General features: G+C 36.7%; 59 protein-coding genes and 1 tRNA gene (1 of these 60 cut by a window edge). 31 read left to right on the top strand and 29 right to left on the bottom strand.

Annotated elements, in window-relative coordinates:
• The 4 genes from accB to pdxA all read right to left on the bottom strand — a co-directional run.
• Nucleotides 1-39 carry the 5' end (the start) of an acetyl-CoA carboxylase biotin carboxyl carrier protein gene (accB, locus tag HHL23_RS01125; protein ID WP_169232995.1) on the bottom strand. 441 nt of this gene lie to the left of the window's left edge, so 39 of the gene's 480 nt are visible here — the first part of the coding sequence; it begins with the start codon at nt 37-39; its stop codon lies off the left edge, out of view.
• A 126-nt stretch (nt 40-165) separates the two neighbouring features.
• On the bottom strand, nt 166-369 hold the full coding sequence (gene rpmF, locus HHL23_RS01120) for a 50S ribosomal protein L32 (RefSeq protein WP_007843326.1): 204 nt from the start codon (nt 367-369) through the stop codon (nt 166-168).
• A 66-nt stretch (nt 370-435) separates the two neighbouring features.
• Complete coding sequence (locus HHL23_RS01115) at nt 436-972, bottom strand: YceD family protein (protein WP_169232994.1); 537 nt, start codon at nt 970-972, stop codon at nt 436-438.
• 84 nt (nt 973-1,056) lie between these two features.
• Nucleotides 1,057-2,148 (bottom strand): 4-hydroxythreonine-4-phosphate dehydrogenase PdxA, encoded by a 1,092-nt coding sequence (gene pdxA / locus HHL23_RS01110; RefSeq protein ID WP_169232993.1) that lies wholly within the window; start codon nt 2,146-2,148, stop codon nt 1,057-1,059.
• 48 nt (nt 2,149-2,196) lie between these two features.
• Between pdxA and HHL23_RS01105 the strand changes: the two genes are divergently transcribed.
• Genes HHL23_RS01105 through HHL23_RS01095 form a run of 3 tightly spaced genes read left to right on the top strand, consistent with a single transcriptional unit; the run spans nt 2,197 to nt 4,932 of the window.
• The gene (locus HHL23_RS01105; protein ID WP_169232992.1) at nt 2,197-2,781 is read left to right on the top strand and encodes a riboflavin synthase; all 585 of its coding nucleotides are present in this window, start codon (nt 2,197-2,199) and stop codon (nt 2,779-2,781) included.
• A gap of 1 nt (nt 2,782) precedes the next feature.
• Nucleotides 2,783-4,237 carry a sensor histidine kinase gene (locus HHL23_RS01100; protein WP_169232991.1) on the top strand — a complete coding sequence of 485 codons (1,455 nt, stop codon included), beginning with the start codon at nt 2,783-2,785 and terminating at the stop codon, nt 4,235-4,237.
• A complete protein-coding gene (locus HHL23_RS01095; protein WP_169232990.1) occupies nt 4,237-4,932 on the top strand; it encodes a tRNA1(Val) (adenine(37)-N6)-methyltransferase in 696 nt (231 codons plus the stop codon). The genes HHL23_RS01100 and HHL23_RS01095 overlap by 1 nt, the downstream gene beginning before the upstream one ends.
• A gap of 81 nt (nt 4,933-5,013) precedes the next feature.
• Here the strand turns inward: HHL23_RS01095 and HHL23_RS01090 are convergent, their stop codons facing one another.
• Together HHL23_RS01090 and rpmH are read right to left on the bottom strand one after the other, a co-directional pair.
• Nucleotides 5,014-5,724 (bottom strand): cell division ATP-binding protein FtsE, encoded by a 711-nt coding sequence (locus HHL23_RS01090; RefSeq protein WP_034746623.1) that lies wholly within the window; start codon nt 5,722-5,724, stop codon nt 5,014-5,016.
• 155 nt (nt 5,725-5,879) lie between these two features.
• Nucleotides 5,880-6,038, bottom strand: a complete 159-nt coding sequence (gene rpmH / locus HHL23_RS01085) for a 50S ribosomal protein L34 (RefSeq protein ID WP_034701860.1) — start codon at nt 6,036-6,038, stop codon at nt 5,880-5,882.
• Between the two features lie 234 nt (nt 6,039-6,272).
• Here rpmH and HHL23_RS01080 point away from each other — a divergent pair, with 234 nt between their 5' ends.
• Nucleotides 6,273-7,277, top strand: coding sequence for a DHH family phosphoesterase (locus HHL23_RS01080; RefSeq protein ID WP_169232989.1), 1,005 nt, complete (start codon nt 6,273-6,275; stop codon nt 7,275-7,277).
• An 84-nt stretch (nt 7,278-7,361) separates the two neighbouring features.
• Here the strand turns inward: HHL23_RS01080 and HHL23_RS01075 are convergent, their stop codons facing one another.
• From HHL23_RS01075 to tilS, 5 genes are all read right to left on the bottom strand, one after another.
• Nucleotides 7,362-8,171 (bottom strand): patatin-like phospholipase family protein, encoded by an 810-nt coding sequence (locus HHL23_RS01075; protein ID WP_169232988.1) that lies wholly within the window; start codon nt 8,169-8,171, stop codon nt 7,362-7,364.
• 70 nt (nt 8,172-8,241) lie between these two features.
• Nucleotides 8,242-9,024 carry an alpha/beta fold hydrolase gene (locus HHL23_RS01070; protein WP_169232987.1) on the bottom strand — a complete coding sequence of 261 codons (783 nt, stop codon included), beginning with the start codon at nt 9,022-9,024 and terminating at the stop codon, nt 8,242-8,244.
• 113 nt (nt 9,025-9,137) lie between these two features.
• On the bottom strand, nt 9,138-9,662 hold the full coding sequence (locus tag HHL23_RS01065) for a biopolymer transporter ExbD (protein WP_169232986.1): 525 nt from the start codon (nt 9,660-9,662) through the stop codon (nt 9,138-9,140).
• 300 nt (nt 9,663-9,962) lie between these two features.
• Complete coding sequence (locus HHL23_RS01060; RefSeq protein WP_169232985.1) at nt 9,963-12,029, bottom strand: protein-disulfide reductase DsbD family protein; 2,067 nt, start codon at nt 12,027-12,029, stop codon at nt 9,963-9,965.
• A complete protein-coding gene (gene tilS / locus HHL23_RS01055; RefSeq protein ID WP_169233063.1) occupies nt 12,026-13,348 on the bottom strand; it encodes a tRNA lysidine(34) synthetase TilS in 1,323 nt (440 codons plus the stop codon). The genes HHL23_RS01060 and tilS overlap by 4 nt, the downstream gene beginning before the upstream one ends.
• Before the next feature lie 87 nt (nt 13,349-13,435).
• Between tilS and HHL23_RS01050 the strand changes: the two genes are divergently transcribed.
• From HHL23_RS01050 to HHL23_RS01025, 6 genes are all read left to right on the top strand, one after another.
• Nucleotides 13,436-14,269 carry an OmpA family protein gene (locus tag HHL23_RS01050; RefSeq protein WP_169232984.1) on the top strand — a complete coding sequence of 278 codons (834 nt, stop codon included), beginning with the start codon at nt 13,436-13,438 and terminating at the stop codon, nt 14,267-14,269.
• A gap of 399 nt (nt 14,270-14,668) precedes the next feature.
• The gene (locus HHL23_RS01045) at nt 14,669-15,316 is read left to right on the top strand and encodes an O-methyltransferase (RefSeq protein WP_169232983.1); all 648 of its coding nucleotides are present in this window, start codon (nt 14,669-14,671) and stop codon (nt 15,314-15,316) included.
• 79 nt (nt 15,317-15,395) lie between these two features.
• Nucleotides 15,396-16,112: a C40 family peptidase gene (locus HHL23_RS01040; protein WP_169232982.1), complete on the top strand. Its 717-nt coding sequence runs from the start codon at nt 15,396-15,398 to the stop codon at nt 16,110-16,112.
• Nucleotides 16,113-16,129: 17 nt separating this feature from the next.
• Nucleotides 16,130-16,597 carry a DUF1648 domain-containing protein gene (locus HHL23_RS01035; protein ID WP_169232981.1) on the top strand — a complete coding sequence of 156 codons (468 nt, stop codon included), beginning with the start codon at nt 16,130-16,132 and terminating at the stop codon, nt 16,595-16,597.
• Entirely contained in the window at nt 16,594-16,938 is a 345-nt protein-coding gene (locus HHL23_RS01030) for a cupin domain-containing protein (RefSeq protein ID WP_169232980.1), read from the top strand. Before HHL23_RS01035 ends, HHL23_RS01030 begins: the two co-directional genes overlap by 4 nt.
• 5 nt (nt 16,939-16,943) lie before the next feature.
• Nucleotides 16,944-18,176: a 3-deoxy-D-manno-octulosonic acid transferase gene (locus tag HHL23_RS01025; protein WP_169232979.1), complete on the top strand. Its 1,233-nt coding sequence runs from the start codon at nt 16,944-16,946 to the stop codon at nt 18,174-18,176.
• On the opposite strand, the gene HHL23_RS01020 is transcribed toward HHL23_RS01025, so the two are convergent.
• Genes HHL23_RS01020 through HHL23_RS01010 form a run of 3 tightly spaced genes read right to left on the bottom strand, consistent with a single transcriptional unit; the run spans nt 18,168 to nt 20,549 of the window.
• Nucleotides 18,168-18,794 carry a deoxyuridine 5'-triphosphate nucleotidohydrolase gene (locus tag HHL23_RS01020; protein ID WP_169232978.1) on the bottom strand — a complete coding sequence of 209 codons (627 nt, stop codon included), beginning with the start codon at nt 18,792-18,794 and terminating at the stop codon, nt 18,168-18,170. The genes HHL23_RS01025 and HHL23_RS01020 overlap by 9 nt on opposite strands.
• Complete coding sequence (locus HHL23_RS01015; protein WP_169232977.1) at nt 18,794-19,549, bottom strand: glycosyltransferase family 2 protein; 756 nt, start codon at nt 19,547-19,549, stop codon at nt 18,794-18,796. Before HHL23_RS01015 ends, HHL23_RS01020 begins: the two co-directional genes overlap by 1 nt.
• 22 nt (nt 19,550-19,571) lie before the next feature.
• Complete coding sequence (locus HHL23_RS01010) at nt 19,572-20,549, bottom strand: acyltransferase family protein (RefSeq protein WP_169232976.1); 978 nt, start codon at nt 20,547-20,549, stop codon at nt 19,572-19,574.
• Between the two features lie 198 nt (nt 20,550-20,747).
• Here HHL23_RS01010 and HHL23_RS01005 point away from each other — a divergent pair, with 198 nt between their 5' ends.
• From HHL23_RS01005 to HHL23_RS00955, 11 genes are all read left to right on the top strand, one after another.
• Complete coding sequence (locus HHL23_RS01005) at nt 20,748-21,221, top strand: lipocalin-like domain-containing protein (RefSeq protein WP_169232975.1); 474 nt, start codon at nt 20,748-20,750, stop codon at nt 21,219-21,221.
• Between the two features lie 193 nt (nt 21,222-21,414).
• Nucleotides 21,415-24,228, top strand: coding sequence for a leucine--tRNA ligase (gene leuS / locus HHL23_RS01000; protein ID WP_169232974.1), 2,814 nt, complete (start codon nt 21,415-21,417; stop codon nt 24,226-24,228).
• Nucleotides 24,229-24,469: 241 nt separating this feature from the next.
• Nucleotides 24,470-25,333, top strand: coding sequence for a MotA/TolQ/ExbB proton channel family protein (locus HHL23_RS00995; RefSeq protein WP_169232973.1), 864 nt, complete (start codon nt 24,470-24,472; stop codon nt 25,331-25,333).
• 68 nt (nt 25,334-25,401) lie between these two features.
• Nucleotides 25,402-26,004 (top strand): ExbD/TolR family protein, encoded by a 603-nt coding sequence (locus tag HHL23_RS00990; protein WP_034701908.1) that lies wholly within the window; start codon nt 25,402-25,404, stop codon nt 26,002-26,004.
• Between the two features lie 15 nt (nt 26,005-26,019).
• Nucleotides 26,020-26,592 (top strand): ExbD/TolR family protein, encoded by a 573-nt coding sequence (locus HHL23_RS00985; protein WP_169232972.1) that lies wholly within the window; start codon nt 26,020-26,022, stop codon nt 26,590-26,592.
• Nucleotides 26,593-26,615: 23 nt separating this feature from the next.
• A complete protein-coding gene (locus HHL23_RS00980) occupies nt 26,616-27,455 on the top strand; it encodes an energy transducer TonB (RefSeq protein WP_169232971.1) in 840 nt (279 codons plus the stop codon).
• Nucleotides 27,456-27,531: 76 nt separating this feature from the next.
• A complete protein-coding gene (locus HHL23_RS00975) occupies nt 27,532-27,729 on the top strand; it encodes a DUF308 domain-containing protein (protein ID WP_185194842.1) in 198 nt (65 codons plus the stop codon).
• Nucleotides 27,719-28,591: a PstS family phosphate ABC transporter substrate-binding protein gene (locus tag HHL23_RS00970; RefSeq protein ID WP_169232970.1), complete on the top strand. Its 873-nt coding sequence runs from the start codon at nt 27,719-27,721 to the stop codon at nt 28,589-28,591. Before HHL23_RS00975 ends, HHL23_RS00970 begins: the two co-directional genes overlap by 11 nt.
• 91 nt (nt 28,592-28,682) lie before the next feature.
• A complete protein-coding gene (locus HHL23_RS00965) occupies nt 28,683-30,332 on the top strand; it encodes a tetratricopeptide repeat protein (RefSeq protein WP_169232969.1) in 1,650 nt (549 codons plus the stop codon).
• Nucleotides 30,333-30,500: 168 nt separating this feature from the next.
• The gene (gene bshB1 / locus HHL23_RS00960) at nt 30,501-31,220 is read left to right on the top strand and encodes a bacillithiol biosynthesis deacetylase BshB1 (protein ID WP_169232968.1); all 720 of its coding nucleotides are present in this window, start codon (nt 30,501-30,503) and stop codon (nt 31,218-31,220) included.
• Nucleotides 31,221-31,255: 35 nt separating this feature from the next.
• Nucleotides 31,256-31,331 (top strand) — tRNA-His (locus HHL23_RS00955).
• 206 nt (nt 31,332-31,537) lie between these two features.
• Here the strand turns inward: HHL23_RS00955 and HHL23_RS00950 are convergent.
• Complete coding sequence (locus HHL23_RS00950) at nt 31,538-31,873, bottom strand: DUF3276 family protein (RefSeq protein ID WP_034701927.1); 336 nt, start codon at nt 31,871-31,873, stop codon at nt 31,538-31,540.
• A gap of 99 nt (nt 31,874-31,972) precedes the next feature.
• Nucleotides 31,973-33,634, bottom strand: coding sequence for an ABC transporter ATP-binding protein (locus HHL23_RS00945; protein ID WP_169232967.1), 1,662 nt, complete (start codon nt 33,632-33,634; stop codon nt 31,973-31,975).
• A 90-nt stretch (nt 33,635-33,724) separates the two neighbouring features.
• Here HHL23_RS00945 and HHL23_RS00940 point away from each other — a divergent pair, with 90 nt between their 5' ends.
• The 4 genes from HHL23_RS00940 to HHL23_RS00925 all read left to right on the top strand — a co-directional run bounded on the left by HHL23_RS00940 (nt 33,725) and on the right by HHL23_RS00925 (nt 36,582).
• Entirely contained in the window at nt 33,725-34,630 is a 906-nt protein-coding gene (locus tag HHL23_RS00940; protein ID WP_169232966.1) for a transcription antitermination protein NusB, read from the top strand.
• A gap of 1 nt (nt 34,631) precedes the next feature.
• Complete coding sequence (locus tag HHL23_RS00935) at nt 34,632-35,141, top strand: DUF1573 domain-containing protein (RefSeq protein ID WP_169232965.1); 510 nt, start codon at nt 34,632-34,634, stop codon at nt 35,139-35,141.
• An 8-nt stretch (nt 35,142-35,149) separates the two neighbouring features.
• The gene (yajC, locus tag HHL23_RS00930; RefSeq protein ID WP_169232964.1) at nt 35,150-35,512 is read left to right on the top strand and encodes a preprotein translocase subunit YajC; all 363 of its coding nucleotides are present in this window, start codon (nt 35,150-35,152) and stop codon (nt 35,510-35,512) included.
• Nucleotides 35,513-35,847: 335 nt separating this feature from the next.
• Nucleotides 35,848-36,582, top strand: a complete 735-nt coding sequence (locus HHL23_RS00925) for an SDR family NAD(P)-dependent oxidoreductase (protein WP_169232963.1) — start codon at nt 35,848-35,850, stop codon at nt 36,580-36,582.
• Between the two features lie 574 nt (nt 36,583-37,156).
• Here the strand turns inward: HHL23_RS00925 and ligD are convergent.
• The 3 genes from ligD to ku all read right to left on the bottom strand — a co-directional run bounded on the left by ligD (nt 37,157) and on the right by ku (nt 40,493).
• Complete coding sequence (gene ligD / locus HHL23_RS00920) at nt 37,157-39,028, bottom strand: DNA ligase D (RefSeq protein ID WP_169232962.1); 1,872 nt, start codon at nt 39,026-39,028, stop codon at nt 37,157-37,159.
• 77 nt (nt 39,029-39,105) lie between these two features.
• On the bottom strand, nt 39,106-39,708 hold the full coding sequence (locus HHL23_RS00915) for a DNA polymerase ligase N-terminal domain-containing protein (RefSeq protein WP_169232961.1): 603 nt from the start codon (nt 39,706-39,708) through the stop codon (nt 39,106-39,108).
• Nucleotides 39,708-40,493 (bottom strand): non-homologous end joining protein Ku, encoded by a 786-nt coding sequence (gene ku / locus HHL23_RS00910; RefSeq protein ID WP_169232960.1) that lies wholly within the window; start codon nt 40,491-40,493, stop codon nt 39,708-39,710. The genes HHL23_RS00915 and ku overlap by 1 nt, the downstream gene beginning before the upstream one ends.
• 146 nt (nt 40,494-40,639) lie before the next feature.
• On the opposite strand from ku, the gene HHL23_RS00905 reads away from it, so the two are divergent.
• The gene (locus HHL23_RS00905) at nt 40,640-41,209 is read left to right on the top strand and encodes a Crp/Fnr family transcriptional regulator (RefSeq protein ID WP_169232959.1); all 570 of its coding nucleotides are present in this window, start codon (nt 40,640-40,642) and stop codon (nt 41,207-41,209) included.
• Nucleotides 41,210-41,278: 69 nt separating this feature from the next.
• Nucleotides 41,279-42,559 (top strand): adenylosuccinate synthase, encoded by a 1,281-nt coding sequence (locus HHL23_RS00900; RefSeq protein WP_169232958.1) that lies wholly within the window; start codon nt 41,279-41,281, stop codon nt 42,557-42,559.
• A gap of 90 nt (nt 42,560-42,649) precedes the next feature.
• On the opposite strand, the gene HHL23_RS00895 is transcribed toward HHL23_RS00900, so the two are convergent.
• From HHL23_RS00895 to HHL23_RS00870, 6 genes are all read right to left on the bottom strand, one after another.
• The gene (locus HHL23_RS00895; RefSeq protein ID WP_169232957.1) at nt 42,650-43,981 is read right to left on the bottom strand and encodes a M12 family metallopeptidase; all 1,332 of its coding nucleotides are present in this window, start codon (nt 43,979-43,981) and stop codon (nt 42,650-42,652) included.
• A 386-nt stretch (nt 43,982-44,367) separates the two neighbouring features.
• Nucleotides 44,368-45,099: a carbon-nitrogen hydrolase family protein gene (locus tag HHL23_RS00890; RefSeq protein ID WP_169232956.1), complete on the bottom strand. Its 732-nt coding sequence runs from the start codon at nt 45,097-45,099 to the stop codon at nt 44,368-44,370.
• A 44-nt stretch (nt 45,100-45,143) separates the two neighbouring features.
• Entirely contained in the window at nt 45,144-46,898 is a 1,755-nt protein-coding gene (gene aspS, locus HHL23_RS00885; protein WP_169232955.1) for an aspartate--tRNA ligase, read from the bottom strand.
• Between the two features lie 158 nt (nt 46,899-47,056).
• Complete coding sequence (locus HHL23_RS00880; protein WP_169232954.1) at nt 47,057-47,416, bottom strand: ankyrin repeat domain-containing protein; 360 nt, start codon at nt 47,414-47,416, stop codon at nt 47,057-47,059.
• 184 nt (nt 47,417-47,600) lie between these two features.
• Complete coding sequence (locus HHL23_RS00875) at nt 47,601-47,807, bottom strand: helix-turn-helix domain-containing protein (protein WP_169232953.1); 207 nt, start codon at nt 47,805-47,807, stop codon at nt 47,601-47,603.
• A gap of 3 nt (nt 47,808-47,810) precedes the next feature.
• Nucleotides 47,811-48,440 (bottom strand): DUF2975 domain-containing protein, encoded by a 630-nt coding sequence (locus tag HHL23_RS00870; protein WP_169232952.1) that lies wholly within the window; start codon nt 48,438-48,440, stop codon nt 47,811-47,813.
• A gap of 157 nt (nt 48,441-48,597) precedes the next feature.
• Here HHL23_RS00870 and HHL23_RS00865 point away from each other — a divergent pair, with 157 nt between their 5' ends.
• Together HHL23_RS00865 and HHL23_RS00860 are read left to right on the top strand one after the other, a co-directional pair.
• A complete protein-coding gene (locus tag HHL23_RS00865) occupies nt 48,598-49,992 on the top strand; it encodes an MATE family efflux transporter (RefSeq protein WP_169233061.1) in 1,395 nt (464 codons plus the stop codon).
• 85 nt (nt 49,993-50,077) lie between these two features.
• Nucleotides 50,078-50,197 (top strand): 30S ribosomal protein THX, encoded by a 120-nt coding sequence (locus tag HHL23_RS00860; protein WP_169232951.1) that lies wholly within the window; start codon nt 50,078-50,080, stop codon nt 50,195-50,197.
• A 54-nt stretch (nt 50,198-50,251) separates the two neighbouring features.
• Here the strand turns inward: HHL23_RS00860 and HHL23_RS00855 are convergent, their stop codons facing one another.
• From HHL23_RS00855 to HHL23_RS00840, 4 genes are all read right to left on the bottom strand, one after another.
• Nucleotides 50,252-50,911, bottom strand: coding sequence for a DUF937 domain-containing protein (locus HHL23_RS00855; RefSeq protein WP_169232950.1), 660 nt, complete (start codon nt 50,909-50,911; stop codon nt 50,252-50,254).
• A gap of 83 nt (nt 50,912-50,994) precedes the next feature.
• Nucleotides 50,995-52,254 (bottom strand): protein O-mannosyl-transferase family, encoded by a 1,260-nt coding sequence (locus HHL23_RS00850; RefSeq protein ID WP_169232949.1) that lies wholly within the window; start codon nt 52,252-52,254, stop codon nt 50,995-50,997.
• Nucleotides 52,255-52,294: 40 nt separating this feature from the next.
• Entirely contained in the window at nt 52,295-53,554 is a 1,260-nt protein-coding gene (locus HHL23_RS00845; protein WP_169232948.1) for a protein O-mannosyl-transferase family, read from the bottom strand.
• Between the two features lies 1 nt (nt 53,555).
• A complete protein-coding gene (locus tag HHL23_RS00840) occupies nt 53,556-54,065 on the bottom strand; it encodes a DUF2480 family protein (protein WP_169232947.1) in 510 nt (169 codons plus the stop codon).
• A gap of 163 nt (nt 54,066-54,228) precedes the next feature.
• On the opposite strand from HHL23_RS00840, the gene lpxB reads away from it, so the two are divergent.
• Nucleotides 54,229-55,332, top strand: coding sequence for a lipid-A-disaccharide synthase (lpxB, locus tag HHL23_RS00835; protein WP_169232946.1), 1,104 nt, complete (start codon nt 54,229-54,231; stop codon nt 55,330-55,332).
• 55 nt (nt 55,333-55,387) lie between these two features.
• Nucleotides 55,388-56,476, top strand: a complete 1,089-nt coding sequence (locus HHL23_RS00830; RefSeq protein WP_169232945.1) for a glycoside hydrolase family 99 protein — start codon at nt 55,388-55,390, stop codon at nt 56,474-56,476.
• The last annotated feature ends 161 nt before the right edge of the window (nt 56,477-56,637 follow it).

Genomic DNA, 56,637 nt, shown 5'->3' with positions numbered 1-56,637 from the left:
TACAAACTTGATAAGATTTTGTATGTCTTTAATGTCCATAAATTTGATATTTGATTTTGTCCCAAAGATACCAAAAAAACATAAAAAACAACAAAAAACCGCCCGATTTTATCAAAATTGGGCGGTTTTTGTATTAAAATGAGGCTTTTCAGTGAAAAGCGACTCTTAGTTTTCTTCTGTAGTTGCTACTTCTTTTTCCAATACTACTTTACCTCTGTAGTAAAGTTTTCCTTCATGCCAGTGAGCTCTGTGGTAAAGGTGAAGTTCACCAGTTGTTGCATCTTTCGCTAATTGAGGAACTACTGCTTTATAATGAGTTCTTCTCTTATCTCTTCTTGTGGACGACTGTCTTCTCTTAGGATGTGCCATTTTGAATAACTTTTTTAATTGATGAGCGATGAGATTCATCATCTCATCATATTTAAATTATTTTATTTAATTATTGTCTTTTAACTTTCTCAGCGCTTCCCATCTCGGGTCGCTTTCATGTTTCTCTTCTTCCTCTTCAGGTTCTTCAATATCTTTTGGACTGAACCTGTTTAGAATCTCAAGATCTTCATCGCTTACATTCGGTGAAATTTTTTTCATCGGTATAGAAAGCTGTACATTTTCGTAGATCAGTTGTGCCACATTGAATGCATGATCTGAGGCTGGAATAGTAATGACATCTTCATTGCTGTCGTCATATTCTTCACCAAAATGTACCAAAATTCCAATCTCGTTTTCAATAGGATGCTCGAATTCATCATTCGTGAGATCACAAATGAGTTCTACTGTCCCGTCTACTTTGATCTCAAATTCTAAAAAGGTAGTATGTTTTTCAAGAAAAACATCGGCTACTATTTTAGGATTTGTAAATTCCTGTTCAGTGTCAAATAATTGAAAGAACGTATTATCTATCTCAAATTTGAACACGTGCTTTCCGTTTTTGAGTCCGGAAAAGCTTACGTCATAGTTTCTTAACTTGTCCATAAAATGAGTGTGCAAAAATATGCAATTTTTTTATAATAACAAATAAAATCCATAACAAATTAATTTAAAATTTGTTTTAACGAATTATGCCTCGTTTTCATCCGGCAGATCCTCATCTACTCCGTTATCAACAGATACTTTTCTCGGTTGCATACGGTTGGTCATCAGATCGTTATATTCACTTCTGTTCTTGAAGATTTTAATAGCAGTGAAGATGGCTTCTGTAAAACTCTGTTCATCGGCAATGTTTTTCCCAGCAATATCATAGGCAACACCGTGGTCCGGCGAGGTTCTGATAAAGGGAAGTCCGGCCGTATAATTCACCCCTTCTTCATAAGCTAATGTTTTGAATGGAGCCAGCCCCTGGTCGTGATACATAGCTAAAACAGCATCGAAATTTTTATATTTATTTGGCTGGAAGAAGCTGTCTGCAGGATAAGGCCCGAAAGCCAGTGTTCCATTATCTGAAAGTTCTTTAATGGCCGGTTCAATGATCTCAATTTCTTCTTTTCCAATCACACCGCCATCTCCTGCATGGGGGTTCAATCCCAATACGGCAATTTTAGGTTTCGAAATGCAGAAATCTTCAATCAATGTCTGATTCAGGGCTCTGATCTGTTTTTTTATTTTTTCTTTGGAAATATTTTCTGCAACGCTGGCAATCGGGATGTGGTGAGTAGAAACGGCTACTTTCAGATCTTCAGTAACTAAGAACATCAGTCCTTTCTTACTGAATTTTTCTTCAAAATATCCTGTGTGTCCGGCATGCTTAAAGCCCATTTTCATCATTTCATCTTTATTGATGGGCGCTGTAACCAGAACGTCAATGTCGCCTTTCATTAAGGCTTCAGTAGCCAGTTCCAGAGAATCAATCGCCATTTGGGTAGATTCTTCCGTTGGGGTTCCTAATTCTACGTTCACATTGTCCTTGGTCAGGTTTACCATATTGAGTTTTCCTGGCTGCGCCTGGGAAGCTTCGTTGACGTAGTTGAAATTAAGATTCAGCTTGAAAATATTTTTCTGGAAGGTAAATAACTTTCCCGAGCCAAAAATCACCGGAGTGAAAAAGTCCGTAATGGTTTTGTCTTTCAGAGACTTCATGATGATTTCCGGGCCAATGCCGTTAAAATCACCGATTGAAATTCCTACTCGTACTTTATGGTTTTTTGGGCTCATTTTGATTATCTTTGAAGATTATAATTTACAAATTTAGCAAAAAATAATATGTTCACAGGAATTATTGAAGCAGTTGGTGTTATTGAAAAGATTGAAGAAAAAGGAAGCAACATAGATTTCACCTTAACATGTCCTTTTACCAGCGAATTAAAAATAGACCAGAGCCTGGCTCATAACGGATGTTGCCTGACGGTTGTTGAGATTAAAAACAATCAATATGTAGTAACGGCAATCAATGAAACATTAGAAAAGACCAATCTTGGAAAATGGGATGTTGGTACAGTCGTCAACCTTGAACGATGCATGAAAATGGATGGAAGGTTAGATGGACATATTGTGCAGGGGCATGTTGACAAGACCGGGGAAGTGGCTGGTATAGAAAATAAAGACGGAAGTTACTTTATTACGGTTAAGTATGAAGATGACGGTAATTTCGTAACTGTTCCACAAGGATCCATTACGGTGAACGGAATTAGTCTTACTGTAGCAAAAAGCGAAGACACCCAGTTTTCCGTTGCTATTATTCCGTATACCTGGGAATTTACCAATATGCAGCATCTGAAAATCGGAGACAAAGTAAATTTAGAATTTGACATCATTGGTAAGTATATTGCTAGGTTAATTAAAAAGTAGGATGCCAATAAGTAAATACAAAGGATACAGCTTAAGGAACCGCGTGTTTTTCGGATTCCTACTCGTATGTTTTTTAAGTGTTGTTGCCACATCGCTGGTTCCCTATTTTGTCTTAAGGAATAATTCTCTGCAGCAGAGTAATATTGATATGCAGGAGAAGACCAATGCTGTGATGAGATATCTCGATTATGCGGTTAGCCGAACTCTTGTAGAGACAGAGGATCTACCAAACGTATTGGGAAATAAGATTTTTGAAATAGCAGATATCAACCAGCACGATATTGTGATCTATGATCTGAAAGGAAGTTACCTTCTTTCCAATAAAGATGAAAGTCTGATCGATCAGAAAACAATTCCTATCAATATTGTTAATAAAATTCTGGCCACTGATTCCAGAGTTGATATCAGAGGATACGACAAGACCAAAGATGCAGGACGTACTTCATCTTATCTGCTTTTGAAAAACAATGAGCTGGAACCTATAGGGATCGTATATATTCCTTTGTATCACAATGAATCCGCCTATCTGGATGTTCTTCACCAGTATATCAAGTATATTCTTTTGGTAGATATTTTTCTTATTCTGTTCAGTATCTGGATAAGCTGGGTAACTTCTAACAGCCTAGCGAAAAATATCACTAAATTTTCTGATATGATCACCCGTATTACATTATTTGAAAATGAAATGCGCCCGATCAGATATTATAAAAATGATGAGCTTAATGCCTTGGCTAGAGCTTATAACAGAATGATCCTACAGATTCAGGACCAGAAAGAAAGACTTAGATTCAAAGCATCTGAAGAGGCCTGGAGGGAAATGGCAAAGCAGGTAGCTCACGAAGTGAAGAATCCGCTTACCCCAATGAAGCTTACCATTCAGAATTTTGAAAGAAAATTTGATCCTGAAGATCCGAATATCAGAGAAAGAGTAAAGCAGATGAGTAAAACCATGGTAGATCAGATCGACCTGATTGCTACTGTTGCTTCAGCTTTCTCGGAATTTGCAAAACTTCCGGAAAAAAATAATGAGGTCATTAACCTCAATACCGAAGTTGAAGATATTCTGCGTGTTTTCAATGATGACAGTATTTTTATGCATTCCAATAAAGGGAACATCATGATCAATATGGACCGGATTTATCTGTCCAGGATCATTACCAACCTTGTAACCAATGCAAAACAGGCGCAAAGTGATGAGCGCAAACTGATCATCAATGTAGATGTGGAACAGCATCAGAGAAGGGTGATGATTTCTGTACAGGATAACGGAATCGGGATTCCGGAAAATATGTACGAAAGAATATTTGAACCTAATTTTACCTCTAAAAACAGTGGAATGGGACTTGGTCTTTCTATGGTCAGAAAAATGATCGAGGATTACAAAGGTGAGATTGCTGTGAAATCAGAAGTAGGGAAGGGGTCTACATTTACTATTACACTGCCTACCAATTTATAGTGAAGCCTTTTAAGTTTAAATATTTTGAAATTCAGCAGTCAAAAGACGTCTTCCGTGTAGGCACGGATGGAGTATTGCTTGGTGTTTTAGCCAATGTGGTCAATGCTTCGCGAGTTTTGGAAGTAGGAACAGGAACTGGCTTGATCTCATTAATGCTTGCTCAAAGAAATACCCGGGCATTTTTTCTGGGTCTTGATATCAATGAAGAGGCAGCTTTGCTTACCCAAAGAAATTTTGAACATTCACCTTTTCATGTACGACTGAAAAATATTCATCAGGATCTTAAAACTTTTGAAACAGAGACGAAATTTGATCTGATTGTTTCAAATCCCCCTTATTTTGAAGAATCTCCTTCAGATAAAGACAAAATTGCACGTCAAACCGTGGAACTGAACTTTCAGCAACTTATTGAATCTTCTGGAAAACTACTGTCAGATGATGGTGTTTTGTCGGTTATTATTCCTGCCGAGGCTGGAGATGTTTTTATTCAAACGGCTTTAGAAAATAGCTTATTTCTGATGCGGAGAGTTCATATTAAAGGAATTGAAAATTCAAAAACAAAAAGAGTAGTTCTTGAATTTTCATCAGGAGAAATACCGGTTGAAGAATCTGATTTTGTTATAGAAAAAAGTCCGAGACAATACTCGGACTCATATCTTGAACTCACAAAGGAGTTTCATATCTTTAAAAAATAGAATTTAGAAGCTAGAGATTAGAAGTTAGATGATTAAGTTTCAGCTTATCTTTTGATTACTAATTCTTTAAACTCTTTACTCTTACTCAAATAGTTCAGCCGTATCCAGTACTGAAACTTTTCCATCTTCACATCTGATCGCTTCTCCCGGGAAGTTCTGGATCATATGGTAGTCATGTGTTGCCATTACTACAGCGGCTCCATTTTCAAGGGCTACCTGCTTTAGAAGGGTCATGATTTCATTGGATGTTTCCGGGTCAAGGTTTCCTGTGGGCTCATCGGCTAAGATAAGGTCTGGGTGGTTGAGTAAAGCTCTGGCAATAGCGACACGTTGCTGCTCTCCTCCGGAAAGTTCATGCGGCATCTTGTGCTTTTTACTTTTCATGTTTACACTTCCCAACACTTCGTTGATGCGGTCCTCCATTTTTACTTTATCGTTCCAGCCTGTTGCTTCAAGAACAAATTTCAGGTTTTTCTCAACGGTTCTGTCAGAAAGAAGTTGGAAATCCTGGAATACGATTCCTAATTTTCTTCTCAGGTTAGGAATGTCTGAAGGTCTCAGTTTAGCCAGTTCAAAACCTACTACAGCTCCGTGTCCTGATGCTAAAGGGATGTGTCCGTAAAGCGTTTTCAGAAGTGAACTTTTTCCGGAACCTGTCTTTCCGATAAGGTAGCAGAATCTGCCTTTTTTGATGTTAAGATTAACGTCAGAAAGAACAGTGAAGTTTTTTTGCGCAATTTTTGCGTGCTGTAAACTTATAATATTATCTCCGGAGATATTTGTATGCGGCATAATTCAATTTTATCGTGCTATTTCTAAAATATTTTTTCAGATCTTAAAAATAGAAAAAAGAAGCTTAAAAAACCTAAACTTTAGGAAATTTTAACAACAAAAAATGCCTGAAAAACTTCTTTTCAAGCATGATCTGTATATGATAATTCGAGATATTATCTCTTAGCGCGCGCAGCACTAACAGTTAAACTCTTTCTGCCTTTAGCTCTTCTTGCTGCCAAAACTCTTCTACCGTTTGGCGTAGACATTCTTTCTCTGAAACCGTGTTTGTTTCTTTTTTTTCTTTCTGATGGCTGGAATGTTCTTTTACTCATTACTATATATTTAAATCGTAATTAATCTATTAATTTTCAGGTTGCAAAGATATAGAAATTTTTAAAAGTTACAAATGTTTAATAATCTTTTTTAGAAAATATTTGAAATATTTTTCATCCTAATCTATATAACCCGCAGGTGGAAATGAAATCCGGGTGTGGAAATTATATTGAAATGATTTATTTAAAAGCTCTATCTTTGAAAACTCAAATTTAAAGAAAAATAAACACACGATGTTTACACCAGCAGAACTTTTAGATATCAGTACACTACTTACGCCTGAAAACAAGATCGTTATCCTTACTCATTATAATCCGGACGGAGATGCTATAGGTTCCAGTCTGGGGCTGAAACATTATTTGAGAGCAAAGGGGATTCCTGCAGAAGTAATTGTACCGAATGATTTTCCGAAATTTCTGAAATGGATGCCGGAATCTAAAAAAGTGATCATCGGAGAGTATAAAAGAAAATATGCATTTGAGATGATCAGCAATGCAGATGTGATCTTCTGTCTTGATTTTAATGCTCCTTTAAGAATAGGAATATTAGGTGAGTGGCTTACTAAAGCTAAGGCTAAGAAAATTCTTATTGACCATCACCAGCAGCCTGAAAAATTTGATTTTGTGTATTCTGATACCGTTATTCCGGCCACTTCACAGATGATTTATCATTTTATTGAAGCCATGGAGGATGAAAATCTGGTCAATCAGGATATTGCAGAATGCCTTTATACCGGGATTATGACGGATACAGGTGGTTTCCGTTTCCGTTCTACGAGCGCGACTACCCACCGTATTATCGCCAATCTGATAGAAAAAGGAGCTGATCCTTCCATCATCACTTCAAATACATGGGATACGAACACGGTTTCCCGTCTTCATCTTCTTGCTCTGGTATTAGGAAGAATAGAGGTGGTGAACGATGGCAAAGTAGCGGTACTTTCTCTTACAAGAAATGAGCTTAAAGAATATGGTTTTCAGAAAGGTGATACGGAAGGTTTTGTAAACTACGGATTGAGCATTGCAGGTGTAAAAATGGCCGCTTTCTTTATGGAAGATCTGTATGATGATTTTATTAAAATCTCTTTCAGAAGTAAAGATGATGTGGATGTGAACCAGTTCTCAAGAAAATATTTCAGTGGAGGAGGTCATATCAATGCAGCAGGTGGGAAATCTGATGAGTCTCTGTCAGATACTATAGAAACCTTTAAAAAAAGAATAGAAGCGGAGGAAGTTTAACTAATGAATAGGAAAATTGAAAAAAGGGCGCATTGAAATGTAAAGATTAATGATTCCATCAATGTATTACACATGCTCAACCCTTTATTCCCCTACAGTCATGCCCTTGGTATATCCCTTACTTTCAAGTTCTTCACAGGTGTATTCGTAGACTTCCTGAAACATAATGTCAAGGTTTTTCTTGCTGAATAAACTGAATTTCGTCATTTTGGGCGGATCTAAAAAAATATCACAGGATTTCGCTTTGGAATAAACGGATTTGGCAATAGCTAAATGGAGAATCCTGTCGAATTCTTTCATAAGGCTCATCTTTTTCAGTTCATCATAGCTTATGGAATTGACGTGGGAAGCAATTAAGAAATCACATTTGTCAATAATAGGTTCTATAGGAAGGTTATCCAGAACACCTCCGTCAACATATATTTTTTCACCTATTCTTACAGGGGGCAGAATGAACGGAACGCTTGATGAAGCCAGAAGAGGTCCGAAAAGTTCTCCTTCTGAAAAGAAATCCACAATTCCGTGGGTCATTTCCGTAGCGGTAACGTAAACAGGGATTTTCAGGATCTTAAAATCATTCTCAGGAAAATGATCGGTCAAGAGTTTTAAGATGAAATTTGGGCTGAAAAGGCCATTCTTAGAGAGTTTCAGGTAAGACCTTGAAAAAAACGTAGTATGTTTCACGATCTCCATCATCTCATCTGGTGATTTTCCGAAAGAATAGAAAGCTCCCACAATAGAACCGGCACTGGTTCCGGAAATAATATGAGGTTTCAGGTTGTATTCTTCCAGGGCTTTCAGTACCGCGATATGGGCAATTCCGCGCATTCCTCCACCGGAAAGCGTAAGGCCGATGACCGGCGGTTTCTTTTTTTTGAATGAAAATAAACCCATTGAGATAATTAATCTCTACTAATATACAAGAAATTTTAATAGGCACTGGCCAAGAGCTGTCGTTGCTGTTTTACAGGACTAATTTTTTGGGTAGATTATGAAGAAGTTCTGTGTTGATAATTTCAGCACAAATGCCTGGTTTTTCCCAGTGTCCGTTGTGCCCGCAATCCAGGACATATGATTTTATATTGGTTCTGTCCGGAAGATGTTTGATCACCATATCTGTTTTTACGGCATTGTCATGTTTTCCTGCTAAAATTAAAATTTTGGCCTCAAGATTTTCCATGATGTGTTTTTTGTCAGTTCTTTCCACCATTCCTTTTACGGAGGCAAGCGCTCCCAGATTATTCGTAGAAAGGGCTGTAGCAAGAGCGGTTTCAATTTTTCCTTCCAGAATATCTCTTTCATTGGGATTAAACAGATTCGGAACTCCGGCTCTGGCGTAGTGGCTAAAAGCGTCTTTGATGATCCTGTAACTTTTAATTCGCTGTTGTTTTTTCTTTTCATCGTCAGCAAAATAGGTTGAGAAAAATAAAGTCATGCTTTTAAGGGTTTCAGGGTATTTTTCTGCAAAAGCCAGCGATGTATAGCCGCCCATGGAATGTCCCAACAAATGCACTTTATCTAGTTTCTCATGGTCTAAGACCTTTTTTACTTCATCAGCCATCAGTTCCATGGTGTGAACATCCGCTAGAATGTCAGATTGCCCATGACCTGGAAGATCTATTTTCAACAGTGAAAAATCTTTAGAAAGATGAGGTTCCATATCGCTCCAGATGGAAAGATTTTCCATAAAGCCGTGGAGCAGCACTAAAGTTTCTTTTCCGTTTCCTTTTCTTTCAAAATTCAGCATGATCTTAATATTATAACAGTTAAAAATATTTCAGCAGGCAAAGTCAGGTTTTGCAATCAGTTGTCTCTTCAAATGTAAATAAAAAAAGAGCATTCTAAAAATGCTCCTTTATCTTATTTGGTCAATTCTGTGTAAACTTTCTTTTCCCAAGGCTTAATATCAGTAACGCCGTATCTTTCTTTTTTAGAGATTGCGATATTGTCTAAGATATCTACGAAATTCTTATAGTTGGCTTCATCGGTAGGTTTTACAATGACCGTAAAGTTTTCCGGTATCGGTGCGTTTTTGTAGGCTTCGGAAATGATTTTAGAGATTTTCACTCCGCTGAAATCAGTTTCTTTCAGGTTTCTTGCATTCAGATCTTGCTCGTTACTCTGGTGATAAAATACTCTGTTGTCTTTTCCTAAAATAAATGTGACCTGATTTTTATCTCTGATTACATTATCAGTAATAGGATAGGGATTAGGATCTTTTGCGGGAAGTCCAAGGTCCATCACGTTAGGTTTTGTAAAATTGGTGGTGAACATAAAAAAAGTGATCAGTAGAAATCCCAGATCTACCATCGGAGTCATGTCTACACGGATTAATTTTTTCTTTTGTTTGCCTCCCTGTTTCTCTTGTGCAATTGCTTCAGCCATAATTCATATTTTTAAATGTTAAACGGTATTTGATGAAATTTGAAAAACCTGTCGTGGTTTGATGGAAGCGATGCAAAGTTTATACCTAAATTTCTTAATTGTTATAAATTTCTAAAAATAATTTGTGATTTAACATAAAAAAAACTCATGATGTTTTAATTTCATAAGGTTTTATGATAGTTTAAGTGTTTGTGTGTTTTTGATAAGATGATTGGGGAAACTACTTGCTTTTGAACAAATTATATAAAAAAGCCTTACCAAAATAAATTGATAAGGCTGATATTATGTTTGGATTGAATTTTACTTCGTTGTTTTGTAATAATTAACACCGCATTCCAAGAATTTTTTGAAATCTTCTTTCGGCATATATCCTGATACCGGAGTGTTGATCACTTTTCCGTCTGGTGTTATCAGAACATAGTGCGGCTGGGAATTGTTGTTAAAATTCACCTGCTGGAACAAACTCCATCGGTCGCCGATCGTTTTTACCTTTTTCACCTGTCCTTCTCCAAGGTCGATTTTAGTTTTTTGATCTTCAGGAAGCTCTTCCTTATCATCTACATATAAAGAGGCCAGTACCACATCATTTTGCAGGATAGGCAGAATATCCGGTTCGCTCCAGACGAATTCCTCCATTTTACGACAGTTTTCACAACCGTAGCCTGTAAAGTCAATCAAAATAGGCTTGTTCTCTTTTTTGGCGAGTTCTATAGCTTTAAAGAAATCATGTTCAGGGTGCATTCCCAGAATTCCGTCTTTCTCATTATGCAGATAACTAACATTCAGTGGAGGTAAAATTCCGCTTAATAACTGGAGTTTTGGACGCTCAGCAGGAATTAATCCCTGAATCAGATAAATCACAAAACCAATTCCCAATGCTCCCAATATCTTTCTTGTGATAGAAATTTTCGGTTTTTTATCATCATGCGGAAATCTTATAATTCCGAATAAATATAAAGCCAGTCCTAATGCAATAATGATCCAGATGGCAATAAAAAGTTCTCTTTTTAATAAGAAAGTTTTAGAAACCAGATCAGCTTTAGATAAGAATTTTAAAGCTAAAGCCAGTTCTACGAATCCAAGAACCACTTTCACCGTATTCATCCAGCCTCCGGATTTTGGAAGACTCTTTAATGCCTGTGGGAATAAAGCCAGCAATCCGAAAACAATAGCCCACGCCAATCCAAATCCTGCCAACGCAAAGGTAAGCAGCATCGGAACGTTAGATGATCCTGTTACTGCGCTTCCTAACAAACCTCCCAGAATAGGGCCTGTACATGAGAAAGAGACAATAACCAGCGTTAGCGCCATGAAGAAAATACCAACAAGTCCACCTGCTTCTTCTGCTTTTGAAGATTTATTGGCAATAGAGCTAGGCAGCGTGATATCATAGTATCCGAAGAAACTTCCTGCAAAGAATATAAATATGATAAAGAAGACGATATTCAGCCAGACGCTTGTAGAAATTTCATTGAAAACATTCCCGGCAATCCCGTCAATCAAATGGAAAGGAACGCTTAAAAGAACAAAGATCAAAAGGATGAAAAATCCATAGATCAGCGCATCTCTTTTACCCTTTGCCTTATTGCTGCTTCCTTTTGTAAAGAAAGAAACCGTAAGGGGGATCATAGGGAAAACACAAGGTGTCAGTAAGGCGATTAGACCACCTGCAAATCCCAGGAATAAATAGGTCCAGTAGTTTTCACCAACTTTTTCAACGGCGGTTCCACAATCCGTTAAAGGTTTCTGGAAATCAATGGTGGCTATTTTTAGTTGCTTTGGATCTAGTTGTGAAACTTGGGTAACGGTGACGGTTCCTTTTTCAGGGCTTGTGGCAACAGTTTCTATCGTTTTTACTGAATCTTTTGTAGCTTCAGCTTTTTCCTCTGTAGTTTCTTCAGCAGCCCCTTTTGGCGTTACTTTTTGATTGAATTCTAAAGTATTTGGAGCCAGACATACTCTGTCATCACATGTCTGATACGTAATTTCTGAAATTACGTCGGCAGGTTTTGTGGGGTCTTTTAATTTGAATTTCTGTTTGAAACCGGCTGCGTTGGAATAAAAGACAATCGTTCCGCCAAAAGCTTCCGAGAATTCTTCATGCTTCTTACCGACTTCTGTAAATTTTCCTACCAGTTCAATATTTTTTCCCGAAACTTTGTATTCAGTAGGGATTCCTGTGTCTTCAGGCAGATCTTTGGAGTATATATGCCAGCCGCTTTCCATGGTTGCATTTAAAACAGCTTCATACTGATTGTTCCCTAAATCATTGATCGTGAACTTGAATTTTACAGGATTTTTAATCTGTGCATTCATTCCTGCCGCTAAAAATAGCAGCACTACTAAAAACCAGTTTCTAAATTTCATTTTTTCTTTTCATTAAAAATTTTGAGAATACTTTTCGTTTTCTCATCCTTTGTATATCGTCTGTCCTGTCTGAAAGGGATAACTCCAAGTACGGAATTATGGCCATCACACAGGATCCAAATTTTTGGCCTCGCTAAAATAGATAATTTTTCGTCCCTAAAAAATTTAGAAACTTTCTTTTTGCCCGAAAAACCAGCCGGATAAAACTCATCGCCGTCCTGCTGTTTTCTTAAACGCAGCGGAAATTGAAGTTTTGTAGCATCAAATTCCCATTCAAAGCTGTTATTGATTCCATCAATATGGTCAATCGTGTTTTCAAGGCTGATACTGATTGTATTTTCAGAAAAATCAAAACCTTCGATCAGGAGGAGCTCGTCTTTTGTTTCCTGCTTCTTGTTTTTATCTACGAGAATTAATTCATTCCGGTTGATCATTAACTGGTACTCTTTTGAGAAAAAAGAACTTCCGTTTTCTGCCGTAAATATTTTTGGAATTTCCTCCTCACGGTCGAACCCATATTTCTTTAAGATCTCAAACTGGACGAAAGCACTTTCCTGAGCCAGCTTTTCTTTTGATAAGATTTTATGCTCCGGGTTAAATACCGTAAGTTTATTTTCAATCTCTTCGATCTGTTTGTGGACAAAATCTTTGGTTTGGTTCAGATAAGAAGAACTTTTTTTGAAGTTCTTCAGAAAGTGGTCATTCGTTTCTAAAAGCTTTGGAACTATTTCATTTCTGATCTTATTCCTCAGATAATCATTTTTTTTATTGGAAAGGTCTTCCCGGAAATCAATCTTATTTTTTTCAGCGTACTCATAAATTTCCTTTTTTGAAAAGTTTAGCAGTGGGCGGATTGTATTGCTGGTCTCCGCAGGAATTCCACTAAGCCCGTTGATTCCTGAAGCTTTGGAAAGATTGATGATGAAAGTTTCCAGCTGATCATTCAGGTGATGGGCAGTAACGAGGAATTTCAGGTTTTCCTGTTCCTGAATTTCTCTGAAAAAACGATAACGGAGCTCCCTGGCCCAAAGCTGAATAGAATTTTCCGGTTTTCTGTCTTTCTCCGAAACCTCGTACAGGTGAAATTGAATATGATTTTTCTCACAAAAATCCTGAACCATTTTTTGATCCAGATCTGAATCTGTCCCACGGAGCTTATAGTTGATGTGGGCAACCTCATAGGTAAGTCCTAAACCCTGAAAAAGAGAGGCTAAAACCATAGAATCAGCACCTCCGCTCACCGCCAAAAGATAGCTGTGATTTTCCGGGTTTCGTACAAGATTTTCAAGCTGATTTTTAAAACTAAATTTTTCCAAGATGTCTGTTGAGAATTTCTTTTATGCAAAGATAATCCATAAAATTCAATTCAATTTTCCTAACTTTGATTCGTCTAAAAATGATTACATATGAAGATTATTAAAATTTTAGGAGTTTCTGTAATGGCGTTGGGAATGACCTCTTGTGTCAGCAAAAAGCAATATGACGCTTTAAGCTCAAACTATAAGCAGTGTATTGAAAATATTGGAGAAAGACAAAGAGAGATCCAGGATTTAAAATCTCAGAATTCTGTATTGTCAGGAGAGAATAATCTTTTAAAAAGTCAGCATGATGCTTTGAAATCATCTTTGGATGCCTGTCTTTCAAATACGGGTAAAAGTTCAGCGAATATTGATAAACTGGTAGGAGAAATCAATGCTTCAAATTCATATATCAAACAGCTGATCTCAAACAATGCTAAAAATGACAGCCTTAACATGGCTTTATCCAACAAGCTTAAGAGATCTTTGGATAACGTTACTGATGATGATGTACAGGTGAAAGTATTGAAGGGAGTGGTAATGATCTCACTTTCAGATAAAATGCTATATAAAACAGGGGATTACAATATACTGCCTGCTGCTCAGGAAGTATTAGGAAAAGTAGCTAAAGTAATCAATGATTACGATAAATATTCTGTACTGATCGAAGGAAATACAGATAATGCGCCTTTAAGTTCTCCTAATCTGCCAAGAGACAACTGGGATCTTTCTGCATTGAGAGGGACTTCTATTGCTAAGGTTCTTCAGACGCAGTTTGGGGTAGATCCGGCAAGAATTACCGCAGGAGGACGCTCAGAATACAACCCTAAAGCAACGAATATGAGTGTTTCGGGAAGAGCGGAAAACAGAAGAACAGAAATTATCATTATGCCTAAGCTTGATGAGTTCATGAAACTGATGGATATTGCTCCTAAGAAATAATGGAAACATACCGATAAAAATAAATCCCGAAGCGATTCGGGATTTATTTTTTTAATCAAATTAATTCTTCTTTTTTCAATAATGAAATAACTCGTTGAAAAAATGAGTTGGATATTTCGGTCTTAGTTTTCTTAGACGAAGAATCCGCCTTGCCTATTGGCCCTGCGGTCTTCTGATTCTCTCTGTTAATTAGTTTTCCCCCTACATTCATTGTCTTTCTTTTCTTAGTGTTTTTACCCTTTGTTCTCTGCAAATGTATAACTATGTTCGATGCAAACATATCCGTATTTTCCCGGTATTTTAAATGGGGTTTTTACGGGAGAACTTGTGAAAAGTGCCTGGCAGTAATAATTTTTCTTTATATTTAAGTACTTTTGAACCCTATAAAAGAATTGCAGTATGAGCTTTTTTGAAGAAAAAAATCCTGAAATGGACAGGTACCTGGAAACACATGCTTCCTCAGAACCTGAAATTCTGAAAAAACTGAGAAGAGAAACCTATCAGAAAACCACACAGCCGCACATGATATCAGGATGTCAGCAAGGGAGGCTTCTAACGATTGTTTCGCAAATGTTACAGCCTAAAAATGTGCTGGAAATAGGGACTTTTACAGGCTATGCGACCCTTTGCCTGACCTCAGGGCTGGCTAAAGACGGAAAAATCACTACACTGGACGTTAATGAAGATCTGGCTTATCTGCCGAAAAAATATTTTGAAGAAAGTGAATATGCCGGACAGATTGATTTTAAACTTCAGGATGCCAAAGAATTTTTAAGAGAAACAGATCAGATTTTTGATCTTGTGTTTATAGATGCCGACAAAGAAAACTATGCAGAATATTTCAGGCTGATTAAGCCAAGAACACAATCCGGTTCTGTTGTTCTGTTTGATAATGTCTTATGGTATGGGAAAGTGCTTGAGGAAAATCCGAAACAGAGATCTACCCAAGTCATCAAAGAACTGAATGATTTGATCGCAAAAGACGACGATTTTGAAAATCTTATTTTACCTTTGCGTGATGGAGTGAATTTTCTGAGAAGGAAATAAAACATGAGACAACAGACATAAGACATCAATCTCAGGTAAATCTGATATCTGTTGTCTGAAATCTATCATCTATAAAATTATGAATAAAGGAATTTGTAACGTTACAGTAGCACCAGTCCGTGCAGAGAATTCTGACAAGGCGGAAATTGTTACGGAAATGTTGTTTGGCGAAAGTGCAGATATTTTGGAAGTGAATAAAAACTGGACCAAAATAAAAATGCATTATGATGAATATGAAGGGTGGATAGATACCAAACAATTAAGATTTGTAACAGAGGAGGATCTGGCTAAAAGAAAAGTTACCGTGGTGACTGAAGATTTCTCTTCAGTGTTGATGAAAGATGGGAAAACGCTTCTTTCAATCGGGTCTGAAGTAGAGTTTCCAGTAGTGGTCTCAAGAAGGAGCCATGATCTCCGTGAAAGTATTGCTTTAGCTGCCAAAGAATTCCTTAATGTACCTTACCTGTGGGGCGGCAAAAGCTTTTTTGCCGTGGACTGCTCAGGTTTCACACAGCTGGTCTACAAAATCCATGATATTAAATTGCCGAGAGATACCTATCAGCAAGCAGAAATTGGTGTGCCTTTGACATTTGTAGAAGAAAGCCAGCCCGGAGATTTAGCATTCTTCGAGAATCCTGAAGGAAAAATTATTCACGTAGGAATCATGCTGGATAACCAAAGGATTATTCATGCTTCAGGAAAAGTGAGGATAGATATTCTTGATTCCACCGGGATCTTTAACAAAGAAATGAATAAGCATACCCATAAACTGAGAGTGATCAAAAACTTACTCTAGCCTAAAATACAGTCGGAATGGAGAATATTATTTTTACAATTTTTGATATTTTTAATTTCGGATTGTTGATTTTTTTCTGGTGGTTTACCCTAAAGCATTACAAAATCCTCCCAAAGAGAATTCCTGTACACTTTGATTTTGATGGGAAGGCCGATAACTTTGGGAGCAAGATATATTCTTTTTTGCCCCCACTTTTGGGAACAGCTTTCTACTGTATGTTCATATATTCATTAAATCATCCTGAAACAGCTAATTTTCCTGTAGAGATCACAGACCAAAACAGAACTACCCAGTTTCTGATTATGGAGACATTTTTGAGATGGTTATTCACATTGATTATACTTATTTTTATGAATGGTCAGGATTATATGTTCAGGTATTCCTTTGATGAAAATGTAAAGCCTAAAGTTCCACTATCTACGGCTATTTTATCCGTAATCGGAAGCTTGATAACCGTTTTTATTTTTGTAGCTATATTCAAATGATCCAATCTAAAAATAATTCAAAGCATTATATCTGGGGAAAAGGCTGTGACAGCTGGGTTCTGAATGATTCTAGCAATCTTTCTATAAAACAGGAGAGAATGCCCGTCGGAACAGTAGAAAAACTGCATTTCCATAACAAGGCAGAGCAGGTTTTTTACATCTTAAAAGGGGAAGCTGTGTTGGAGATTAATGGTGAAAGGGTTTCAGTAAAGGCAGGAGAAAGTATTTCCGTTCAGCCTGGATCCAAACATTTTATTTCCAATGAATCTCAGGATGAGGTTGAATTTCTTGTCATTTCCAGCCCGTCTACCCATAATGATCAAATTGAAATTGAAAAATAAATAAGATGTCCTTCCTATACAACATATTTATCAGCCTTCTCATTTTCGGAATGAAAGTCTTTTCCTTGTTTAATGATAAAACTAAAAAAGGAGTTGAAGGAAGAAAGCAGTCTTTAGATAAAGTAAAAGCGGCATTTTTGCCATCTGACAAGGTGATTTGGATGCATGCGGCCAGCCTGGGCGAATATGAGCAGGGACTTCCTGTTTTGGAAAAACTGAAAGAGAAATATCCGGATCATAAAATCCTTGTGACCTTCTTTTCTCCATCAGGCTATGAAAATGTTGTTAAAAAGAAACATATTGCTGATGTGATCTGTTATCTTCCTTTTGATAAAAAAAGTACCGTAAAAGAATTTGTTTCCCAGTTTAATATCGAATTATTTTTTACAGTTAAGTATGATTATTGGTACCATCTTCTGGCTGAACTTAAAAATCAAGACGCTAAGATCTATGTGATATCAGCTTTGTTTTATGAAAGACAAGCCTTCTTTACCTCTTATGGAAAATGGTTTGTAAAACAGCTCAGGAAAAACGTTGACTGGTTTTTTCACCAGACAGAATTTTCTTTTGCACTGGCTAAAAGTGTTGGGCTGAGTAATTCTTCAGTAACAGGAGATACAAGATTTGACAGAGTAAAACAACTGAGATCCCGGGATAATTATGTTGAATGTATTTCAGAGTTTATAAGCAATCATCAAACGATAGTATTTGGAAGTTCATGGCTGGCAGAGGAGAAAATGGCAGCAGTCATTTCGCAGAAGAATAGAGGCGTGAAAATAATTATGGCTCCCCATGATCTGAAAAGGGTGTCTCATCTAAAACAGACTTTTCCTGATGCTTTATTATACAGTGAAATTAAAAATATTCAGTCTTCAAATTTCAGTGAACAACTTTTAATCATCGACAGTATCGGTTTGCTGTCAAAACTATATTCTTATGTAGATGTAGCTGTGGTTGGCGGAGGTTTTCATGATGCAGGATTACACAACATTTTGGAAGCGGCAACATTCGGTGTACCAGTGATCTTTGGAAATCATTACAGAAAAAATCCTGAGGCTGATGATCTGATTGCTGCTAATGGAGGAAAATCTTTTACCGAAGAATCTGCAGCAGCAGATTTTGTGCTGTTTCTCCTTAATAATGAAGAAGAATTAAAGGCAATGTCTGAAAATGCCGAAAAGTTTGTTGCCGAAAAACCGAATGCTACCCATCTGATTCTTCAGAAGATTTTATCTTAAAAATCCCTGACTCTTGATGTCTTTCATGATCTGATCTATATCATCCGGAATATTTTCAGATTCAAGCCAGTTGAAGTCCAGACCATTGTTGATGCAGAGTTTCTGCAGGTAATGATTTTCAGAGATTTTGGTTTGGGTTTCTCTCAGAAGCTCATCGATCTCCATCCAGTAATCTTCATCCAGTTTTTTCGTTAATACCAGTGCTTTGAATACTTTATTAATGATATAGATATAGAGTTTATAAACATTGTCAAATCGCTGTCTGCTGAAGTCGTTGTTGGAATCTAAAATTCTGTTCACCAGCAAAAGGTTCAGCGAAACTTCCCCGAATCTATCCGTTGTTATTTTGATATGTTCCGTTATTTCTGCGCTCAGTTTTCGGATAATGGTCAGGAAATATTTGGCGTTTCCAACATATTTTGAGGCCAAAAGAACCTGTTCTGCAATATTTTCTTCCATTGCATTTCTCTTATCATCAGTTGTTTCCTGATCGATCAGTTCGAAATACAGTTTTTTAGACAAAAGCTTATCCTTTTTCAGGAGCCTGAAAATAAGACGGTCTTTTTCTACATTGGAAAAAGCACTCAATGCTGCTTTAAACTCTTTTGAGTACTCCATTAATTGAAAATTTTAGAATATTTTAAAAATCCGTTGAGAGCCCAATTAGCTGTATAGTAAAGAGATTTTACAGTAGAGAATCCCATAAAGTCTTTGTATACCAGATATTGATCTTTAATGATGTTTTTTTTCTTTCGTGAAACGCTGTTCTCGCGCATTCTGTATTTGGCTAGTGTCTTATTGATGGGCATGCCTTCCGGAATTACTTTGAGAAGGTTCAGCCACATGACGTGGTCTTCGCGTTTACTTTTTACTGGGAATAAAAATTTCCCGACTCTTTTGGTGTCATACATTGTAGAGACTGGTGCCAGCCTGCAGGTCTTCAGAAGGTTAGAAAAGGTTACGACTTTGTCTGCTAAGAAATCCTTTAAAACAGGCTGCAATTGCTCGTTACACCTGGAATAATTACAGTAGACGAGCTCCGCATTGTTTTCTTCCATATAATCTGTCATGGTTTCCAGATATTCAGGATACCAGAAATCATCAGAATCAAGAAAGGCGATATATCGTCCCATAGCTCTTTCCAGGCTATTGTTTCTGGCATTTCCAGCGCCGCCATTTTTTGCAAGGACCTGAAGTTTTATCCTTGGGTCATTGTATTTTCTTATGATGTCTACCGTATGGTCTTTGGAAAGATCATCAGTAATTAGCCATTCCCAGTTTTCATAGGTTTGGTTGAGAACGGACTGTATCGTTTCTTCGATGAATTCAGCAGAATTGTAGCAGGGAGTGATGATGGAGACCAGGTCTTTCATTTGTGTATTTACTGGGGTAAAATTATAAAAATTTTTTCTCATAAAGATGCCACGATGCAATTCCTACTCCGATCACTACCAACATGCATACAAAACTCATGAAAAAAGGATTGTAATTGGCAAATAGTCCAAGTGTAGCAAATACCCTAATAATAGGGAAGTGGAAGATATAAATACCATACGTGAAATCTCCATATTTTCCGAAATTATTCAGGAATTTCAGTGAATAGGTGATATACAATACAATAATACTGATCATAATGGGCGAGAATAATTTAATGTGCAGAATCAGGTCTATCCAAACCGTAATGATCGCTATGAGGAAAAGGATATTTTTGTATTTGATGAATTTGTCAAAATGAAAATAAATCAGCATTCCTCCAATGAAATAACATAGCGAGCCGGGTAACTGTCTTGCAATAGCAGACTTTCCAGTCATTTCAAAATAATTAAGGAAGACCAGAGAAAGAAAATACAGAATGATCAGGCTGATATTTCGGTACTTATTGTTCTTTCCGAATAATAAGAAGATCAGGGGAACAACGAAATAAAAGCACATTTCAATCTTAAGCGTCCATAGGGCACCGTTGACAGCTTGATTCCCAAATACTCCGGGAAGGGAAGGGGCCATGAAGTTCATGAATATAGAATTCCAGAAGAAATATTTATAAACCTGAACATTTCCGAAATAATCAGAAAAAGACAAAGTACTTACCAGACTCAGAAGTACAGTACAGAGAAAAACAACCAATAGATAAGTGGGAACAATCCTGTTGAATCTCTTCTTGGCATAGCTTTTCAGGCTGGAAGATCTTTCATAGCTCCTGGCAATAAGAAATCCACTGACAATGAAAAAAGAATAAACGGCAACTTCTACCGGGCTGTGTGTTAAGAATTCAAGCTGGCTCGAGTCACTTAAAGCTCCCAAATGTCCTACAAAGACAATGAAAGCAAGGAGAACACGTATGAAGTCAAAATTATTTTTCGTTATATCCTGCATTTTTATTTTCTTTCTGCAAAAATAGTTTTTTTAATAAAATAGAGATAGAATCTTGTATTCAATATTTGTTAAATAATGGCTATTATGAGGATTAATGTTCTAAAATTTTCAGAAATATCGATTATCGAAATAATTTTTCACAAAAAATGGTGTTATAAATCAAAAAAATTATAATTTTAGCCCTTGAAAATTTTATATATGAAGAAATTAGCATTACTATTTGCAGGTTTATCATTATTTGTAGCTACAGGATGTAATGATGATGGCGATGATACGATGGAATACCCTCTTGTAGGGGTTTGGCAGCCACTGAAAGAAGTCGTGACCACCGTTGAAGTTGGGGAAGAGCCTGTTTCCGATCTTATTACCTATACCGATTGTGAGAAAGAATCCAGATGGAGATTCAATACTGAAGCGAGCGGGAAAAGAACTAAGAATGGAGAGATTGGTACAACACCGCAGTGTACAATCGTATCAGATGTGAACTTTACCTACACCTATGACAGAAGTGCAAAAACGGTAGTACTAAAATATCAGGGAATTGTAGAACCTGCCAATGGTAAAATCATTACCCTTGACGATACGACCTTGAACCTATCTATTAGAGAAGAAACTCAGGATCCGACGGTATATAAAACAAGAACATATACCATGAGAAGAATCCCTCAATAAAAAGACATTTCATACCTTATTATAGATCTCATCTCCGGATGAGATTTTTTTTGTTACAAGGTATTTCTGAATTAATTAAAATTAAAATTTCCATTTCTTTTAAAATCATTATTTTTGTGAATCTTGATTTGGAATTAATGATAAGAATTAACTCTAATATCAAAAGTCTAACATCTAACATCTATTATAAAAAGTGTTTTACGATCATCAGCAGATAGAAAAAAAGTGGCAGAAGTACTGGGAAGAAAACCAGACCTACAAAACCTCCAATAACACGGACAAACCTAAATTTTATGTTCTCGATATGTTTCCGTATCCATCTGGAGCAGGGCTTCATGTGGGGCACCCGCTGGGATATATTGCATCGGATATTTATGCGAGATATAAAAGACATCAGGGTTTTAATGTCCTCCATCCTGTAGGTTATGACAGCTTCGGGCTTCCTGCTGAACAGTATGCAATCCAGACAGGACAGCATCCGGCGATTACTACTGAGGAGAATATCAACAGATATGAAGAACAGCTGAAAAAAATCGGTTTTTCATTCGACTGGAGCAGGGAAGTGAGAACTTCAGATGCATCATATTATAAATGGACCCAGTGGATCTTTATCGAGCTGTATCATTCATGGTATAATAAAGATACTGATAAGGCAGAATCGATCAACACCCTGATTCAGCATTTTGAAGAAAAAGGAACAGAAGGATTAAATGCTAATCAAAACGACGAATTAAATTTCACGGCAGAAGAATGGAAAGATTCTTCAGACCTTGACAAAGAAGATATCCTGTTAAATTACCGTCTGGCTTTCAGAGCAGAGACCACCGTAAACTGGTGTCCGGCTTTGGGAACCGTATTGGCGAATGATGAAGTAAAAGACGGAAAATCTGAAAGAGGAGGATTCCCTGTATTTCAAAAGAAAATGATGCAGTGGAGTATGAGAATATCTGCCTACTCTGAAAGATTGTTGCAGGGACTAAATACATTAGACTGGCCACAGCCTCTTAAAGATGCTCAGGAATACTGGATCGGAAAATCCCAGGGAGCACAGGTTCAGTTTCAGGTGGAAGGTCATGATGAGACCGTTGAGGTGTTTACAACAAGACCTGACACTATTTTTGGAGCAACATTTATGGTGTTGGCTCCTGAAAATCCTTTGGTAGATGCTATTACGACAGAAGCTCAGAAAGCAGAAGTAGATTCTTATATTGAAGAAACTTCCAAAAAAACGGAAAGAGACAGGATGGCTGACGTGAAAAACGTGAGCGGTGCTTTTACAGGAAGTTATGCAATCAATCCTTTCAGTGGCGAGAAAATGCCGATCTATATTTCAGATTATGTATTGATGGGCTATGGAACAGGTGCTGTAATGGCAGTTCCTGCGCATGACGAACGTGACCATAGATTTGCTAAGAAATTTAACCTTGATATTAAAAAGGTAGTGGATACCGATGAAGATGTTCAGGAAAAATCTTTCGACTCTAAAGACTCAGTTTGTGTGAACTCTGATTTCTTAAATGGATTACATTATAATGATGCCAAGTCAAAAATAATTTCTGAAATCGAAAACAAAGGAATTGGCCACGGAACAACGAACTATAGACAACGTGATGCTATTTTCTCCAGACAACGTTATTGGGGAGAACCGGTTCCTATCTATTACAAGGAGGGAATGCCTTACACGCTTCCGGTTTCGGCTTTACCGCTGGAACTTCCTGAAGTTGAAAAATATCTTCCTACCGAAGATGGTGATCCGCCACTAGGGAATGCAAAAGAGTTTGCATGGGATGAGGCTAATCAGAAAGTTGTTTCTACAGATCTTATTGATGACACAACTATATTCCCGTTAGAATTATCTACTATGCCGGGTTGGGCAGGAAGTTCATGGTATTTCCTTAGATATATGGATCCTTCCAATGATGAGGTTTTTGCGGATAAAAACTTAAGCGATTATTGGGGACAGGTAGATTTATACATCGGAGGAAGTGAGCACGCAACAGGTCATTTATTATATTCACGTTTCTGGAACATGTTCTTAAAAGACAGAGGATATATTAATCAAGATGAACCTTTCCAGAAGCTGATCAATCAGGGGATGATTTTGGGGATGAGTGCATTTGTATACAGAATCGATGGAACCAATCAATATGTTTCAAAAAATCTTGCTGCTGATCATCAGACCCAGAAGATTCATGTAGATGTATCCTTATTAAAAGGTACCTCTGATGAATTGGATACCGAGGCTTTCAAAGCCTGGAGACCTGATTATGCGAACGCGGAATTTATTTTGGAGGACGGAAAATACATCACAGACCGTGAAGTAGAGAAAATGTCCAAGTCTAAATACAACGTTGTAAATCCTGATGATATCTGTGAGGAATACGGAGCAGACGGATTAAGACTATATGAAATGTTCTTAGGTCCATTGGAACAGTCCAAGCCTTGGAATACGCAAGGATTAAGTGGAGTATATGGTTTCCTTAAAAAATTCTGGAACCTGTATTTCAACGGAGATGTTTTTGAAGTTTCTGATGAAGAACCTACAAAAGCAGAATACAAAGTTTTGCATACCCTAATAAAGAAGGTGGTTTATGACATTGAGAACTTCTCATTCAATACCTCTGTATCTTCATTTATGATTGCTGTGAATGAGCTTCAAAAAATAAAATGCAACAAGCGCAATATTGTAGAACCATTAGCCGTTATCATCTCTCCGTATGCTCCCCATATCTGTGAAGAACTTTGGAGCCTACTGGGAAATAAGGAATCTGTTGAATTTGAAAAATTCCCTATATTGAATGAAGATTATCTGGTAGAGGATGAAATCGAGTATCCGGTAAGTGTAAACGGTAAAATGAAGTTCAAAATTTCACTTTCTGCTCAGCTATCAGCGAAGGAGGTAGAAGATTTGGTGATTTCAGATGAAAAGATGCAGCCTATTTTGGAAGGTAAAACACCTAAAAAAATCATCGTCGTGCATCACCGTATTGTGAATATCGTAATTTAAAAGAAACTTAACATTGGCAAATTAAAAAAAATGAAGGTCTTATTTTTTTAAATTTCTAACACAAATGTTAAAATTGAGAAAAATAAATAAAATAATTAAAAAAAATTATTATATCGAAATCGTATTAAAATTTCTTTATCAGAAAAATGCAAAATGTTTATTTAAGACTCTTGCATTTTAATTAATTTTGCCTTTAATTTACACCCTGTAAAATTTTAAAAACAATATAATTTAGTTAAATATGGAAATGAATGTTTCAAAAAATGATGAGCAAGTAGTTGCTAGAAAAGCAGGAGGTTTAAACCCGGCTGTTATTATTCCTATTTTATTCGTTATAGGAGTTTGTATTTATTTATTTGTTCTTGGGAGCCCAGGAAACTTTAAAGACGCAGAAAAACTAGGTAGTGGTTCTGTAGCTTTCTCTAGTGTTGAAGGAAAAGACATTCACCCGGAATCGTTTTTAGGGATTATCTACAAAGGAGGGGTTATCGTACCAATCTTGATTACTTTCATGATTACTGTAATCGTTTTCTCTTTTGAAAGACATTTCGTACTAGGTAAGGCTGCAGGAAAAGGAAACTTAGACAACTTCGTAGTACAAGTAAGAAGCTTACTAAACCAAAACAAGGTTGACGAAGCTTTAGAAGAGTGTGACAGACAACAAGGATCTGTAGGTAACGTAGTAAAAGAAGGTCTTACCACTTACAAAGCACTTTCTCATGATACTACTTTAAATAAAGAGCAAAAAATGGTAGCTCTTAACAAAGCTATTGAAGAGGCTACAACTCTTGAGATGCCAATGCTAGAAAAGAACATGATGATTCTTTCTACTTTAGGTACTGTAGCAACATTGATTGCACTTTTAGGAACAGTAATCGGGATGATCAAAGCATTCTTTGCATTAGGTTCAGGTGGTGGTACTCCAGATGCTGCTGCACTTTCTACAGGTATCTCTGAAGCATTGATCAACACTGCATTAGGTATTGGTACTTCTGCTATTGCAATTATCCTTTATAACTACTTTACATCTAGAATTGATGGATTGACTTACAAGATCGATGAGATCGCAATGAGCATCCAGCAGTCTTTCGCTGAATTCAACTAAGAATTTTAGCAAGATATTTGCATTAGCAATAAAAGAAGTGAAGTTTAATTAAAAAATAATTCAAAACAATGGCGAGAGTCAAACCAAAAAGACATGGAGTAGTGACGGATATGACGGCAATGTGTGACGTTGCCTTCCTACTACTTACATTCTTTATATTGACCACTCAGTTTAAAAAACCTGACGTGGAGCAGATTAAACCGCCATCTTCAATATCAGAGAAGTTACTTCCTGATGCAAGTTTGATGACCATCAACGCTACTCCGGATGGGAAATTTTATTTCCAACCAGTAGAAAATGCATCAGAGAGATTACAGCTTTTAGAAAAAATGGGTCAAAAGTATAATATGACTTTTACCAACCAAGAAAAAGCTGCATTTCAAAAAGTACAAGCAATTGGGGTTCCTATGAACCAACTGAAAGGCTATCTCGATTTGTCAGATGAGGAGCAGAAAAGCTTTAAGAGTCCTACTGGGATTCCTATGGATAGTACAAATAAGCAGTTAGTAGAATGGGTAAAACAAAGTTTGAGCGTAAATCCTGATTACAAATTAGCGATCAAAGGAGACGTTACAACTGAGTACCCTAAAGTTAAGAGCCTGTTTGAAGGTTTAAGAGATATTGATTTTCTTAAATTCTGGTTGATTACATCACAAGAAGGTAAACCATAATAATATCATTTAGAAATGGCAGAAGTACAAGTACAGGAAAAAGGCGGCAAAGGCGGCAAGGTACGTTCCAAGAAGCAGAATACCAGAGTAGATATGACTCCAATGGTGGACTTGGGTTTTCTATTGATTACCTTCTTTATGTTCACAACCACATTTAGCAAACCGAATGTAATGGATTTAGGTCTTCCGGCGAAACCAAAAGAGGATCAGCCGAAACCACCTCCAACAGAAATTAAACTTTCTAACTCAATTTCTTTATTATTGGGTAAAAACAATAAGATTTTTTGGCATCAGCAGGATCCTACATCTTTAACTGATCAGAATCTTAGCGAGACTACTTACGATAGAGAAGGTATTAGAAAAATAATTGAGAAAGCAAAAGCAGGCGCAGCAGATAAAACAAAATTTACTGTTATTATCAAGCCGACTGACGATGCAGTATATAAGAACTTTGTAGATATTCTTGACGAAATGGCCATTACCAAAAGTGAGCAGTACGGGGTAACCGATGTGAAGCCTTGGGAAAAAGCTATTTATGATAAGAGAGTTGGGAATAATGGAGCTGCGGCTACACCAGCTACAAAGTAATTTAACCATAAAACTGTAAATCTATGGCAGATGAAAATGTATACAATCAGAATCTTACTTTAGATGAGATTGTATTTGAAAATAGAAACAAGGAATATGGTGCCTATGATCTTAGACATCAGTATCCAAGACTTCTGACAAAATCTTTTGTTCTTGGAACGGCATTATTCCTGGTTGCGGCTTTGTCTCCTTTTATTTATCTTACCATTAAGAGACTTACTGAACCACCTAAGCAAGAAGTGAAGGCAGATTTAGTAAACATTATTGAGGAAGATCCAATCATTGAGCAGCCAAAAGAAGAAGAACCACCTCCACCACCTCCTCCAAAAGAAGAGGAAAAAATCGAGGTTATTCAGAACGTAGTTCCGGAGCCAGTAAAAGCTCCGAAGATTGAAACACCACCGCCACCAATTTCTAAGCAGTTAGAAACGACGACGGGTTTGAATAATCAGGAGGGGGTAAAAGCTCCGGCTTATACACCACCGCCACCACCGCCATCTACTGGTAACAAAGCCAGTACTGCGGAAGTAAAAACAAATAATCCTAACGAAATCTACAAAGATGTAGACCAGTCTGCAGAATATCCTGGAGGTATGGCCGCATTAAGAAAGTATCTTGGGGAAAATTTTGATACTTCTTTAATGGAAGGAGGCGAAGGGACACTTAAGGCGAAGCTGAAGTTCGTTGTAGAAAGAGACGGAACTGTTTCCGGAGTTACTATTGAAGAGAAATCTCCAAATGGCGACTTCAACAGTGAAGCAATTCGTGTAGTTAAGAAACTTAAAAAATGGACTCCTGCGAAAAGAAACGGGGAGAGCGTTAGATCTTACTATAGCGTACCGTTTACGATGAACTTTGAATAAGACTTATTTATTCAAATTATAAATAAAAAGAGAAGCATATGCTTCTCTTTTTTATTTTTTTTGGTATTTTTGTTACATGATGTTCAATTGGTTATCCTTAGTTACCGGATTATTTTATATCGTATTGGGAATTGTGGTTATTGTCTACAAATTTTTCTTCACGATTTTAGAGCCTGCTATTGCTTATGCAATGGGCGCAGTGCTTATTCTTTATGGAGTATTTAGAATCTATAGAGCAGTTACAAGAATTAAAGATTCAGGAAATGAAGAATAGTTTAAAAATTGCGCTGCTTTCTGTGATGAGCATCGCTGCCGTAAGCTGTAAAAAGGAAGAGAAATCTCCATCCTATCATAAAGGAGACCTTACCATACTTACCGACGAGTCTTTCAAAAGCGTTACCGAAGCATTGGCAGATGGATATATGATTAATTATCCCGAAACCCATATCAAAATCGAAACCAAGAAAGAAGATTTAGGTTTTCTTGATTTACTGAATGACAAGGCAAGAATAACGGTCATGTCCAGAGATCTTACCCCCGAAGAGAAAAAAGCTTATGAAGAACAGGTCGACCTGAAATTTCTTCCTGCTAAATTTGCTGCAGATGCGGTTGTATTTGTTGTTCCTAAAGCTTCTCCGAAACAGAGCATTTCAATGGATGAAATAAAAAACGGGCTTGAATCTGATGCCAAGAATTTTATTTTTGACGGAACCAATTCAAGTAACCTGAATTTCGTTGCACAAAAGCTGAAGAAACAGCCTAAAGACCTGAAATTTTCCATTATTCCGGGAAACCAGAATATTATTGAAGAATTGAGTAAGCATACTGATAAAATCGGAGTCATTGGCTTGAACACGTTCAGCCGTCCTTATGATAAAACTTCTGAGAAGCTTAGAGAAATGGTTAAAGTACTTCCAGTAGAAAGTAATGGAAAGCTTTATACTGTTGATAATGTCAATCTTCGTGAAATGACTTATCCTTTTACCCGTGTTCTTTATTTTTTAACCAACGAAGGAAACTTTAATATCGCTAACGGATTTATTAGATATTCATGTACACAACTGGGTCAGATGATCGTACAGAAAGAAGGTTTGCAGCCCTATAATATCTACAAAAGAGAGGTTCAAATGCGTTAAAAAATATTAAAATAGTATTTTACTTATTGCAAAAACATTATTTTGGTCTAAAAATTGTGGAGCATATAATTCTAATAAAGAAAAATATAAAATGAAAGATATAATGATTATGAATGTAAAGAAAATTGCTTTTGGAGCAGCTGTGGTATTTTTTGCCGGTTTAGCCTCTGCACAGACGTTGCAGGATGGTATCAACAGTATAGACAGTGATAAATATGCGCAGGCTAAAATCAATTTTACCGAAATGGTTGCCAAAGCTCCTACAGCAGAAAATTACTTCTATTTAGGAAATACTTACCTGAAGCAGGGTGAGCCTGATTATGCTAAAGCTATAGAAAGTTTTAACAAAGGTTTAGCTGTTGATAACAAAAGCTATCTTAACAAAATTGGTTTGGCTACTGTAAAATTAGGGAAAGGCGATAAAAGCGCAATTGCTGAAATTCAGAAAATTGTAGCAGATTCAAGAGAAAAAGATGCTGAAGTATTATTCAGAGCAGCAGAAGCTTTAACTTTATTTGAGAAAAACAATGCTCCTGATGCAGCCATTCAGTTCCTTACAAAAGCTGTTGAAAAAGCTGAGAAAAAAGGAGTTCCTGCTCATTACTATTATACCCTTGGGGATGCGTACAGAATTAAAAGAGCACCAGGTGAGGCAATGTCTGCTTATGACAAAGCGTTGCCTTTAGCTAAAAATAAAGCATCTGTTTATACAAGAATGGGTACACTTTGGATGGCAGCTCAATTATGGAAAAATGCAAAAGAAAGCTTAGATAAAGCGATTGCTGTGGATGCATCTTATGCACCTGCATATAAAGCGATGGCTTCTTATGACATCAGATATCAGGACAACGCAAAAGCAACACAAGACCTTATCAACTATACAAAATATGCTGATGAGGACCCATATACACAGTTAGAAATTTCTAAATTATACTTCACAAATGAAGACTATGCGAACTCTAAAATTGTATTAGACAAGATCTTTGATAAAATTGATGATCCTATCAAATTCAAATTAAGAGCTTATCAGTCTTATGCTGACGGAAACTATGCTGATGCAAAACAAAACATGGATACTTTTGTTTCTCAGGCTGAGAAAACAAGATTACAGCCAGCGGATCAGGGTCTTCAGGGACTTATCGCTGCAGGATTGGCTAAAACTGAAACGGATGCCGCTAAAAAAGCAGCTTTAAATACAGAAGCTCAGCAGAAGATTGCTATCGCTAAAGCTGCGAAAGATGAAACCATGAAGTGGGATATAGAACTTGCTAATATCGCAGGTGGGGGTGCTTCTCAGGCTGAAGCAGAGAAAGGACCTACTAGTCCTGAAATCGAAGCATTGAAAAAGAAAGTGGCTGCTAATAAAGAGGATTCAGATTCCCTATTTAAGTTGGCTACAGCTTACCAGGATATTAAAAACTGGAATGGAGCTGTTCTTACCTGGCAGAAAATGAGTGCTCTTCTTCCGGATTGGGCACCAGCTTATTACAGTCAGGGATATTCTTACCAGCAGGCTGGAAATAACGATGCTGCAAAATTAGCATACGAAAAATTCATCAGTACAATAAAACCTGCAGACAAGGAAGCTAACAAGCAGATTTTATCTTATGCTTACTTTGCAGTGGCTTATATGAGTAAGGATTCTGATGCTGCAAAAGCTAAAGATTATGTAGCTAAATCTTTACAACTTGATCCTACGTATAAGGATGCTATAAAATTAAATGCAGAAATCAATAAGTAATTTAAATTTTAAATTATAGATATTAAAACTTCCCATTCTCCATGTTTGGGAAGTTTTTATTTTAAATCTTATCTTTGAACATATGAAACGTCCGGGGGTTAAAAATTCGAAAATGCGAGAAAAATTATTGGGCGTTCCATCTGACAAATTAAAAAATAAAAAGAACAGATGAAAACAGATATACTTGCTTTTGGGGCACATCCTGATGATGTAGAGCTGGGATGTGGTGGAACTATCGCTAAAATGATTTCGGAAGGTAAAATATGTGTCATTGTGGACCTGACAAAAGGAGAGTTGGGAACAAGAGGAACGGATGAAACAAGAAAAGTAGAAGCAGGTGAAGCTGCAAAGATCCTTGGTGTTTCGGCAAGAGAAAATTTAGGTATGAAAGATGGCTTTTTGGTGAATTCTGAAGAATATCAGATGGAGATTGTAAAAATGATCCGTAAATACCGCCCTGAAATCGTCCTAGCCAATGCTATTGATGACAGACATCCGGATCATGCAAAAGGCGCGAAATTAGTATCGGATGCGTGCTTCTTAGCCGGGCTGAGAAAAATTGAAACTGTAATAGATGGCGAGAATCAGGAAGTCTGGAGACCAAAGCAGATTTTTCATTATATCCAATGGAAAGATATCAAACCTGAGTTTGTCATTGACATATCCGAACATCTAAATAAGAAGATTGAAGCATGCATGGCCTTCAAAACACAGTTCTATGATCCAACATCCAATGAACCTGTTACCCCGATTGCAACAAAAGACTTTTTCGAAAGCCTGACCTATCGTGCTCAAGATTTAGGAAGATTATCGGGAGTTACTTATGCTGAGGGATTTACGTCTGAGAAGCTCATTGCGATGAAAAATTTTGACGGAATTATTTGGTAATTAAAAAATCTTCCCTATATTTGCACTCACAAAACGGTGATTGTAGCTCAGTTGGTTAGAGCGTCGGATTGTGGTTCCGAAGGTCGGGGGTTCGAGACCCCTCATTCACCCAAAAAAGTACACTTTTTAAAGTGTACTTTTTTATTTTATACTATTTTGGCCGCCAATTTTAGTCTTTAAAAATTACAAAATGCTTCTTATTTATTTTAAGATTTTTGTAGTGTATTTAAGCTTAACGTTATTTATCGGGGAAATTTACGGTTGGACATAAAAAAAAGCACCTTTTTCAGATGCTTGTGTTTTTAGATATTCTTTTTTTATACTTCGTCGTCAGAATCAATAGTGAATGATTTGCTTTTGAAGTCTTTGTCATGTTTTTCTGATATTACATCCTCACCCTTTTCATTAATGATGAAATCTGTGGATTCATTGAACATCTCCTGAAAACTTTTAAAATCCTCTTTGTAAAGATAAATTTTGTGCTTCTCGAATGTAGCTTCCCCATTCTCCCCGAAGTTCTTTTTACTTTCGGTAATCGTAAGATAATAATCTCCTGCTTTCGTCTCGCGCACATCAAAGAAATAAGTTCTTCTCCCCGCTTTTAACACCTTCGTGAAAATTTCATTTTCATGGCGTTCCTTGTATTCACTCATTGTTAGATATTTTTTAATCTTGTTAAGAACAAATATAAAAGAATTCTTTTAATCACAAAATTTTTTTTATGATTTATTTAACAATTGAGAACGAAACGGCTAAGCAGTTAAAGAATTGGCAATTTCAGTAAGGTTGATGATTTTATCAGCTCTCTGAGCGCTAGACTCTCTGTGTGTGATAATTATGGATGTGGCGTTGTTGATTTTACGGTCAATATTTTCAAGAATATTCTGCTCTGTTTCCGTGTCTAAAGCCGACAGGGAATCATCAAAAATAATGATATTTGGGTCCTTTATTAAAGCCCTTGCAATACATATCCTTTGCTTTTGTCCTCCCGAAAGCATGACCCCGCGTTCACCGACAAGTGTTTTATACTGTTCTTTAAATTCAACAATATTTTTATCAACGTCTGCAATCTTGGCATATTCTACCACTTTTTCGTGGGAAGGATGATCAATAGCAAAACCGATATTGTTTTCAATAGAATCAGAGAACAGATAACTTTCCTGAGGAATATAGCCTATGAAATTTCTGTAATTCGTCAGATTATGTTCTTTCAGGTTCTTACCATCAATTAAAACCTCTCCTTCAGTAGGATCAATCAGTCTGCAGAGTAAAAGAGCGATCGTAGATTTCCCGCTTCCTGTTTTACCCATAATGGCCAGGGATTCTCCGGCCTTGATTTTAAAGCTCAGGTTTTCTAATGCTTTGATTCCGGTATTCGGATAGACGTAAGACACATTTCTGAATTCAATATCCCCTTTAATAGGATAGTTGTCAAAGTTGGTATTAGTGACCTCTGATTTTTTATCCAAAAATTCATTAATTCTTTGCATCGAAGCCTCAGCTCTTTGATTGACTGAAGTTACCCATCCCACCATTGAAAATGGCCAGATCAGGATATTGATGTACATAAAGAAATCAGCAATTTTACCAACACTCAATTCCCCTGCAATATATTTCTGTCCGCCCACAAGGATGACCGCAACATTCAGGAGTCCGATGACAAATAGAATAATGGTAAAGAAATACGCTTCTGTTTTTGCTAAATCTAAAGCTTTGTTCTGATAATCAGTGACTTTTATTCCATAGTTCTTCTTGATGTAGTTTTCCTTGGCAAAAAACTTCACCACCCGGATCCCTGAAAAGCTGTCCTGTACAAAAGTAGAGATCGCAGACTGGCTTTTCTGCATGATCTTCGATTTCTTATTGATGATAGAACTTACCTTAAATATAATGTATGACAAAATAGGAAGCGGCAACAAAGTCCACAAGGTCATAGACGCATCCGTTTTTATCATATAAATACTAGTGATCAAAAGAAGGATCACTAAATTCACCACATACATGACACCTGGTCCCAGATACATTCTTACTGCTACAACATCTTCACTCAACCTGTTCATCAAGTCACCAATGGTCGTCTGTTTGTAATCCGTCAGAGATAATTCCTGGTAATGTCTGTAAATTTTGTTTTTCAGTTCATATTCAATCCTTCTTGATGCAACAATGATCGTCTGGCGCATCATAAACGTGAAAAATCCCGTTAAAAGTGAACAGCCGACAATGATGGCAACGTACACCAAAACCTGCTGATTGAAGCCCAGGTTTCCGCCTTTTGTAAGTTCGTCTACAGACTTTCCTACAAACTGCACCTTATATATATTGAAGAAATTACTGGCAATGATGAATAATAACCCCCAAAACAATAATATTTTGTGCTTCCAAAAGTAAGGGTTTAAGGTTTTTAGCGCTTTCATAAAGTTTTACAAATTTACGAAAATGTAGGCAGACTACGAATTTCATCAATTTTAATTTTTGTATCTTTGCACCCATAAAAAGCTCTTTGAATGTTAGGAAGACGACAAATCCGTGAAAAAGTAGTACAGACAGTGTATTCATACTACCAAAATCCTTTAAAATTTGATGTTTTAGAGAAAAACATGTTCTCTGGAATAGAGAAAATCTATAATCTCTACATCTATCAGATCAATTTTTTGGTCGCTCTGAAAGAATTAGCAGAAACCCAGATCGAAATTGGGAAGAACAAATACCTTAAAACTGATGCTGAAATTAATCCTAACCAAAAATTCATCAATAACCAAGTTCTGATCAAGCTGGAAGAAAATCCCGAGAGATTATTTTTCACAGGTCAGCACAAGCAGTTGAAATGGGATATGCATGATGATGTATTGGTGAAAACTTTCCAAAGAATCACAGCAGGGAAACGTTATCAGGATTTCATGAAAGAGGATGGATATTCTTTTGAAGCAGATCAGAAATTTATCGGAAAACTGTTTCTGAGATATATTGCTGAAAATGAAGATTTTCAGGAGTACCTGAGCGATAAAGAACTTTCTTGGTACGATGATATTCACATCGCCAACTCAATGGTACAGAAAACAATCGGTTTCCTGAAAGAAGATGAAGAAAGCAGGACTTTAATTAAGATGATTAAAGATGAAGAGGATAAAGTTTTCGCAGGAAAACTTCTGAGAGATACCCTGAACAACTGGGAAGCTAATGAGAAAAAACTAAGCGAAAGACTGGAAAACTGGGATCTGGAAAGAGTTTCTTTAATGGATAAAGTAATTTTGTCAACATCTATTTCAGAACTGGATAATTTTGCTTTGACGCCTTCAAGAGTTATTATCAATGAATATATTGAAATTGCAAAAGTATTTGCAACAGACCGTTCCAATATCTTTATTAACGGAATTTTGGATAAATATTGTAAAGATCAAAATAGAATTTAACATGAAAAAGACATTATCAATTATCGCTTTGTCTATCATAGGATTTGGTTTGGTTTCTTGTAAGAAAGAAAACAAAGAAGTTCAAGGTACTGAAACTGCAACAGCAGATTCTACAGCAATACAACAAGCGACTCCAACTGATTCAGCGACAGAACCAACAGTAACTAACGCAGCAGTGGCTCCGGTTTCAAACCAGCCATTAACATCAGTTGCCCTTTCTGAAAACAACTTCGATTTTGGAAAAATCAAAAAAGGAGAGAAAGTACAGCACATTTATGAGATTACCAATACAGGAAAAAATCCTTTAGTGATCTCTGAAGTAAAACCTGGATGCGGATGTACTGCTCCTGATTTTACTAAAGAACCTATCCTTCCGGGTAAAAAAGGAAATATCACATTGCATTTTGACTCTTCAAGCTTTGACGGAAACGTGCAGAAGTATGCAGACGTATTTGCCAACGTTGATAAGGCTCCTATAAAATTAACGTTCACAGCGAACATCCAACCATAATATAATATATGTTGACAATCTTTTTACAGGCACAGCAGGGGTCTTCATCTATGATGCTGATCATGATGGGGGTAATGTTTGTGGGGTTCTATTTTCTGATGATAAGACCACAGATGAGAAAACAGAAGCAAGAGAAAAGCTTTCAGGAAACTCTAAAAGTAGGAACCAGAGTAGTCCTTACTTCAGGTCTTCACGGAAGAATTGCTCAGGTTCAGGATGATGGTTTCGTTATCGAAACTTTATCAGGAAAACTGAAATTCGAAAAAGCAGCCGTTTCAAGAGAATTTACTGAAACGCGTTTTGGAGAAAAAGCAAAAGCTGCTGCTGAAAAAACAGCAGAGAAAAAAGAAATCGATACTGAAAAGAAATAATTTTTTTTAGTTTGAAAATATTGGCTCGGCGCGGTGAACAAAGTTCACCGCGCCGAGTTTTTTATAAACAGATACTCCAAATATAAACGCAAAGCTAAGCGAATGACTAAAACATAAGCTTAGTCAGTGGCGCAGCTACATCTCTTTGCCCATCTCAAAACTAGTGCATAAGCATTTAAATCTTTGCGTTAAAAATTATAAGGGTCTCATTTAACTCTCAATTTCAGGTTCACCTTCATGATATTCAAGTACTCATTTGTGAAATCAGTAGTTAAAAAAATCCCACGTCATTAAAATTCATTTTTCATACTCCCAAAATAAAATATCTTTGCACCATGAATCAAAATACAGGCAAAACCGTTCTCATTCTGGGAGCCAATTCAGATGTGGCCAAACAGTGCATCAGGCAGTACCTTGAAAAAGGATTTTCTGTACTGGCAGCTTCGAGGGATATCTCTTCACTTGAAAAATTTGTTGAAGACAACAAACTGGATTCCTCAAAGGTTAGAATACTGTATTTTGATGCGGTAGATTTTAATTCCCATCAGACATTTTATGATCAGCTTCCTGTAAAACCTCATATTGCAGTATATGCAGCCGGTTTTCTTGTTGATAATGAGAAAGCATTAAGAGATTTTAAAGGTACACAGCAGATGATGCAGGTTAATTATATGGGAGCTGTTTCCATCCTGAATATTATCGCAATGGATCATAATAATGCTCACCTGGAAAGAATTATTGGGTTGTCGTCGCTTTCGGGGGTGAGAGGAAGGAAAAGTAATTTTGTGTATGGAAGTACCAAAGCAGCGTTTACTCAGTATTTAGCAGGTTTACGACAGGAATTAGCCTCAAGAAAAATTGCGGTCAATGCCTTGGTAATCGGTTATATCAGAACAAAGATTAATGAAGGGCTTCAACTTAATGAATCTCTGATCATGGAGCCGGATTATGTGGCACGACATATCGTCAATGCAGGAAATTCTTTCACTATTGTCCCGAATTTTAAATGGAAAATTATTTATACTATTTTGAAAATCTTGCCGGAAAGTTTGGTGGCGAAATTACCTTAACTTATCTGTTTAGAGTTTTTTTGTAAATAATCTATCAGTGTTTGATAATCACTTTTTTTAAATTCAGATGGGGTGAAAATGAAATGTAAAGAGTTATTTAAAGTACTTAAAATAAGATATTTATCGACAAATTTATAATTTATTTTTTCCCAAATAGAACTGATTGTGTTAAGGGAGTTTTCAATAACTATATTATTCTGATTCAAAGTAATAAAGTGCATGTTTAGATCTCTTGTTTTGAAATCGTTTATATTTTCCTCTATCAATTTATATGTTTTTCTTTTAGCTGCAAAATAGTGATAAACCAGAATGAATGCATATCCAATGTAAAGAAAACCAACATATTTGAAAATATAGGGAAACGGGCTGCCAGCAAAACCTTTTAATGGAAAAAAGCCCAGCGACAGAAATAGAATAGCATAAATAAGAGCTTTTTTAAGATCATTAAAGGATTTTTTCCAAACATATTTAAGGGAAAATCTTTGCTGACCTCTTTCCGTATTTTCATTGAAAAGAAGTTGTAATTTGATAGGCTCAATCATTTAGGATGTTTATTTCGACAAAAATATACAAATTAGTAATTATTTTGAAGTAATTCCAACGCCTTCATCATATCAATCCCCTTTCCCAACACCGGTTTAAACAAATCTCCCTTGTCCTTGATCCTTTCTAAAGCATTATGAATCGTAAAATCGGTGGGTTTCAGACCAGATTTTACCTCATCCCATTTCAATGGCATAGAAACGGGAGCTCCCTCTTTTGGACGTAAGCTGTAAACACTCGCTAAGGTCTGTCCCGTCCTGTTTTGCAGATAGTCCATATAAATTTTCTTATCATCTCTTTTCTGTAAACTTCTTTCCAGAGTCGTCAGTTTCGGAAGCTTTTCATTGACTTGTTTCATCAGAATATGCGCGAAATCTTTGACCTGGTCAAAATCATATGTTCCTCCCATCGGAATATAAATATGGATTCCTGTACTTCCGGAAGTCTTGCAATAGCTTTTAACTTTAATTGAATTTAAAACTTCATTCACCTGAAGGGCTGTTTCAATTACGTCATCAAATGTATTTTTCTTGGATGGGTCCAGGTCCAGCACCAGATAATCCGGATGTTCCAGATCAGGAAGTGAACTGTTCCAAGGATTCAGATCGATACAACCCAAATTATTCAGGTACGCTAAAGTTGCCTTGTCATTACAGTAAACGTAGTCAATATATTTGTCATTGGATTCCGAATAAATCTTTGTTGTTTTGATCCAGTCCGGCATACTGTCTCCAGCATCTTTCTGGTAAAATCCCTGTTCTTCAATACCGTTAGGAAAACGGTTGAGAGAAAGCGGGCGGTTTTTCAGATAAGGAAGAATATAAGTAGCAACAGACTGATAATAGTCGATCACATCGCCTTTGGTAATGCCGTCTTTCGGAAAATAGATCTTATCCTGATTGGTGAGCTTTACTTGATGTTTATCCAGAGTAATTTCCTTTTCTTTTTCGGAATTCTCTGATTTATTTGATGGTGTTTTTGCTTTCATTTCTTTAGACTTTTTGTTGTTTGGAGTTAATTTAATTTCTACAGGGTCTTTGTCTTCTCGGATAGCCAGAAAAACAGGATGCCGGTAGATACCGTCTTTCGTGATTTCAGAATATTTAATTTCACATACCAGCTCAGGTTTCGTCCATGTTACGGGCATATTTGTTTTCGGAGCAGTTTCAAATGGGGAAGTTTTTACAATAAGGTTTTGAAGCCTGTCATAAAGTTGTTTTAAAGATTCGTTATTAAAGCCTGTTCCAGTATGGCCACAGTAAATCAGTTTTCCGTCAATGTATTTTCCTAAAATTAAAGCTCCGAAACTTTCCCTCGAACCTCTGGGTTCTGTAAATCCACAGATAATGGCTTCATCCGTATTCGTGAATTTTATTTTAAGCCAGTCATTTGTTCTGTGGTTTTCAACATATAAGCTGTCGGCCTTTTTTGCGATCATACCTTCTAGCTTCATTTTTTTCATCTGATTAAAAAAAGCAATTCCATTTTCAGGAATATGGTCACAATATTTAATTACATCCGTTTCTGTTAAAGCTTCTTTTAAAAGTTCCTTCCGCTGTACGAGAGGAAGTTCTTCGGTCGAATGGCCATTCAGCCAGAGAAGATCAAAAACCTGAAAGGTTAATGCAAGATCAGGAAGGTCACCGATCTGCTGTAAAAGCTGAAAATTGGGCTTTCCATGTTCATCATACGCGACGATTTCACCATCCACGATCATTTTATGTTTCTGTTGGCTAAAACCTTTCGTGACTTTTTCAAATTTTGATAAAAAGGATATCCCATTTCGGGAGTAGAATAGGGGATCTGTATGGCTAAGATCAGCAATTGCCCTGTAGCCGTCCCATTTGATTTCAAAAAGCCAGTTCTCATCATCGAAGACTTTTTCAAAAGGCTTTGCCAGCATAGGTTTAATGAAATTCTTCAGTTTTTTTTCGTCAACTAAAGAATTAAACCTTTGAAATTCTGGCTTTGTTTCAGAAGTTATGACTTCTTTTTGTTGTTTTTTAGGCTTTTTTTTTCCTCTAAAAATTTCGTTACCAAAGATTTCGGAGACGTATTTTCTTCTGCATCATATTGGTCTTCAGCGAAATCATCTTTATGCTTAATTAAAAGCCAGGCATTATTTTCAGCATTTTTCATTTTAAACAAAGCAAATTCACCTTTCAGTTTTTTGCCATGTAAAGTGAATTTTATGGAACCTGCTTTTAGTTCTTTTAATAATTCCTTTTCGTCAGAAAGTTTGCTTGTATCGTCTAAAGGTTCATACGTTCCGCTGTCCCAAACTTCTACCTGTCCGGCTCCATAGTTTCCTTCGGGGATATTTCCTTCAAAATCTTTATAATCATAGGGATGGTCTTCCACCATCATAGCAAGACGTTTGTCTTTTGGATCCAGTGAAGGGCCTTTTGGAACAGCCCAGCTTTTCAATACCCCTTCCATTTCTAACCTGAAATCATAGTGAAGACGGGAAGCTGCATGCCTCTGAACGACAAAAATCAGTTGGTCTTTGCTTTTTTTTGCCTTACCTTTAGGTTCGGCTGTTTCATCGAACTTTCTTTTATTGTTATAATCTTTTAGAGCCATTAGGATGCAGATTTGGATTTAGGAGTTTGCAGACTGGCTTTTAATTGAGCCATAAGATCAATCACTTTTCCTTCTTTCGCAGGTTCGGCTTTTTTGGTTTTTATATTTTTGCCTTTCGCTTTCTTTTTGATGATCTTCATCAGTTCATCAGAATAGGTGTCTTTATACATGACGGGGTCAAAGTCCTGGGAAAGCTGTTTGATAAGGCTTACTGCCATTTTGAGTTCTGCAGGTTTAGGAGCTTTTTGAGCAGGAATTTTAAGATCCTTATAATCTCTGATCTCCTGATGAAACCTAAGCCGGTTCAGAACCAGGATTTCTTCATTATAAGGCCTGATCATTCCGATAGCTGCACTATCACGGAGGACAAAGGTTCCGATGCCTGCCATTTCTGTTTCCTGCAAAGCTTTTAACAAAAGCCTGTACGCATTTTCACCGTTTTTCTGAGGTTCCAGATAGTAGGGGTTTTCGAAATACACACTGTCTACTTCTGCTTCTTTTACAAACTGGTCAATAGAAAGTATTTTGGTCTTCTCAGGGCTGGCAGCTTCGTAATCTTCCTCATCGAGAACGATGTATTTATCATCCATGAGATAACCTTTTACAATGTTTTCCCATTTTACTTCTTTTCCTGTTCTCTCATTCACTCTTTTAAATTTGATATTAGAAAAATCAGATTTATCGAGCATATCGAGGTCCAGTTTTGTGGTTTCTGTGGCTGAATAGATTTTAACCGGGATATTGACTAAACCGAAGCCAATGGCGCCGTTCCAGATTGCTTTCATTGTCTTACGTTTTTAAAAATCAATCAATTAACATGCCGTGAAAAGATGATGTGGTACATTTTATCTGCTTTGTTGCCAAATGACAATGGCTTCTCCACACTATTTTTATACATTTATATTTTCCCAATATTCGGGCAGAAATAACTATGGAGGAACTTTTTAAATACATCAGAAAATTCGGGGTACTGAATACTGGGGAAGAATTGCTAATCGCTGAAGGATTAAATGAAATCAATATTCCTAAAGGAGAAGTTTTCATAGAAGCCGGAAAAGTGAGCCGAAAGATTGCTTTTGTAAAAGAAGGCATTTTCAGGTCTTTGTACTACAATAAGCAGGGAGATGATTTTACGCGCTACTTTATCTATGAGGGAAGGTTTATCGGTGATTTTCATGGCTTTGCAGATCAAATACCTTCGCTTGAGTATATTGAAGCGGTAACTGATGGGGTACTGCTGGCGATTGATCTTGATCATTTTAAAAAGCTGGAGAAAGAAATTGCCATTTGGCCGGTATTATTTGCCAGGCTTCATGCTTTTGTAGCAGAGAATAAACTTAAGGTAGCCAGTACCATGCTGAATTTGGATGCTAAATCACGTTATATTCATTTTTTAGATCATTATCCGGGCCTTGCTAACAGGGTGCCACAGTCTATGCTGGCTTCTTATCTCGGCATTACTCCTTCTTCATTAAGCCGGATCAGAAGAAATATCGTATAAATACTTTTTTGCCAAATGACAATGGCCTCCTATGTCAGCTGCCATAGCTTTGCAGTATAAATGTAAAGTATGAATATGGATATTGTCTTAGGATTGCAGTGGGGTGATGAAGGTAAAGGTAAGTTTATTGACCTTATCAGTGAGGGTTATGACATCACGGCTCGCTTTAATGGAGGGGCCAATGCAGGACACAGTATAGAACGTAACGGAAAAAGAATCACGCTGAAATCTCTTCCCTCAGGGATTTTCATGAAAGGTGTTCAGAATGTGATCGGAACAGGAACAGTGTTGGATCCCGTAAGTCTGAAAAGAGAGATTTTAAATCTTAAAGAATTTGACGGAACTGTTGACCCGGAACAGAATCTAATTATTTCCAGAAAAACACACCTGGTGCTTCCTACGCATAGGCTTTTGGATATCTTTATGGAAGATAATCCTGATTACACCACCATCGGAACTACAAGAAACGGTATTGCACAGGCTTATTCCAATAAAATTTTAAGACAGAATGTAAGAGTTGAAGACATAGAGTCTCCGGATTTTGAAAGCAGGGTAGGACATATTTTAAAGAGAGATTATAGATTACTTGCAGGCGGTGATAAGGTGCTTCCTTCATTGGAAGAAATCAGCATGGAGTTTTTCGAGGCTATAGAATTTTTGAAGAAGTTCATTCGTACGGAAACAGAGCTGTTTTTAAATGTAGCTTTATCTGAAGGAAAAAGAATTCTGGCAGAAGGATCCCAGGCTGCAATGCTGGATATAGACCATGGTACTTATCCTTATGTAACTTCATCTTCCACCACAGCTTCAGGGGGCTGCAGCGGATTAGGTATTTCTCCTAAAAAAGTCGGCGAAATATTCGGAATTGCAAAAGCATATTGTACAAGAGTAGGGAATGGTATGTTTCCGACAGAGATCTTGGATGACCTGGGTGAAGAGATCAGAAATAAAGGCCATGAGTTTGGTTCCAATACCGGACGTCCCAGAAGAATAGGCTGGCTGGATCTTCCTGCTTTAAGATATGCTATTATGATCAATGGTGTTACTCAGGTGATCCTGACCAAGGCTGATGTTTTAAGCGGAATGAAATCAGTAGCAGTCTGTACCCATTATGAGCTTGAAGACGGAAATATAGCAACTATTTCCGGAACTCTTCCTGAAAATGCCCGTCCGATTTTAAAACAGATGAAAGGCTGGGAAGGAGATATTACCGCTATTGAAGATGCTTCTGTTCTGCCTGAGGAATTAAAGGATTTCCTGTCTTTTTTAAATTATGAACTTGGAGTTCCCATTACTTATCTTTCTACTGGTCCGGGAAGAAAGGAAATATTGAAATTAAACAGTAACTAATTATAAAGCAGGAAGTGTATACTGATCTGACAAACAAAAGAGGTTAGGGAATAAATTTCCTAACCTCTTTATTTGATGAAAAAGTTTAATTTAGTTGACTTTTGTAAGTTTAAAACGTTGCTTTGCAGACGGCTGAACCGCTTGATCCGTACTACCGATTACAATCGGCGTAAGGTTAGTTGTTAGACCATTCTTCACTTCTAATCTCAAAGATGGCGCATTCTTAGGAGCGAATCCAAAGCCATTATTTCCCAGGTTGAATAATAACCATTTCTGGGAATCTGTATTAGAATTAGTTCTTAACTCTACGGCTGTTCCATTTGATGTTCCGCTATTTTTTACTGTTAAAACCTTTGTAGGATCCAATAAAGATTTGATGGTATAATAACCATGATCTGATTTGCTGAAAGTAAATCTCTGATTATTCCCTGTAGAGGCTGAATATAGAATCACGCTGGTGCCATCTGTAGTGGAGCTTCCGGAAATGTCTAAATTTTTATCATTCGCTAAAGATGTTGTCATTGTATAAGTTCCGTTGATTACAGAAGTCGCATTAACAGGCCCATACAAATGGTTAATTCCCGCATAATCACCGGCAGATAATCCTGTTCTTTGCTTGGTGAAAGTAGAACCATCCAGTTTAGTCATTACAGGTTGACTTGAGTCTATAGCAAAGTCTGTAGACTGATACATCATGACTGAACCGAAATCAAATGCACCATGTCCTGCATAATCATTGTAAAGGTTAAAGTTATGACGGCTGCCTTCTGTTGCCCTGTTGACATCTACAATAATATACTGATCTCTGTCTGGACGGCATTGTTCATGCATGATTCCCATAGAGTGCATAACTTCGTGGGCAATAATTGCCGGATAGGTAATATTATAAATTTTGATACCATTAACCCTGTTTTGCTGCCATCCAAGTGGAGAACTGTTACCTGTAGAATAAGTAAAGGTGATATATTCTGTCTGATTGGTGCGTTCAACAAACTGGACACTAGTTTGAGAAGAAATCATATCAAACGCTTTATTGATGTTAGTAAGGAACGTATTATAGTTCTGAGTACTCAAGGTTCCCTGGCTGGGTAGTGTATAATAGACCGTTGCACTTGGCCATGTCTTAATAAAGGAGCTTACGATGGTACTTTTCTCCGCTGTTGACAATTCAGAATTGGCCTGCATCTTTAATTTGTTAAACTGTTCAGATGTAATAGTAATGTCATCTGCGTAAAAATATTCACCATTTACTTCATTGACATAGGTATAAGTTCCGTTAATTAATAATTTGTGAACCGTTGTATTGTCTAGCTTCGCCGTTGTATGATCAATAGAATCTGCCTGAGCATTTTCCATATCCGACCTACATGAATTCAATGCCAAAACAAGGCATCCAGATAAGAGTAATAGTTTGCTTTTCATATCATTTAATATTGGTTTGTCGATCAATTTTTCCGAATACGAACAGCCTTATTATAAGAATACGGAATCTATTCCGCAGTAAATCAATGCCGCATCTTGATTTAATTGTTATTATAACTAGGCTGTGTATGGTAAATGTATTAATAAAAGCCATATTTAAATATAACATAATATAATATTTTTTTTGTTGTTTATTATATTGTGTTGTGTATTTATTTCGTCAATAAATTTATTTTTTGTTGTTTTTTTTCTATTAAATTGTAATTTTAGTTATTTCACAAATATTTGATATAAGAGCTAAGGCAATCCCATATTATCAATGAATGCAGAGTTAAATTGAACAATATTGTAATTTTGGATGAAAAAAAGCGGAGATTTTCACCGCTTTAGTAGATATAAATTTTTTCGATCCGGTCATTATCTGTGTTCACAATCAGGATGCCTTCATCATCACTATTAAGTTGTCCAAGTAAACTTCCATTGGTATTCCAGACAGAAGATTTTCCGGCACATTCATAACCTCCGGATTCTCCTGTAAAATTAGCCATCAAAACATGCATATGATATTTTTCTGCAATATTAGATAGTTTAGCGAGGTCGTCATCGATACCATTAACAGAATTGAGAACACTTGCCGTGTAGATATTTGACCCTGAGTTATAAGCTTCCTGAGAATGCATCGGATCCGATAAATCATAACAGATGGCTAATGAAATTTTATTCTGTACAATTTCCAGCTGACAGAAGGGATCTCCTTTTGAAAATACAGCGGTTTCCGTTGGGAAAAGATGACGTTTTGAATAAACTTCTCTTCCTTTTTTCGGTTGAAATATAATACTGCTGATCAATAATTGATTATTAAATTTTGTAGGCATCCCAACAGTGATGCTGATGTTATTTTCGTCTGCCATCTTTTGAAAAACGTCTAAAATGGGATCTTTATAATCAATGGAGAGTTGCTCTGCCAATTCAGGCTCATAGCCGGTAATTGAAAGTTCGGGGAAGATGATTAAATCCACATTTTTATTAATTGCGGCTTCGATTACTATTTTGTGATTTTCAATGTTTTTAAGGATATCTCCTTTTACAGGTTTGATTTGTGCTGCTGCGATTTTCATTTTTATATCAATAAAAAAGCGGAGATTTTTTCTCCGCTTTCAATTTATGCTTTTAAATTCAATTGTATTTCCAGTTCATCCAGCTGGGCATCAGCGATAGATGCGGGAGCGTCGATCATTACATCTCGCCCTGAGTTATTCTTAGGGAATGCGATATAATCTCTGATCACTTCGTTTCCGTCAAGAATAGCCACCAAACGGTCAAATCCGAAAGCCAAACCACCGTGAGGAGGTGCTCCGTATTTGAAGGCATTCATCAGGAATCCGAACTGAGCTTCTGCTTCCTCTTTGGTAAATCCTAAAAGGTCAAACATTTTAGACTGAAGATCTTTGTCAAAAATTCGGATAGAACCTCCACCGATCTCGTTTCCGTTAAGAACCATATCATAAGCATTCGCTCTTGCTTTGCCCGGATCTGTTTCCAGTAAATGAATATCTTCAGGTTTAGGAGAGGTGAAAGGGTGGTGCATGGCATGGTAACGTCCGCTTTCTTCGTCGAATTCCAATAATGGGAAATCTACAACCCAAAGTGGTGCAAATACATTTCCTTTTCTTAATCCCAAACGGTTTCCAAGTTCCATTCTTAAGGCTGAAAGCTGGGCTCTTACCTTATTTTCGTTTCCGGATAAGATCAACATTAAGTCGCCTTCTTTAGCTCCGAATTTTTCAATGATTTTTGCTAAATCTTCTTCGTTGTAGAATTTGTTGACAGAAGAGGTTTTCACACCGTCATTCTGAAACTTAGCCCAAACCATTCCTGAAGCTCCAATTTGTGGGCGTTTTACCCAATCAACAAGCTCATCGATCTGCTTTCTTGTGTAATCGGCACATCCTTCTACATTGATTCCGACCACCAATTCAGCGTCATCGAATATTTTAAAATCTTTTCCTTTTACTAAATCATTCAATTCAACGAACTCCATTCCGAAACGGATATCCGGTTTGTCGTTTCCGTATTTCTGCATGGCCTCTGCAAATGTCATTCTAGGGAATGCTCCGAATTCCTGACCTGTAATATCTTTGATCAGTGTTTTCGTCATTCCTTCAAACACATTCATGACATCTTCCTGCTCTACGAAAGCCATTTCGCAGTCGATTTGTGTAAATTCCGGCTGTCTGTCAGCTCTTAAGTCTTCATCACGGAAACATTTTACAATCTGGAAATATTTATCCATTCCACCAACCATCAACAATTGTTTGAAAGTTTGTGGTGATTGTGGTAATGCGTAGAATTGTCCCGGATTCATTCTGCTTGGAACTACGAAGTCTCTCGCTCCTTCCGGGGTAGATTTGATTAAAACCGGAGTTTCCACTTCGATAAATCCTTCGTCTGAAAGATAATTTCTCACCTTCTGCGCCATTTTGTGACGGAAGATCAATTTATCTCTTACCGGAGCTCTTCTGATATCCAGATAACGGTATTTCATTCTTAATTCCTCACCGCCATCCGTTTCATCTTGGATTGTGAAAGGCGGAAGCTGAGATTCATTAAGAACCGTTAATTTTTCAACTAAAATTTCAATTTCTCCTGTAGAAATATTTTCATTCTTATTCTTTCTTTCAATTACTTTTCCTGTAACCTGAATCACAAATTCACGTCCCAGTTTTTTGACATCTTCAAATAATTCTATTGAAGAAAGTTCTTGGCTAAAATATAATTGAGTAATTCCATAACGATCTCGAAGATCTATCCAAATCATAAATCCTGTATCACGGATAGCCTGTACCCATCCGGAAAGTGTAACTTCTTCATTAAGATTTTTCAGAGACAATTCTCCGTTCGTGTGTGATCGAAACATAATTATTTGTTTAAGGTTCAATGTTTAAGATATAGGGTCTAGCTTTCTGATCATGAAGTTTTCAACCATAAATTCCGGATGCAAAGATAAGATTTTTGGAGGTTCTGTAAACAAAAAAAACTTCCTTTCGGAAGTCTTGTATATTATTTGAGGGCTTTTTAATTATTCACAGCTCCTTTTTGTATCAATAGTTGTGCGGTTTGTTCTTTCTTGCCTAATTTAGCTAATGCAAGAGGCGTTTTGCCATTACATTCTTTATTAACGTCTGCCTGGTTTTCCAGAAGGAATTTAACAATATTATTCCTACCATAAAGAGAACTGAAACCTAATGCACTGAACGTTTCATCTTTAAGTGGGAAGCACTTATTGTAATCTGCTTTTTGAAAATTCTTTTTAAATGAAGCAACATTGTCAGACTGAATAGATTGCATCTGAGCTTTACTAAGCATCTGAGCAGAAAGCATATTGTCAGATACTGAAACTACAAGTATAAAGGCGGTAGAGATTATTTTTTTCATAAGATTCATTTTAAGAATATACAAATCTAAATTATTTTTTTGATATGAGTAACTAGATTTTTATAAGAATTGAATTTTAATTTAAATAAAGATGGAGCTAATTTAGTATTAATATTTTATTTATTACCCATCCGATGAAAGCTTTTTATAACACTATTCTTATATTGTTTTCAAATATACATTCTTAATTTTGTACGTATTCCAAAATATCACCCGGCTCGCAGTCTAAGGCTTTACAAATTGCTTCCAGAGTTGATAGCTTCACTGCTTTTGCTTTACCGGTTTTTAAAATGGAAAGGTTGGTCTGGGTAATTCCTATTTTCTCAGCAAGTTCTTGTGATTGCATCTTGCGTTTGGCAAGCATGACATCTACATTGATAATAATTGGCATAGTTTAAATGGTTAAATCAGTTTGGTTTTGAAGCTCTAGTCCTTTTTTGAAAAATTCAACAATAAATAGAACTATAATTCCAAACATAAGAACGATAAAAGAGGTCAGTAATATACCTGTATCCCGGGTGTAGTCAAAATTAGAATAAGTGGGTTTAGGATTGTAATACCAATTACCAATAGATATCGGAACATAAATGAAGCTAAGCCATGAAAATCTTCTCAGCCATTTCAGGACCTCAGGATTGAAGAGAATGTCTTTGCTCATTCCATTAAAAATTTTATACATTGAAAAGAGAAAAAGGATGTAAAATGTAAATTGTATCAAATAATGCAAGAATACATTAAATACCAAAACTCCATGTAATACGGTATGTATTTTTCCCCAAGGCTCTCTAATACTGAAAACTGGAAAAAAGTGCTCCGGTTTTCCATCCACAAGGTCATTCGATTTATCAGATACTAGCCCGGTTTGAAAAATGTCCTGTAAAAAATGTCCTCCTGTTTCGTGGTTATAATAGCAAACGGCATAACCCAGCAGGATGTATGCAAAAACAAAAGCGGTAAGAACAGATAATAAAAAGAAGATCCAGCTTATCGCTGTTGAAATAGAATTTTTCCCTAATAATTTCATAACATGTTGTTTTTAATCATCGCAAATATATAAATATTTATTGTAATACGATAAATATTTTAAAATATTTTTTATTCAGAAAAAATCTAATTATAAAATATTCTTATGTTTCTTTGTCCTAAATTTCGAATTTGTACTTTTAAGAACATAAAAAATGATGACAAAGTATATTAATTTCTTTAAGAAAGCATTCAGTAGCGAAAATGTAGATTATACCAAAATAACGATAAGAAGTGCGGTACTGCTTTTGGCTGTTCCTATGATGCTGGAAATGGCTATGGAATCTGTTTTTGCCCTGGTGGATCTGTACTTTGTAGGACACTTGAAAGAAAGTGGATATGCGATTCAGACGGTGGGTTTAACGGAATCCGTGCTTTCCGTAATGTATTCCATTGCAATAGGGATGAGTATGGCGGCCACCGCTGTGGTTGCGAGGAGAATCGGAGAAAAGAATCCGGAACAGGCTTCGAGAAGTGCTGCACAGGTTTTGTTGGTTTCATTTGTCATTACATTTATTCTAAGCTTATTCGGAGTCATTTATGCCGAAGAAATTTTGATTCTGATGGGTTCGAAACCTGAAGCTGCAGCCTACGGAAAAGATTTCACGAGGATTATGATGGGAAGCAGTGTCATCATAATGCTTTTATTTCTGATCAACGGGATATTTAGGGGAGCAGGAAATGCAGCCATTGCGATGAAGTCTCTATGGATTGCCAATATTGTCAACATTATATTATGCCCTGTTCTGATTAAAGGTTTCGGGCCTATCCCTGCCATGGGGCTCACGGGAGCAGCCCTGGCAACTACGGTAGGACGGAGCATTGGGGTGATTTATCAACTGTACCATCTTCTGGTGGCAGATACCCAGATTCGTATTGCACTTCCTTACTTCAGTCCTGATTTCAAGCAGATAAAAGCTATTGTAAAAATTGCGACACCTGGAATTTTTCAGTTTGTGATTGCCTCATGCAGCTGGATCTTTCTTGCTCAGCTGGTTGCAACTACCGGAGGTGAAAATGCGTCTGCAGGGTATCAAACCGCTTTAAGACTGATGATGTTCTTTATTCTTCCCGCCTGGGGGTTGAGCAATGCAGCTTCAACACTGGTTGGCCAGAATATGGGTGCCAATGAAATGTTGAGGGCAGAACAGTCTGTGATGAAGACCGTAAAATATAATGTGATCTTTATGCTGGCTGTAAGTTTAATATTTTTCCTGCTTGGAGATTTTCTGGTAGGTTTTTTCACACAGGAAACTGAAATTAAAGAGGTTGCTAAAAATGCATTGCACATTATGAGCGTAGGATTTATTTTCTATGGAATGGGAATGGTGCTGATCAATGCTTTTAACGGAGCGGGAGATACGTGGACCCCAACCTGGGTGAATTTCTTCGGATTCTGGCTGTTTCAAATTCCATTGGCGTATTTTCTTTCCAGGCATTTCGGGATGGGACCGAAAGGAGTATTTATTTCTATTCCGGCTGCAGAAACTTTAATTACCATCGTTGCTTTTATTTTGTTTAAAAAAGGAAAGTGGAAGACTGTGAAAGTATAGATTTATAAAAATTTTAACAGGCTTAATTTTTGGTTATAAACCATATTATTTAATTTAGTGGTAAACCAACAAAACAGTTATCATTATGGGAAAAGGAGACAAAAAATCCAGAAGAGGAAAAATCAATTCGGGAAGTTATGGTAAAAGAAGACCACGAAAGGGTTCTAAGTCAATTGGTTCTTCTGAAACTAAAGCAAAAAGCTAAACATAAAAAAGGCTGAAGATGAATCTTCAGCCTTTTTTGATATACAAAATTAAATTATTTTCCTCCTAAAAGGTTACCCAAGATACTTCCTAAGCCGCCTCCCTGTTGTTGTTGCTGTCCTCCGCCTCCGCCGAGCACACTTCCCAGAATATCGTTAAGTGGGTTTCCTCCGGACTGCGACTGTCCGTTTCCTAAAACACTTCCCAAGATATCATTCAATGGACTTGACTGCTGTGTTTGAGCCTGGCTGGATGCGTTTCCAAGAATCCCTCCTAAAAGGTCTCCTAAACCTCCTGCTCCTACATTATTCTGTTGTTTCTCCTTACCAATATAGCCCATGATCACCGGAGCCAGCATGGCCAGAATAGGTCCTATTTTGTCAATTGAAATTCCTGTATTTTGAGACAACTGATTTTCTACGGTACTTTTCTGTCCTCCAAAAACGTGGTCAAGGATTGATCCTCCTTCAGCCTGTCTTGCTTCAGCTTGTGATGCATCATCAAGGATACTTCCGTCGTGGTCTTTATCCAGGGCGTTATTTAAAGCTTCTGCTTCATTAGCATCCTGAGATTTATTTCTAAGATAAGAAATAACCAATGGCGCAGCTACTGCCAATAAAGCGATAATCTGGTTTCTGCTGATCCCAAATTTGTTTTCTGCCTGCTCAGCAACCTGATTGCTGGTACTACCTGTAAGTAGGTCGATTAAACTCATAGTTTGTGTTTATTTTAAAGTATTAAGTAAATCAAAGTTATCAAAAAATGTGATTCGCAAAATCTTTTCACTCACAATTATTGTTAAAGTTTTTTAATCTCTTCTTCTGAATATCCTTTGCTTTTTAAGAGCTTGATATAATCGTTGGCTCCATTGATCATCCAGCGCATTGGATCCGGAGATTTCTTTTTATCAATAATGAATTCCAAAATACCCACATTGTTATTCATCCAGGGAACTAAATAATAATTAAGACCGCCTTTGTATTCTTTAGCAGCATGAAAGTTTCTTCCTTTTTCTGTTAAAAATGCTGCCTTATAAGAAACAAAATAGAACAGAGGAATGAGAAGACAGGCCCACGAGAATTTTTTTAGTGTGACATATTTAGGTAATGAAAGTCCATATCCGATAGACAGTGCAAAGATCATATTGAAGGGAAGGAAAAACACATAATTATCTGAAACAGCATAAAAAGTAGAGAATCCGTACACGCAGAAAGCACCGGCGAAGAATACAAAGAACATTTTCTTATCCGATTTATACAATGCGATCATTCCCATGATTCCGAAGAATACGAATATATTGAAATTATAGATAAGATAGGCAAAGGATTGTACAAAGTCTATGAGATACTGTGTAGGTGTTTTCTTAAACGTATTCTGTATCCAATCCTCTCCTTCAGAAGTGTAGGGAGAGTTAAAGGAAAGGCCTTGTGAAACATTTACAACAGTTAATAATAAGAACAGTACCACAAAAATAATCAGGGAAGGGTAGGCATATTTTTTTTCATCTTTAAAATAATATAAAAATACCAATAGGGCAGGAATCAGTAAGATGTTCTGAATATGAAGCCAAAGACTTATCCCTAAAAATAGTCCACTTAAAATGATGTAATTTTTCTTATGCTCCGTAAAGGTTTTGACCATTGAGAAAAAGAAAAGACTCAGCCATAGACAATTATAGGTGTATACCTCTACAATTTCTGCATTTCGCCAAAATGAAAAACTGAATCCGAAAACAAAAGCAGCTGTGATAGACACCCAATCTTTTTTTGTAATGCTTTTTACCGTAAGATAAATAACAGATACCGTAGCAGCAGCAGAACCAATAATTAAAAGCCTGCTTGTAGCAATACCATCCAGTCCGGTGATATTCTTCAGCAGAATAGCTGTATTTACGTAAAGAATGTGTGTGATAGCTGTAGCTACTGTTTTGTATTCACCAAGCTCTACACTGTGCACAAATCCCACACAATCTGCAAACGGAATCCTTGTGAAGCTTCCTGCATAATAAATAGCTATGAAAATGAAAAATATAAATACAGCGTATAAGTTTTTAAACATAAATTAATTCTTTATAATTAGGAAAGCAGAACTATAATTGTTAAAGTTTTCTGAGTTCTTCTTCCGTATACCCTTTGGTTTTCATCAGCTCTATATATTCACGGGCAATCGTTGTCATCCATTCTACAGGCTCCGGAGCCGTTTTTTTATCAATAGTGAATTCCAGAATACCTGCGTTGTTGTTCATCCATGGAAGGATAAAATAATTGAGACCTCCCTTATGTTTTTTAAACGCGTGGAATGCCCTTCCTTTTTCCGTTAAAAAAACCGTTTTATAAACAGCCAGATATCCCAGAGGGATAAGCAGGCATATCCATGAAACCTTTTTCAACGCGGTATATTTTGGAGCCGAAAGTCCGTATCCCACAGAGAGTGCAAAAATAATATTAAAAGGAAGAAAGAAAACATAATTATCCGAAACTGCATAAAATGTAGAAAAGCCATACACACAGACAGCTCCGGCAAGGAATACAAAAAATATTTTTCTGTTCGCACGATATAATAGAAAAGCGCCTGTTATACCAAAAAAGGTAAACAGGTTGAAGTTATAAATAAGATAGGCAATGGATTTGAAAAAATCTTTGACATATTGAAAGAACGTCTTTTTGAAAGAATCCTCCACCCAGGTTCCGTAATCAGAATTATAAACAGAATTGAAAGGCAGTCCCTGTGACATATTCACGATGAACAGGGATGAAAAAAACAGTCCGAAAATCAACAGTGAGCCATATATGTATGTTTTCTCTTTTCTGAAGTAAAAAAGAAAAATTAAAAATGCAGGGATCAGCAGTATATTTTCGATGTGCACCCATAGGCTGATTCCCAAGAATAATCCACTTAAAAGAATATATGTTTTTTTGTTGTCTACAAACGTTTTGATCACTGAAAAGAAAAAAAGACTCAGCCACAGACAATTATAGGTGTATACCTCTACAATTTCCGCATTTTTCCAAAACGAAAAACTGAATCCAAAGACAAAGGCGGCGGTGAGTGATGCCCATTCTGTTTTCGTAATACTTTTAATGGTGAGATAGACGACTGAAACCGTTACTGCCCCACAAAAAACAACAAGAAACCGGCATGCCTCAATGGCATTGAGACCGGTCAGATTTTTAATAACAATAGCCGTATTGATGTAAAGAGAGTGTGTTGTAGCTGCAGAAGTGGTAATCCATTGGCCTTTTTCTACATCCAGGATAAAACCGATAGAGTCTACAAACGGAATTTTAGAAAAACTTCCGGCATAATAAATCACTGAAAAAATCAGCAGAAGAAGTATAGCCGATACATATTTCTTCATACTAATTCTTTACAATAGGAACATTTGAGCATGCCTCACCAAACATCAGTGATTTTACCAAAGGTTTTAATTGCTCGACCAGTTCTATATAAGCATTTTCAGGAATTTCTTTATCAGAGCAGCCCTTTACCAGAACTCTCTTGCCTCTCATATCTTCAAAATCGAAGGTCTGGATCGCATTATGCATCAAAATAACTTCCAGATCTTCCTGATTTCCGAAGACAATCTTTTTAGCTACATCCGTTAGCTTAGCCGTTAGCACAAAATAAGCCCACAAGGGGATGATAGTGTCCACAGAATTGTAAATGTATATGTATGCGTCTTTATATTCCTCAGTATCTATCGCATCTACTTTTTCCCTGAAATCTTTTTCCTTCAGGATCATCTCCTGGAAAAGAAAATCTTTAAGATCAATACCTTTTCTTATCCCCTTAGGAACCAGAGTGGCTAGGTCGAAATTAACAAGACCGCTTTCGGCAACTTTATTTCGGATTTCAAATTCTTCTGACATTTTTTATCATTATCTTTGGACAAATTTACAAATTAAGATCATGAAAACCTTAATTTGTTCTCTATCCTTACCATAGAAACCTCCCATGATTCAAAATCATTCTATAAAATGAAATCAAAAGGTTCCTGATGGCCATAAAAAACAAATAAAGATTTCGGAAGAAATGAAATATTACATTATTGCAGGAGAAGCTTCCGGAGATCTTCATGGGAGCAATTTAATGAAAGCCCTTTTACAGAAAGATCCGCAGGCGGATATCAGATTCTGGGGTGGTGATCTCATGAAAGCCCAAGGGGGAACATTGGTAAAACATTACCGGGATCTCGCTTTTATGGGATTCCTCGAAGTAGCTATGAATTTGAGGACGATTCTGAACAACATCAAGTTCTGTAAAGAGGATATAAAAAAAAATAAGCCTGATATTCTTATTCTGATCGATTATCCCGGATTCAACTTAAGGATCGCAAGGTTTGCAAAAGAACTTGGGATCAAAGTGGTCTATTATATTTCGCCTCAACTCTGGGCCTGGAAAGAAAGTAGGGTAGAGACTATTAAAAAGTATGTAGATGAAATGATGGTCATTCTTCCCTTCGAAGAAGATTTTTATAAAAAACATGGTGTCCATTCCCATTTTGTAGGACATCCGCTCCTCGATGCTATTTCCAGTCTGAAAGATATCAGTACAGAAGAATTTAAAAAAGAAAACGGACTAAACGAAAAGGAGATCATTGCGCTTCTCCCGGGTTCCAGAAAACAGGAGGTAGAGAAAATGCTTGAAATAATGCTTTCTGTGAGACCCCATTTTAAAAAGTACCAGTTTGTGATTGCCGGGGCACCAAGTCTTCCAAAAGAATTCTATCAAAAATATGTGGACGACAATGTTCATTTTGTTTCCAACAGAACCTATGATTTGCTAAGATGCTCGAAAGCGGCACTGGTGACTTCAGGAACCGCGACATTAGAAACAGCATTACTCAATATTCCTGAAGTGGTTTGCTATCGTGGAAGTAAAATTTCTTATGCCATTGCCAAGAGATTGGTGAAAAACATTAAGTATATTTCACTGGTCAATCTGATCATGGATCGGGAAGTGGTGAAGGAGCTGATCCAAAATGAGCTGAATAGCAAAAATCTGGTTGAAGAGCTCAATAAAATTATAGATGGAGGGAAAAGAAATCAGATTCTGGATGATTACAGTCTTTTAAGAGAAAAATTAGGCGGAAAAGGAGCCAGTGAGAAGGCTGCTGAGGTCATCCTAAATGTTTAAAACACAATCTTATTGATAATGCTGATGGTTTTTGTAGATTTAAATTTTTATTAAAATGAATTTTAAAAGCTTATTAGCATTCATCCTGGTAACAGGTGTTTTTCTGACAAATTTTGCTCAAAATACCAAATCCCGTGATAACGTACAGATTTTCTATTACGGATGGTACGGAAATCCCACAATTGATGGGAGATATTATCACTGGAATCACGATATTTTACCGCATTGGAGCAATCCAAAATGGAATAACCTCGGAAATTACAAGGGAGCAGACGATATTGGTGCGAATTTCTATCCGGCTTTGGGAAATTACAGTTCCAATGATCCTGAGATCATTAAAAAGCACATGAAAATGATCAAAGAATCTGGAGTCGGCGTCGTTGTTTTAAGCTGGCTCGGAAAAGATCCTTTTGTAGATAAAAGTATCATCAAATATCTTGATATAGCCGATCAGTTTGATTTGAAAATTGCTTTTCATATAGAACCCTTTTATAAAAACATTACTGAACTTAGAGATCAGCTTTCCTATCTTGTCAAAACCTATTCTCATCACCATGCTTTTTACAAAAAAGATGGAAAGCCCTTGTATTATATATACGACAGCTACAAAATTTCTCCGTCAGAATGGTCAAAGCTGCTTTCTGAAAATGGAGAAAAAACAGTTCGAAATACTGAATTAGACGGACTTTACATAGGTTTATGGGTAGAAAAAGAGCATTCATATTTTTTCGATAAATCAGGTTTTGATGGTTTCTACACCTACTTTGCCAGCGAAGGCTTCGTTTTTGGAAGTACCACTTCCAATTGGAGTTACCTTTCCCAATATGCAAAAGACCATCACCTTATTTTCATTCCATGTGTTGGGCCTGGTTATTCAGATACAAGAATAAGACCCTGGAATGAAGCCAATTTCAAAAGCAGGGAAAACGGAAAATATTACGAAAAAATGTTTAATGCTGCTGCAAAAGTAAATCCGGATTTTATCGGGATCACTTCTTTCAATGAGTGGCATGAAGGAACACAAATAGAACCGGCAATTCCTAAAAAAGCTGGAGATTTCAAATATGAAGATTACGGAAAAGATTCTTGGTTTTACATCAAAGAAACAAAGAGGTTAAAAGATCAATTTTTAAGAAGCAAATAATTCTAAGAATTACAAATTATCAATAGATTTAATTCGCAGAAAAAGAAATTGTATTGAAAATTTTAATTTAAAGAATAAAAATGCTTTTACAGGCAATTTGAAAATATAAAGTTGTCTGACGCGGGCAACTTTTATTTTTTTATATAAAATGTAATTTCATA

It is taken from the genome of Chryseobacterium antibioticum, assembly GCF_012927325.1.
Lineage (GTDB): Bacteria > Bacteroidota > Bacteroidia > Flavobacteriales > Weeksellaceae > Chryseobacterium > Chryseobacterium antibioticum.
This window is presented reverse-complemented; position numbering and strand designations above follow the sequence as displayed.

What these genes read in the sequence shown, in the direction of transcription:
- HHL23_RS01005 (WP_169232975.1), top strand. Translation starts at nt 20,748, where the DNA reads ATGAAGAAATTAGCATTACTATTTGCAGGTTTATCATTATTTGTAGCT.
- HHL23_RS00970 (WP_169232970.1), top strand. Translation starts at nt 27,719, where the DNA reads ATGAAGAATAGTTTAAAAATTGCGCTGCTTTCTGTGATGAGCATCGCT.
- ku (WP_169232960.1), bottom strand. Translation starts at nt 40,493, where the DNA reads ATGAAAGCAATCTGGAACGGCGCCATTGGCTTCGGTTTAGTCAATATC.
- HHL23_RS00965 (WP_169232969.1), top strand. Translation starts at nt 28,683, where the DNA reads ATGAAAGATATAATGATTATGAATGTAAAGAAAATTGCTTTTGGAGCA.
- HHL23_RS00995 (WP_169232973.1), top strand. Translation starts at nt 24,470, where the DNA reads ATGGAAATGAATGTTTCAAAAAATGATGAGCAAGTAGTTGCTAGAAAA.
- HHL23_RS00840 (WP_169232947.1), bottom strand. Translation starts at nt 54,065, where the DNA reads ATGTCAGAAGAATTTGAAATCCGAAATAAAGTTGCCGAAAGCGGTCTT.
- HHL23_RS01060 (WP_169232985.1), bottom strand. Translation starts at nt 12,029, where the DNA reads ATGAAATTTAGAAACTGGTTTTTAGTAGTGCTGCTATTTTTAGCGGCA.
- HHL23_RS00915 (WP_169232961.1), bottom strand. Translation starts at nt 39,708, where the DNA reads ATGGCTCTAAAAGATTATAACAATAAAAGAAAGTTCGATGAAACAGCC.
- HHL23_RS00830 (WP_169232945.1), top strand. Translation starts at nt 55,388, where the DNA reads ATGAATTTTAAAAGCTTATTAGCATTCATCCTGGTAACAGGTGTTTTT.
- HHL23_RS01025 (WP_169232979.1), top strand. Translation starts at nt 16,944, where the DNA reads ATGTCCTTCCTATACAACATATTTATCAGCCTTCTCATTTTCGGAATG.
- HHL23_RS00850 (WP_169232949.1), bottom strand. Translation starts at nt 52,254, where the DNA reads ATGTTTAAAAACTTATACGCTGTATTTATATTTTTCATTTTCATAGCT.
- rpmH (WP_034701860.1), bottom strand. Translation starts at nt 6,038, where the DNA reads ATGAGTAAAAGAACATTCCAGCCATCAGAAAGAAAAAAAAGAAACAAA.
- HHL23_RS00860 (WP_169232951.1), top strand. Translation starts at nt 50,078, where the DNA reads ATGGGAAAAGGAGACAAAAAATCCAGAAGAGGAAAAATCAATTCGGGA.
- HHL23_RS00870 (WP_169232952.1), bottom strand. Translation starts at nt 48,440, where the DNA reads ATGAAATTATTAGGGAAAAATTCTATTTCAACAGCGATAAGCTGGATC.
- HHL23_RS01070 (WP_169232987.1), bottom strand. Translation starts at nt 9,024, where the DNA reads ATGCTGAATTTTGAAAGAAAAGGAAACGGAAAAGAAACTTTAGTGCTG.
- HHL23_RS00985 (WP_169232972.1), top strand. Translation starts at nt 26,020, where the DNA reads ATGGCAGAAGTACAAGTACAGGAAAAAGGCGGCAAAGGCGGCAAGGTA.
- HHL23_RS00855 (WP_169232950.1), bottom strand. Translation starts at nt 50,911, where the DNA reads ATGAGTTTAATCGACCTACTTACAGGTAGTACCAGCAATCAGGTTGCT.
- HHL23_RS01065 (WP_169232986.1), bottom strand. Translation starts at nt 9,662, where the DNA reads ATGGCTGAAGCAATTGCACAAGAGAAACAGGGAGGCAAACAAAAGAAA.
- aspS (WP_169232955.1), bottom strand. Translation starts at nt 46,898, where the DNA reads ATGTTTCGATCACACACGAACGGAGAATTGTCTCTGAAAAATCTTAAT.
- HHL23_RS00950 (WP_034701927.1), bottom strand. Translation starts at nt 31,873, where the DNA reads ATGAGTGAATACAAGGAACGCCATGAAAATGAAATTTTCACGAAGGTG.
- HHL23_RS00845 (WP_169232948.1), bottom strand. Translation starts at nt 53,554, where the DNA reads ATGAAGAAATATGTATCGGCTATACTTCTTCTGCTGATTTTTTCAGTG.
- HHL23_RS00895 (WP_169232957.1), bottom strand. Translation starts at nt 43,981, where the DNA reads ATGAAAAGCAAACTATTACTCTTATCTGGATGCCTTGTTTTGGCATTG.
- HHL23_RS01045 (WP_169232983.1), top strand. Translation starts at nt 14,669, where the DNA reads ATGAGCTTTTTTGAAGAAAAAAATCCTGAAATGGACAGGTACCTGGAA.
- HHL23_RS00890 (WP_169232956.1), bottom strand. Translation starts at nt 45,099, where the DNA reads ATGAAAATCGCAGCAGCACAAATCAAACCTGTAAAAGGAGATATCCTT.
- HHL23_RS00980 (WP_169232971.1), top strand. Translation starts at nt 26,616, where the DNA reads ATGGCAGATGAAAATGTATACAATCAGAATCTTACTTTAGATGAGATT.
- ligD (WP_169232962.1), bottom strand. Translation starts at nt 39,028, where the DNA reads ATGCTGGCAAAGCCTTTTGAAAAAGTCTTCGATGATGAGAACTGGCTT.
- HHL23_RS01020 (WP_169232978.1), bottom strand. Translation starts at nt 18,794, where the DNA reads ATGGAGTACTCAAAAGAGTTTAAAGCAGCATTGAGTGCTTTTTCCAAT.
- HHL23_RS01105 (WP_169232992.1), top strand. Translation starts at nt 2,197, where the DNA reads ATGTTCACAGGAATTATTGAAGCAGTTGGTGTTATTGAAAAGATTGAA.
- HHL23_RS00940 (WP_169232966.1), top strand. Translation starts at nt 33,725, where the DNA reads ATGTTAGGAAGACGACAAATCCGTGAAAAAGTAGTACAGACAGTGTAT.
- HHL23_RS01035 (WP_169232981.1), top strand. Translation starts at nt 16,130, where the DNA reads ATGGAGAATATTATTTTTACAATTTTTGATATTTTTAATTTCGGATTG.
- HHL23_RS00975 (WP_185194842.1), top strand. Translation starts at nt 27,532, where the DNA reads ATGATGTTCAATTGGTTATCCTTAGTTACCGGATTATTTTATATCGTA.
- HHL23_RS00935 (WP_169232965.1), top strand. Translation starts at nt 34,632, where the DNA reads ATGAAAAAGACATTATCAATTATCGCTTTGTCTATCATAGGATTTGGT.
- HHL23_RS00900 (WP_169232958.1), top strand. Translation starts at nt 41,279, where the DNA reads ATGAATATGGATATTGTCTTAGGATTGCAGTGGGGTGATGAAGGTAAA.
- HHL23_RS01030 (WP_169232980.1), top strand. Translation starts at nt 16,594, where the DNA reads ATGATCCAATCTAAAAATAATTCAAAGCATTATATCTGGGGAAAAGGC.
- HHL23_RS01115 (WP_169232994.1), bottom strand. Translation starts at nt 972, where the DNA reads ATGGACAAGTTAAGAAACTATGACGTAAGCTTTTCCGGACTCAAAAAC.
- yajC (WP_169232964.1), top strand. Translation starts at nt 35,150, where the DNA reads ATGTTGACAATCTTTTTACAGGCACAGCAGGGGTCTTCATCTATGATG.
- bshB1 (WP_169232968.1), top strand. Translation starts at nt 30,501, where the DNA reads ATGAAAACAGATATACTTGCTTTTGGGGCACATCCTGATGATGTAGAG.
- HHL23_RS00905 (WP_169232959.1), top strand. Translation starts at nt 40,640, where the DNA reads ATGGAGGAACTTTTTAAATACATCAGAAAATTCGGGGTACTGAATACT.
- HHL23_RS01015 (WP_169232977.1), bottom strand. Translation starts at nt 19,549, where the DNA reads ATGAAAGACCTGGTCTCCATCATCACTCCCTGCTACAATTCTGCTGAA.
- rpmF (WP_007843326.1), bottom strand. Translation starts at nt 369, where the DNA reads ATGGCACATCCTAAGAGAAGACAGTCGTCCACAAGAAGAGATAAGAGA.
- HHL23_RS01100 (WP_169232991.1), top strand. Translation starts at nt 2,783, where the DNA reads ATGCCAATAAGTAAATACAAAGGATACAGCTTAAGGAACCGCGTGTTT.
- HHL23_RS00875 (WP_169232953.1), bottom strand. Translation starts at nt 47,807, where the DNA reads ATGCCAATTATTATCAATGTAGATGTCATGCTTGCCAAACGCAAGATG.
- lpxB (WP_169232946.1), top strand. Translation starts at nt 54,229, where the DNA reads ATGAAATATTACATTATTGCAGGAGAAGCTTCCGGAGATCTTCATGGG.
- HHL23_RS00880 (WP_169232954.1), bottom strand. Translation starts at nt 47,416, where the DNA reads ATGAAAAAAATAATCTCTACCGCCTTTATACTTGTAGTTTCAGTATCT.
- HHL23_RS01075 (WP_169232988.1), bottom strand. Translation starts at nt 8,171, where the DNA reads ATGGGTTTATTTTCATTCAAAAAAAAGAAACCGCCGGTCATCGGCCTT.
- HHL23_RS01080 (WP_169232989.1), top strand. Translation starts at nt 6,273, where the DNA reads ATGTTTACACCAGCAGAACTTTTAGATATCAGTACACTACTTACGCCT.
- HHL23_RS01050 (WP_169232984.1), top strand. Translation starts at nt 13,436, where the DNA reads ATGAAGATTATTAAAATTTTAGGAGTTTCTGTAATGGCGTTGGGAATG.
- HHL23_RS00945 (WP_169232967.1), bottom strand. Translation starts at nt 33,634, where the DNA reads ATGAAAGCGCTAAAAACCTTAAACCCTTACTTTTGGAAGCACAAAATA.
- HHL23_RS01040 (WP_169232982.1), top strand. Translation starts at nt 15,396, where the DNA reads ATGAATAAAGGAATTTGTAACGTTACAGTAGCACCAGTCCGTGCAGAG.
- pdxA (WP_169232993.1), bottom strand. Translation starts at nt 2,148, where the DNA reads ATGAGCCCAAAAAACCATAAAGTACGAGTAGGAATTTCAATCGGTGAT.
- HHL23_RS01090 (WP_034746623.1), bottom strand. Translation starts at nt 5,724, where the DNA reads ATGCCGCATACAAATATCTCCGGAGATAATATTATAAGTTTACAGCAC.
- HHL23_RS00865 (WP_169233061.1), top strand. Translation starts at nt 48,598, where the DNA reads ATGACAAAGTATATTAATTTCTTTAAGAAAGCATTCAGTAGCGAAAAT.
- HHL23_RS00925 (WP_169232963.1), top strand. Translation starts at nt 35,848, where the DNA reads ATGAATCAAAATACAGGCAAAACCGTTCTCATTCTGGGAGCCAATTCA.
- HHL23_RS00990 (WP_034701908.1), top strand. Translation starts at nt 25,402, where the DNA reads ATGGCGAGAGTCAAACCAAAAAGACATGGAGTAGTGACGGATATGACG.
- HHL23_RS01010 (WP_169232976.1), bottom strand. Translation starts at nt 20,549, where the DNA reads ATGCAGGATATAACGAAAAATAATTTTGACTTCATACGTGTTCTCCTT.